The sequence below is a fragment of the Halorubrum sp. GN12_10-3_MGM genome (genome assembly GCF_005435235.1).
In the GTDB taxonomy this organism is placed as follows: domain Archaea; phylum Halobacteriota; class Halobacteria; order Halobacteriales; family Haloferacaceae; genus Halorubrum; species Halorubrum ezzemoulense.
On sequence record NZ_SGUB01000016.1, the window covers coordinates 1 to 53,237 of the forward strand.

Annotated in this window: 56 protein-coding genes, 1 tRNA gene and 1 pseudogene; 28 read left to right on the plus strand and 30 right to left on the minus strand. The window is 66.9% G+C overall.

Annotated features, from left to right (window positions below; genetic code table 11):
* Nucleotides 1–146 precede the first annotated feature (146 nt).
* Complete coding sequence (gene thiL, locus EXE47_RS12095; RefSeq protein ID WP_089308120.1) at nucleotides 147–1,058, minus strand: thiamine-phosphate kinase; 912 nt, start codon at nucleotides 1,056–1,058, stop codon at nucleotides 147–149.
* Nucleotides 1,059–1,410: 352 nt separating this feature from the next.
* On the opposite strand from thiL, the gene EXE47_RS12100 reads away from it, so the two are divergent.
* Genes EXE47_RS12100 through aceA form a run of 3 tightly spaced genes read left to right on the plus strand, consistent with a single transcriptional unit; the run spans nucleotide 1,411 to nucleotide 2,994 of the window.
* On the plus strand, nucleotides 1,411–1,743 hold the full coding sequence (locus EXE47_RS12100) for a hypothetical protein (RefSeq protein WP_049931564.1): 333 nt from the start codon (nucleotides 1,411–1,413) through the stop codon (nucleotides 1,741–1,743).
* Nucleotides 1,740–1,952: a hypothetical protein gene (locus EXE47_RS12105; protein ID WP_086216768.1), complete on the plus strand. Its 213-nt coding sequence runs from the start codon at nucleotides 1,740–1,742 to the stop codon at nucleotides 1,950–1,952. The genes EXE47_RS12100 and EXE47_RS12105 overlap by 4 nt, the downstream gene beginning before the upstream one ends.
* A gap of 4 nt (nucleotides 1,953–1,956) precedes the next feature.
* Nucleotides 1,957–2,994 carry an isocitrate lyase gene (aceA, locus tag EXE47_RS12110; RefSeq protein WP_086216767.1) on the plus strand — a complete coding sequence of 346 codons (1,038 nt, stop codon included), beginning with the start codon at nucleotides 1,957–1,959 and terminating at the stop codon, nucleotides 2,992–2,994.
* Nucleotides 2,995–3,082: 88 nt separating this feature from the next.
* Here aceA and EXE47_RS12115 read toward each other — a convergent pair whose 3' ends face one another.
* The 3 genes from EXE47_RS12115 to EXE47_RS12120 form a co-directional block, all read right to left on the minus strand.
* Entirely contained in the window at nucleotides 3,083–4,324 is a 1,242-nt protein-coding gene (locus EXE47_RS12115) for a CaiB/BaiF CoA-transferase family protein (RefSeq protein ID WP_089308119.1), read from the minus strand.
* A 136-nt stretch (nucleotides 4,325–4,460) separates the two neighbouring features.
* Entirely contained in the window at nucleotides 4,461–4,625 is a 165-nt protein-coding gene (locus EXE47_RS18740; RefSeq protein ID WP_167373072.1) for a hypothetical protein, read from the minus strand.
* A 58-nt stretch (nucleotides 4,626–4,683) separates the two neighbouring features.
* A complete protein-coding gene (locus tag EXE47_RS12120; protein ID WP_049931560.1) occupies nucleotides 4,684–5,667 on the minus strand; it encodes a nucleoside recognition protein in 984 nt (327 codons plus the stop codon).
* A gap of 117 nt (nucleotides 5,668–5,784) precedes the next feature.
* Between EXE47_RS12120 and EXE47_RS12125 the strand changes: the two genes are divergently transcribed.
* On the plus strand, nucleotides 5,785–6,675 hold the full coding sequence (locus tag EXE47_RS12125; protein WP_089308118.1) for a hypothetical protein: 891 nt from the start codon (nucleotides 5,785–5,787) through the stop codon (nucleotides 6,673–6,675).
* A gap of 386 nt (nucleotides 6,676–7,061) precedes the next feature.
* Here EXE47_RS12125 and EXE47_RS12130 read toward each other — a convergent pair whose 3' ends face one another.
* Nucleotides 7,062–8,012 (minus strand): aminopeptidase, encoded by a 951-nt coding sequence (locus EXE47_RS12130; protein WP_089308117.1) that lies wholly within the window; start codon nucleotides 8,010–8,012, stop codon nucleotides 7,062–7,064.
* 184 nt (nucleotides 8,013–8,196) lie between these two features.
* Between EXE47_RS12130 and EXE47_RS12135 the strand changes: the two genes are divergently transcribed.
* On the plus strand, nucleotides 8,197–9,264 hold the full coding sequence (locus tag EXE47_RS12135; protein WP_049931557.1) for a type II glyceraldehyde-3-phosphate dehydrogenase: 1,068 nt from the start codon (nucleotides 8,197–8,199) through the stop codon (nucleotides 9,262–9,264).
* A gap of 46 nt (nucleotides 9,265–9,310) precedes the next feature.
* Here the strand turns inward: EXE47_RS12135 and EXE47_RS18745 are convergent, their stop codons facing one another.
* The 4 genes from EXE47_RS18745 to EXE47_RS12150 all read right to left on the minus strand — a co-directional run bounded on the left by EXE47_RS18745 (nucleotide 9,311) and on the right by EXE47_RS12150 (nucleotide 13,518).
* A complete protein-coding gene (locus EXE47_RS18745) occupies nucleotides 9,311–9,487 on the minus strand; it encodes a hypothetical protein (RefSeq protein ID WP_167373071.1) in 177 nt (58 codons plus the stop codon).
* 151 nt (nucleotides 9,488–9,638) lie between these two features.
* Nucleotides 9,639–9,938, minus strand: coding sequence for a hypothetical protein (locus EXE47_RS12140; protein ID WP_049931556.1), 300 nt, complete (start codon nucleotides 9,936–9,938; stop codon nucleotides 9,639–9,641).
* A gap of 91 nt (nucleotides 9,939–10,029) precedes the next feature.
* Entirely contained in the window at nucleotides 10,030–11,007 is a 978-nt protein-coding gene (locus EXE47_RS12145; protein ID WP_089308116.1) for a hypothetical protein, read from the minus strand.
* 63 nt (nucleotides 11,008–11,070) lie between these two features.
* A complete protein-coding gene (locus EXE47_RS12150; protein ID WP_089308115.1) occupies nucleotides 11,071–13,518 on the minus strand; it encodes a cation-translocating P-type ATPase in 2,448 nt (815 codons plus the stop codon).
* 139 nt (nucleotides 13,519–13,657) lie between these two features.
* On the opposite strand from EXE47_RS12150, the gene EXE47_RS12155 reads away from it, so the two are divergent.
* Complete coding sequence (locus EXE47_RS12155; protein ID WP_049931553.1) at nucleotides 13,658–14,017, plus strand: DUF5518 domain-containing protein; 360 nt, start codon at nucleotides 13,658–13,660, stop codon at nucleotides 14,015–14,017.
* Nucleotides 14,018–14,114: 97 nt separating this feature from the next.
* Here EXE47_RS12155 and EXE47_RS12160 read toward each other — a convergent pair whose 3' ends face one another.
* Nucleotides 14,115–14,588 carry a redoxin domain-containing protein gene (locus tag EXE47_RS12160; protein WP_086216983.1) on the minus strand — a complete coding sequence of 158 codons (474 nt, stop codon included), beginning with the start codon at nucleotides 14,586–14,588 and terminating at the stop codon, nucleotides 14,115–14,117.
* 97 nt (nucleotides 14,589–14,685) lie between these two features.
* On the minus strand, nucleotides 14,686–15,189 hold the full coding sequence (locus EXE47_RS12165; RefSeq protein ID WP_086216982.1) for a DUF367 family protein: 504 nt from the start codon (nucleotides 15,187–15,189) through the stop codon (nucleotides 14,686–14,688).
* Nucleotides 15,190–15,636: 447 nt separating this feature from the next.
* On the opposite strand from EXE47_RS12165, the gene EXE47_RS12170 reads away from it, so the two are divergent.
* From EXE47_RS12170 to EXE47_RS12180, 3 genes are all read left to right on the plus strand, one after another.
* Nucleotides 15,637–16,392, plus strand: a complete 756-nt coding sequence (locus EXE47_RS12170; RefSeq protein WP_049931550.1) for a coenzyme F420-0:L-glutamate ligase — start codon at nucleotides 15,637–15,639, stop codon at nucleotides 16,390–16,392.
* 2 nt (nucleotides 16,393–16,394) lie between these two features.
* Nucleotides 16,395–17,378 (plus strand): 5,10-methylenetetrahydromethanopterin reductase, encoded by a 984-nt coding sequence (locus EXE47_RS12175; RefSeq protein WP_049931549.1) that lies wholly within the window; start codon nucleotides 16,395–16,397, stop codon nucleotides 17,376–17,378.
* A gap of 265 nt (nucleotides 17,379–17,643) precedes the next feature.
* Nucleotides 17,644–19,326, plus strand: coding sequence for a methyl-accepting chemotaxis protein (locus tag EXE47_RS12180; protein WP_089308398.1), 1,683 nt, complete (start codon nucleotides 17,644–17,646; stop codon nucleotides 19,324–19,326).
* Nucleotides 19,327–19,368: 42 nt separating this feature from the next.
* Here EXE47_RS12180 and EXE47_RS12185 read toward each other — a convergent pair whose 3' ends face one another.
* On the minus strand, nucleotides 19,369–19,608 hold the full coding sequence (locus EXE47_RS12185; RefSeq protein ID WP_049931548.1) for a hypothetical protein: 240 nt from the start codon (nucleotides 19,606–19,608) through the stop codon (nucleotides 19,369–19,371).
* Between the two features lie 66 nt (nucleotides 19,609–19,674).
* On the minus strand, nucleotides 19,675–20,160 hold the full coding sequence (locus EXE47_RS12190) for a DoxX family membrane protein (RefSeq protein ID WP_089308114.1): 486 nt from the start codon (nucleotides 20,158–20,160) through the stop codon (nucleotides 19,675–19,677).
* Between the two features lie 132 nt (nucleotides 20,161–20,292).
* Here EXE47_RS12190 and EXE47_RS12195 point away from each other — a divergent pair, with 132 nt between their 5' ends.
* Together EXE47_RS12195 and EXE47_RS12200 are read left to right on the plus strand one after the other, a co-directional pair.
* Entirely contained in the window at nucleotides 20,293–22,194 is a 1,902-nt protein-coding gene (locus tag EXE47_RS12195; protein WP_089308113.1) for a site-2 protease family protein, read from the plus strand.
* 97 nt (nucleotides 22,195–22,291) lie between these two features.
* Nucleotides 22,292–22,807 (plus strand): hypothetical protein, encoded by a 516-nt coding sequence (locus EXE47_RS12200; RefSeq protein ID WP_049931545.1) that lies wholly within the window; start codon nucleotides 22,292–22,294, stop codon nucleotides 22,805–22,807.
* Nucleotides 22,808–22,878: 71 nt separating this feature from the next.
* Here the strand turns inward: EXE47_RS12200 and EXE47_RS12205 are convergent, their stop codons facing one another.
* A complete protein-coding gene (locus EXE47_RS12205; RefSeq protein WP_086215751.1) occupies nucleotides 22,879–23,922 on the minus strand; it encodes a succinylglutamate desuccinylase/aspartoacylase family protein in 1,044 nt (347 codons plus the stop codon).
* A 110-nt stretch (nucleotides 23,923–24,032) separates the two neighbouring features.
* Here EXE47_RS12205 and EXE47_RS12210 point away from each other — a divergent pair, with 110 nt between their 5' ends.
* Nucleotides 24,033–25,388 (plus strand): RimK/LysX family protein, encoded by a 1,356-nt coding sequence (locus tag EXE47_RS12210; RefSeq protein ID WP_176450716.1) that lies wholly within the window; start codon nucleotides 24,033–24,035, stop codon nucleotides 25,386–25,388.
* A gap of 78 nt (nucleotides 25,389–25,466) precedes the next feature.
* Entirely contained in the window at nucleotides 25,467–25,919 is a 453-nt protein-coding gene (locus EXE47_RS12215; RefSeq protein ID WP_089308112.1) for a hypothetical protein, read from the plus strand.
* 31 nt (nucleotides 25,920–25,950) lie between these two features.
* Here the strand turns inward: EXE47_RS12215 and EXE47_RS12220 are convergent, their stop codons facing one another.
* Nucleotides 25,951–26,505, minus strand: coding sequence for a DNA-3-methyladenine glycosylase (locus EXE47_RS12220; protein ID WP_049931703.1), 555 nt, complete (start codon nucleotides 26,503–26,505; stop codon nucleotides 25,951–25,953).
* Nucleotides 26,506–26,874: 369 nt separating this feature from the next.
* Between EXE47_RS12220 and EXE47_RS12225 the strand changes: the two genes are divergently transcribed.
* On the plus strand, nucleotides 26,875–28,860 hold the full coding sequence (locus EXE47_RS12225) for a 3-hydroxyacyl-CoA dehydrogenase/enoyl-CoA hydratase family protein (protein WP_089308111.1): 1,986 nt from the start codon (nucleotides 26,875–26,877) through the stop codon (nucleotides 28,858–28,860).
* A 15-nt stretch (nucleotides 28,861–28,875) separates the two neighbouring features.
* On the opposite strand, the gene EXE47_RS12230 is transcribed toward EXE47_RS12225, so the two are convergent.
* The 3 genes from EXE47_RS12230 to asd form a co-directional block, all read right to left on the minus strand.
* On the minus strand, nucleotides 28,876–29,502 hold the full coding sequence (locus EXE47_RS12230) for a class I SAM-dependent methyltransferase (protein WP_086219692.1): 627 nt from the start codon (nucleotides 29,500–29,502) through the stop codon (nucleotides 28,876–28,878).
* A gap of 99 nt (nucleotides 29,503–29,601) precedes the next feature.
* Entirely contained in the window at nucleotides 29,602–29,814 is a 213-nt protein-coding gene (locus EXE47_RS12235; RefSeq protein ID WP_049931540.1) for a hypothetical protein, read from the minus strand.
* 57 nt (nucleotides 29,815–29,871) lie between these two features.
* Nucleotides 29,872–30,918: an aspartate-semialdehyde dehydrogenase gene (asd, locus tag EXE47_RS12240; protein ID WP_086215746.1), complete on the minus strand. Its 1,047-nt coding sequence runs from the start codon at nucleotides 30,916–30,918 to the stop codon at nucleotides 29,872–29,874.
* A gap of 621 nt (nucleotides 30,919–31,539) precedes the next feature.
* Here asd and EXE47_RS12245 point away from each other — a divergent pair.
* From EXE47_RS12245 to EXE47_RS12260, 4 genes are all read left to right on the plus strand, one after another.
* Nucleotides 31,540–32,280: an MBL fold metallo-hydrolase gene (locus EXE47_RS12245; RefSeq protein WP_089308110.1), complete on the plus strand. Its 741-nt coding sequence runs from the start codon at nucleotides 31,540–31,542 to the stop codon at nucleotides 32,278–32,280.
* Nucleotides 32,281–32,689: 409 nt separating this feature from the next.
* Entirely contained in the window at nucleotides 32,690–33,772 is a 1,083-nt protein-coding gene (locus EXE47_RS12250) for a type I restriction endonuclease (RefSeq protein ID WP_089308109.1), read from the plus strand.
* Nucleotides 33,773–33,982: 210 nt separating this feature from the next.
* Nucleotides 33,983–34,312: a hypothetical protein gene (locus EXE47_RS12255; RefSeq protein WP_137703717.1), complete on the plus strand. Its 330-nt coding sequence runs from the start codon at nucleotides 33,983–33,985 to the stop codon at nucleotides 34,310–34,312.
* The gene (locus EXE47_RS12260) at nucleotides 34,302–34,535 is read left to right on the plus strand and encodes a hypothetical protein (RefSeq protein WP_137708359.1); all 234 of its coding nucleotides are present in this window, start codon (nucleotides 34,302–34,304) and stop codon (nucleotides 34,533–34,535) included. Before EXE47_RS12255 ends, EXE47_RS12260 begins: the two co-directional genes overlap by 11 nt.
* Here the strand turns inward: EXE47_RS12260 and EXE47_RS12265 are convergent.
* Complete coding sequence (locus tag EXE47_RS12265; protein WP_137703718.1) at nucleotides 34,526–34,939, minus strand: hypothetical protein; 414 nt, start codon at nucleotides 34,937–34,939, stop codon at nucleotides 34,526–34,528. The genes EXE47_RS12260 and EXE47_RS12265 overlap by 10 nt on opposite strands.
* Nucleotides 34,940–35,116: 177 nt before the next feature.
* Here EXE47_RS12265 and EXE47_RS12270 point away from each other — a divergent pair.
* From EXE47_RS12270 to EXE47_RS12285, 4 genes and pseudogenes are all read left to right on the plus strand, one after another.
* Nucleotides 35,117–35,317: pseudogene (locus tag EXE47_RS12270) on the plus strand (type I restriction-modification system subunit M N-terminal domain-containing protein); the annotation flags it as partial.
* A gap of 79 nt (nucleotides 35,318–35,396) precedes the next feature.
* Entirely contained in the window at nucleotides 35,397–36,263 is an 867-nt protein-coding gene (locus tag EXE47_RS12275) for a hypothetical protein (RefSeq protein ID WP_089308108.1), read from the plus strand.
* Nucleotides 36,256–36,978, plus strand: coding sequence for a M48 family metallopeptidase (locus EXE47_RS12280; protein WP_089308107.1), 723 nt, complete (start codon nucleotides 36,256–36,258; stop codon nucleotides 36,976–36,978). The genes EXE47_RS12275 and EXE47_RS12280 overlap by 8 nt, the downstream gene beginning before the upstream one ends.
* 1,435 nt (nucleotides 36,979–38,413) lie before the next feature.
* Nucleotides 38,414–39,037 carry a hypothetical protein gene (locus EXE47_RS12285; protein ID WP_137703719.1) on the plus strand — a complete coding sequence of 208 codons (624 nt, stop codon included), beginning with the start codon at nucleotides 38,414–38,416 and terminating at the stop codon, nucleotides 39,035–39,037.
* A 74-nt stretch (nucleotides 39,038–39,111) separates the two neighbouring features.
* Here EXE47_RS12285 and EXE47_RS12290 read toward each other — a convergent pair whose 3' ends face one another.
* The 4 genes from EXE47_RS12290 to EXE47_RS12305 form a co-directional block, all read right to left on the minus strand.
* Nucleotides 39,112–39,522, minus strand: coding sequence for a hypothetical protein (locus EXE47_RS12290; protein ID WP_137703720.1), 411 nt, complete (start codon nucleotides 39,520–39,522; stop codon nucleotides 39,112–39,114).
* Between the two features lie 274 nt (nucleotides 39,523–39,796).
* Nucleotides 39,797–40,054 (minus strand): hypothetical protein, encoded by a 258-nt coding sequence (locus EXE47_RS12295; protein ID WP_089308645.1) that lies wholly within the window; start codon nucleotides 40,052–40,054, stop codon nucleotides 39,797–39,799.
* A 2-nt stretch (nucleotides 40,055–40,056) separates the two neighbouring features.
* The gene (locus EXE47_RS12300) at nucleotides 40,057–41,163 is read right to left on the minus strand and encodes a site-specific integrase (protein ID WP_089308644.1); all 1,107 of its coding nucleotides are present in this window, start codon (nucleotides 41,161–41,163) and stop codon (nucleotides 40,057–40,059) included.
* 55 nt (nucleotides 41,164–41,218) lie between these two features.
* A tRNA-His gene (locus EXE47_RS12305) sits at nucleotides 41,219–41,291 on the minus strand.
* 141 nt (nucleotides 41,292–41,432) lie between these two features.
* Here EXE47_RS12305 and EXE47_RS12310 point away from each other — a divergent pair.
* From EXE47_RS12310 to EXE47_RS12330, 5 genes are all read left to right on the plus strand, one after another.
* Nucleotides 41,433–41,888, plus strand: coding sequence for a DUF5814 domain-containing protein (locus EXE47_RS12310; protein ID WP_089308643.1), 456 nt, complete (start codon nucleotides 41,433–41,435; stop codon nucleotides 41,886–41,888).
* A 124-nt stretch (nucleotides 41,889–42,012) separates the two neighbouring features.
* Entirely contained in the window at nucleotides 42,013–42,909 is an 897-nt protein-coding gene (locus tag EXE47_RS12315; RefSeq protein WP_255510318.1) for a COX15/CtaA family protein, read from the plus strand.
* A 139-nt stretch (nucleotides 42,910–43,048) separates the two neighbouring features.
* A complete protein-coding gene (locus tag EXE47_RS12320) occupies nucleotides 43,049–43,870 on the plus strand; it encodes a basic amino acid ABC transporter substrate-binding protein (protein WP_049930712.1) in 822 nt (273 codons plus the stop codon).
* A gap of 79 nt (nucleotides 43,871–43,949) precedes the next feature.
* Nucleotides 43,950–44,786: an amino acid ABC transporter permease gene (locus EXE47_RS12325; RefSeq protein ID WP_049930713.1), complete on the plus strand. Its 837-nt coding sequence runs from the start codon at nucleotides 43,950–43,952 to the stop codon at nucleotides 44,784–44,786.
* Complete coding sequence (locus EXE47_RS12330) at nucleotides 44,783–45,511, plus strand: amino acid ABC transporter ATP-binding protein (protein ID WP_086215741.1); 729 nt, start codon at nucleotides 44,783–44,785, stop codon at nucleotides 45,509–45,511. The genes EXE47_RS12325 and EXE47_RS12330 overlap by 4 nt, the downstream gene beginning before the upstream one ends.
* 7 nt (nucleotides 45,512–45,518) lie before the next feature.
* On the opposite strand, the gene EXE47_RS12335 is transcribed toward EXE47_RS12330, so the two are convergent.
* Nucleotides 45,519–46,589 carry a zinc-dependent alcohol dehydrogenase family protein gene (locus tag EXE47_RS12335; protein WP_089308641.1) on the minus strand — a complete coding sequence of 357 codons (1,071 nt, stop codon included), beginning with the start codon at nucleotides 46,587–46,589 and terminating at the stop codon, nucleotides 45,519–45,521.
* Between the two features lie 146 nt (nucleotides 46,590–46,735).
* On the opposite strand from EXE47_RS12335, the gene EXE47_RS12340 reads away from it, so the two are divergent.
* A complete protein-coding gene (locus EXE47_RS12340; protein ID WP_089308640.1) occupies nucleotides 46,736–47,890 on the plus strand; it encodes a HAMP domain-containing sensor histidine kinase in 1,155 nt (384 codons plus the stop codon).
* Nucleotides 47,891–47,909: 19 nt separating this feature from the next.
* Here the strand turns inward: EXE47_RS12340 and EXE47_RS12345 are convergent, their stop codons facing one another.
* The 6 genes from EXE47_RS12345 to EXE47_RS12370 form a co-directional block, all read right to left on the minus strand.
* A complete protein-coding gene (locus tag EXE47_RS12345; protein ID WP_089308639.1) occupies nucleotides 47,910–49,412 on the minus strand; it encodes a replication factor C large subunit in 1,503 nt (500 codons plus the stop codon).
* Nucleotides 49,413–49,467: 55 nt separating this feature from the next.
* Nucleotides 49,468–49,764 carry a DUF3006 domain-containing protein gene (locus EXE47_RS12350; RefSeq protein WP_049930723.1) on the minus strand — a complete coding sequence of 99 codons (297 nt, stop codon included), beginning with the start codon at nucleotides 49,762–49,764 and terminating at the stop codon, nucleotides 49,468–49,470.
* Nucleotides 49,761–51,218, minus strand: a complete 1,458-nt coding sequence (locus EXE47_RS12355) for a lamin tail domain-containing protein (RefSeq protein WP_089308638.1) — start codon at nucleotides 51,216–51,218, stop codon at nucleotides 49,761–49,763. Before EXE47_RS12355 ends, EXE47_RS12350 begins: the two co-directional genes overlap by 4 nt.
* Before the next feature lie 214 nt (nucleotides 51,219–51,432).
* Nucleotides 51,433–52,581 (minus strand): site-specific integrase, encoded by a 1,149-nt coding sequence (locus EXE47_RS12360; protein ID WP_094593221.1) that lies wholly within the window; start codon nucleotides 52,579–52,581, stop codon nucleotides 51,433–51,435.
* Nucleotides 52,578–52,886, minus strand: a complete 309-nt coding sequence (locus EXE47_RS12365; RefSeq protein WP_137708360.1) for a hypothetical protein — start codon at nucleotides 52,884–52,886, stop codon at nucleotides 52,578–52,580. Before EXE47_RS12365 ends, EXE47_RS12360 begins: the two co-directional genes overlap by 4 nt.
* The gene (locus EXE47_RS12370; RefSeq protein ID WP_137708361.1) at nucleotides 52,883–53,197 is read right to left on the minus strand and encodes a hypothetical protein; all 315 of its coding nucleotides are present in this window, start codon (nucleotides 53,195–53,197) and stop codon (nucleotides 52,883–52,885) included. The genes EXE47_RS12365 and EXE47_RS12370 overlap by 4 nt, the downstream gene beginning before the upstream one ends.
* Between the last annotated feature and the right edge of the window lie 40 nt (nucleotides 53,198–53,237).

The window sequence follows — 53,237 nt, forward strand, 5'->3', positions numbered from 1 at the left end:
CGAAGGGGCGGTCGCGAGGCGGTGTTCGCGTGGATCAGTCGTTTATAAGTTCGACTCTTGGACGGTCGGGCGGCCGGGGCTTCGGTGGTGTTCGCCGCCGCTCTGCGGGCGCTCATTTATAAGCGAACCACTGGGACCTCGGTGACCTATCCGTCTCCGTGCGTGAAGCCGCGGTCGGGCAGGGGCTCGCCGTCGGCGAGGACGCGCGACCCTCCTTCTTCGGGCTCCTCGACCACCGTCCCGATCCGCGTGAGCCCGGCGGGACACGACTCTTCGACCGTATCAACCTCCGCTTCCGGTACCGCACAGACCAACTCGAAGTCCTCGCCGAAGTGCGCCGCGAGTTCGAACCGCTCCGTCGACCCCTCCGCAACCCCCTCGACCGCGGGGTGAACCGGAACCGCGTCCCGCTCGATCTCGATCCCGACCTCGCTCGCCTCGGCCAGCTGGTGACACGACCGCGCCAGCCCGTCCGAGGAGTCCATCATCGCGGTCGCGTGCGATGCCAGCGCCAGCCCGTCGGCCACGCGCGGCGTGAACCGGAACAGCTCGTTGGCGCGCTCGGTCTCGCCCTCGCCGTCGTTTTTGAAAATCCGCAGCGCCGCTGCGGACCGGCCCCACTCGCCGGTGACGCAGAGCGCGTCGCCCGGTCGCGCCCCGTCACGCGTGACGGCCCCGGCGTCGGTGATCCCGCCGACCGCGGTGGTCGCGGTCGTGAACTCGACGTGTTCGTCGAGGTCGCCGCCGACGTACTCGGCGTCGACCGCCTCGCAGACGTCGACCGCGCCCGCGACGAACCGGGTCAGCTCGTCGCGGTCGAACGCCTCGTCGGCGTAGACGGCGACCGCGGCCCGGGCGGTCGCGCCCATCGCCGCCACGTCCGACAGCGACGCGCCGACTGCGCGCCAGCCGGCTGTGTACCGCGTTGTGCCGGCCGGGAAGTCGGTCCGCTCGTGGAGCATGTCCGTCGTGATGACCGTTCCGTCGACGACGGCGGCGTCGTCGCCCGCGTGCGGGAGGTCGGCCGCGAGAGCCCGGAGAGCGTCGCGCTCGTTCACTACCCTACGCTCCGCGCGGCGGGGTCAATAAGCGATCGGTCCGGCCCGGCTCGGTCTGGCCCGGTCCGACGCCGTCGATGTCGCTCGGCGGCGTCACCGACAGTGTTGTGGACGCTGTCACCGGCGGCGAGGGGCGCGCAGCCCCGGATGTCTTCGTTTGTATGGGCCGTGTTGTCATGGAACATTTAACCGAATAAAACAACATAACGAATATTATCATTATCAATCATTATGTTTATTATCTTCCTCCGATTTGCTCCGGTCGCAATGGCAGTATCCGTACGCGGACACGCAGCGACCCGAGGCACCGACCCGATCACCAGACGACCGCCGCAACCCCCCACACGACCCGATGACGACACCTGACGACACGCCCGACGACACGACTCGACGCACCGATCGCACGACCGACCGCACGACCGGCTCGGAGCCCGCGGAGCGCTCCGACCGGACTGCTTCTCCGCAGCCGATCCCCGGCCGCATCCCGCCCACCGAGGAGGCCGGCGCGCCGCTGGTCCCGACGATCACGACGCGCCGGACCACGGGGACGCGCTCGCCCGGCTCGCCGCCCCGGGCCGACACCCGTCGCCCGACCCGTCCGCCGGCCGACGACGAGCGCGACGCACCCATGGTCCCCGACCTGCGTCCCGCCTCGCGGACGCGGACCGACGGGGGTTCGCGATGACGGCGAACGCGACGCGCCGCTCCCGCGAGCGCTCGGCCCGGTCGACCGGCGAGGACGCGTCCCGCAGCACCGTCCCAATGGCGGGGACCGGCGACGGACCGCGCCCGGACCCGACGACGTTCGCGCCGACCGCTCGCCCCGCCGACAAACGCCGATCAGGCCGGCGCACCGCGCCGAACCGCACCGCAGACGACGACACCACGCAGTAACCCGATGAATCCCAACGAACTCGACGACGACGTCTTCACCAGAGATATCGACAACCCGGCCGGCCGCCGGCTCCGCGAGCTGTTCGAGGAGCAGGAGTACACGTTCGCGCCGGGGATCTACCACGCCCTCGACGCCCGCCTCGCGGAGATGGCGGGCCTCGACGCGGCCTACATGAGCGGCTACTCGACCGTCCTCGGCCAGTTCGGCTTCCCCGACCTGGAGATGGTCACCATGTCCGAGATGGTCGAGAACGCGAAGCGCATGGTCGAGGCGACGAACCTCCCCGTCATCGCCGACTGCGACACCGGCTACGGCGGCGTCCACAACGTCCGGCGCGCGGTCCGCGAGTACGAGAAGGCCGGCGTCGCCGCCGTCCACATCGAGGACCAGACCTCGCCGAAGCGCTGCGGCCACATCGCCGGCAAGCAGATCGTCTCCCGCGAGCAGGCCCGCTCGCGCTTCGAGGCCGCCGTCGACGCCAAGCAGAGCGAGGACACCGTCATCATCGCCCGCACCGACGCGTACGGCTCCGCCAACGGCGACTGGGAGGAGCACCTCGAACGCGGCCGGATCTACGCCGACGCCGGCGTCGACCTCGTCTGGCCCGAGATGCCCGACCCGTCCCGCGAGGACGCGGTCGAGTACGCCGAGACGATCCACGAGACCCACCCCGACCTCGATCTGGCCTTCAACTACTCCTCCTCGTTCGAGTGGGGCGCCGAGGAGGACCCGCTCACCTTCGAGGAGCTCGGCGACCTGGGCTACCAGTACATCTTCATCACGCTGTACGGTCTCCACTCGGGCGCCCACGCGGCCTACGAGGACTTCGAGAACATCGCGCAGAACGACGAGGAGGCGCAGTTCGACCTCGAAGAGCGGTACATCGGCCACGAGACGGAGAGTCACCACGAGCTCTCCTTCGTCCCGCGGTATCAGGACATCGAGGCCGAGTTCGACCCCGAGGCCCGCGAGCGGCAGGAGGAGTCGGCGGGGTTCACCGAAGACGAGAGCGACCCGATCACGGCCGAAAACGACGACTGAGCGACCGCGAAAACCGGTGACCGAGCGCTCGGCGGCGACCGACGGCGGAGCGCTCGACGGAACCCGACCACCGAGCGTCCCGTCGCCGTCAGTTGTCCGGAATCGCTCCCCGTTCTTTCAGCTCCGCGATGTCGCCGTCGCCGTAGCCGTACTCGTCGAGAACTGACTCCGTGTGTTCGCCGAGCGCCGGCGGGTGGCGCCGGACGGTCGTCGGCGTCCGGGAGAAGTGCATGGGCGAGCCGGGGAACGTGACGGTGCCCGCGGTCGGGTGTTCCGTCTCGGCGACCATCCCGCGCGCCTCGATTTGGGGGTCGGCGAACACCTCGCTCACGTCGCGGACGCGGCTCGCGGGCACGTCGTGTTCCTCCAGGACCGCGGTCGCCTCGGCGGTCGTCATGGACGCGAACGTCTCGCTCAGCTCGCGGTCGAGCTCCTCCCGGTGGCGGACGCGGCCCTCGTTGGTCTCGAACCGCTCGTCCGCGAGCAGGTCCGGGCGGTCGATCGCGCGGCACAGCGGCGGCCAGAACGGGTCCGACGAGCAGGCGACGACGACGTACCCGTCGCTCGTCTCGAACGCCTGATACGGGACGATGTTCGGGTGTTTGCTCCCCATCCGTCCCGGCGGCTCGCCGCTGGCGAAGTAGTTCGTCGCCATGTAGCTGGTCCAGGCGGCCTGCCCGTCCAGCAGGCTCACGTCGATCTTCTGGCCGCGGCCGTCGCCGAGTTCGCGCTCGAGGAGGGCCGCGAGGATCGCCTGCGTCGCGTACATCCCCGCGCCGACGTCGGCGAGCGCGACGCCGATCCGGACCGGCGGGCCGTCCTCGACGCCCGTGAACGACATGAACCCGCCCCGCGCCTGTATCATGATGTCGTAGGCGGGCTTGTCGCGGTCGGGGCCCCACTCGCCGTAGCCGGAAATGCCGCAGTAGATCAGCCCGGGGTTCTCGTCGACGAGGTCGCCGTAGTCGAGGCCCCACTCGGCGGTCTTACCGACCCGGAAGTTCTCGACGAGCACGTCGGCCTCGCGGGCGAGGTCCCGCGCGACCGCGCGCCCCGACTCGGTCGTCAGGTCCAACTGGATCGACCGCTTGTTCCGGTTAACGCTGACGTAGTAGGCGCTCTCTTCGCCCTCGCCCTCGCCGAACGCCGGCGGGACCCATGTCCGCGTCTGGTCGCCCTGTCCGGGCCGCTCGATCTTGAGCACTTCGGCGCCGAGGTCGCCGAGCTGCATGGTACAGAACGGGCCGACGAGCACGCGAGAGAGGTCCAGCACGGTGACGCCATCCAGCGGTCCGGTGTCGCCGTCGGGATCGCGCGCCTCACCGACCACGCGCGTTCACCCCCGCGGACCGTCGCCGAATTCGGTTCATGTGTCCCGGGTCAGTCCCGGGGGTACTGAGTGTTGCGGCGGCGTCGCGGACGGAAACCCGGGGCCGGCGAGGAGGCGGCGCCGGCGAACGGTTTCGTCAGGCCGGAAGCGTGTCGATGCCGTCGATCTCGACGTAGCCGTAGCCGCAGTCGGGACAGCGCCACTTCGTCTTCTCGCCGAGGTGAAGCGTCATCGCCGCGGTCCGGTAGAACGAACGAGACCCGCCGCAGTCGGGACAGTCCACGTCCTTTTCGAGCGCCATGTGCGCCGATCGATCCGGGCCGGTGTTGAACCTACTGATTCGGGCTCCGCCGGCCCTGTCACCACACCGGCGCGAGCAGTAGCGCGACCGTCGCCGAAATGAAGACGAGCTTGAGCGCGGTGTTGACGGCGATCACCTTCGTCCCGAACGAAGGCCCCCAGATCCCGTACTGGAACGGGATCGAGCGCCGGAACGTGGAAACGGCGAACGAGAGGATGCTCCCGATGAGCAGCGACGCGACCGCGGTCCGCGTCGTGAAGATCCCGGCCTCCGTCCCGGCGAGGGTCGCCGCGCCCGCGGTCGTGTCGAGCGTGAACACCGCGATGACCGGCACCGCGGCACCCGGCAGGCCCAGCACGCTCGTGATCGGCTCCGCCACGCTCGTCAGGGCCGCCACGTCGTAGGTCGTGACGAGCCAGATGACCAGCGTGTACACGACCGCGAGCCGCGGGACGATCCGCCGGAGGGTCCGCCACGACTTCCCGGCCGCGTCGCGCACGCGCTCCCGGTCGGTACGGTCGTCGTCCTCGGGCCCGGTCGCCTCGACGTCGGCGAGCGCGGCGCGGTCGACGTTCGACTCGGAGAGGAGGAACCCGCCCGCGACGACGCCGGTGACGGTGATCAAAAGCGCGATGCCGGCGCGCGCGCCGACGTAGACGGCGCCGGTGGTGACGCCGAGGATCGGGATCAACACCGGGACGTAGTAGGTGAACACGTGCTGGACGAAGCCGAAGAACGTGTTCATCGTCACCGCGACGAGCGTCGCGCGGTCGTCGAGCAGCCCCGACTCGCGGAACTCCGCGAGCGTCGCGTAGCCCGCGGTCGTCGACGCCGCGGTCGTGAGGATCGCCGTGCCGACCTCGTCCGGGAGGTTCGCCGGTCGGGTGAGCCACCCCGCGAGCCCGGCGACGTACCGGACCAGCCCGAACGCGACGGCGACGTTGGCGGCGAAGACGCCCCCCGCGATGAACGCCGTGATCCGGGCAAGTCGGGGGGCCACCTCCGCGAGCAGCGTCGAGAACTCGGCGGCGACCGATTGCACGAATCAGCGTACGCGAGGGGCGCTCAAATGGCCGTCGGAACGGGCGGGCGTTCCCGGAGGGTCGGAACGCGCGCCGCCGCGCGGGGCTTATGTCCCGCCGCGGAGAACGGCCCTCCGATGGCTCCCGCCGAGGATGACATCTCGATCGATGAAAAGCGCGTGTACGCGGGCAGCGCCGGCCGCACCGACGCCTACGTCGCGACGGGGACGGGGATCGTCCGCGTCTCGCTGTCGGCCGACAAGGTCGGCGCGTTCGACATGGTCGCCCGCGACCCCGCCCGCGATGTCACCGTCCTCGCTCGCGGCGGCGGCCCCGACCTCGCCGTCGCGGCCACGCCCGACGGGCTCTCGGTCGCCGCGGTCGGCGACGACCCGGCGTTCGAGTCGGTCGACGACGAGCCGGCGGTCGCGGTCGGCGCGGCGAGGGACCGTGACGACGCGCTCCTTGTCGCCCGCGAGGACGGGGCGATCGAGCGCATCAACGTCGGGGAGGGCGACGAGGCGACGGTCTCGTCGACGACGCGGATCGGAACCGTCACGGACCCGCGCGCGGTCGACGGCGGTCTCGTCGCTGGCGCGAAGGCGGTGTACCGGGTCGGTGAGCGCGGCATCACCGACGTCGGCCTCGACGACGCGCGCGACGTGGCCGGCGCCGGGATGCCGCTCGCGGCGACCGGTGCGGGGCTCTACTGGCTTGGCAACGGTTGGATGACGGCCCGGGAGGCGGTCGCGGAGGCGGTCGCGTCCGACGGCGACGGGCACGCGATGGCGGTCGTCGGCGGTGACCTGCTCGTTCACTCGGACGGGGCCGGCGAGTGGGGCGAGGAGACGTGGACGCCCGCGGACCTGCCCGTGGACGAGACGCCCGTCGCGCTCGGCTACGGCCCCGGCGTCTCGGTCGGGGTGACGGACGCGGGAACGCTCTGCGTCGACGCCGGCGACGGGTGGCGACACCAGGTGGTCGGCGTTCGCGACGTGGCGGGCGTGGCGCTCGCGGTCGTAGAATAGGCAGAGTACGTCGATGTTGACGGCTCGGTGGGAGCTCCCTCCAAATTCCCCGTCGGATTATAAACGGGATTCAGCAGGTCGGCGGTGAATACTCCCAAAGCCCCAGCCGCGAATCGGGCGCACGCTCGCTGTGGTCCTCAGTCGCTCGCTTCGCTCGCTCTCTGCGGTCCTTACTTCGCCTGCGCCCGATTCGCGGCTGCCCGTTTGAATCCCGCCCCGCACCGCACCTCACGCCTCCCCAGCCTCGTCGGTGGCTCTCCGCTTCGCTCCGACCCACCGACTCCCTCGCGCGGTGCTGTCTCGCGGTCGCCGATGGCGGCCGCTCGTCGGCACGCGCCAGCGCCTCGATAGTTTGTAAGTGGGGAATATTTTCGCTCACGGACGTTTCACGCGCTCGGCAGGTCGATCTCGTCCCCGTCGGCGTAGACCGTCGAGTCCCGGATGATCCCGTCGAGGTGGAGCGGCGCGTCCGTCTCGCCGCCGATCCCGACGTTGTCTCCGATCGCGATGTGGACGGTCCCGCCCGCCTTCTCGTCTAAGAGGACTGACCCGACGAGTTCCGCAACGCCGCCGTTGGTGCCGATGCCGAGCTCCGCGAGGTTGTACGCCGCGTCGCCGACCTCGTCGGCGGCGGCCTCGACGTCGGCGCGGATCGCGTCGTCGGCGATCTCGGTCACGAACCCGTCCTCCACCTCGAACGCCAGCTCCCGCCCGTCGTCGAGCAGGCCGTGGGGCATCATCGTCCCGTCGACGACGAAGGTCCCGGTCGCGCTCGCGGGCGCGACGAACACCTCGCCGGCGGGGAGGTTCGAGAAATCGCCCGGGTCGCGGACCATGCCGGTGTCGGCGAGCCACTCGCGGTCGCCGACCTCGAAGGTGATGTCCGTGCCGGCGGGCGCGGTGACGCGGACCTCGCTGGCGTCGCCGATCTGCCCCAGCACGTCGTCGCAGGCGGCCTCGATGGCGGCGTAGTCGGCGTCGAGCCCCGTCGTGAACACGTCCTCGGTGATCCCGGGCAGCGTCGCGCCGCGCGCGCCGGCGTCGCAGGCCGAGCCGCGGGCGCGGGTGTGGCTCAGGCTCTTCGTCGTCGGGGCCAGGAAGGCGTCGGCCTCCGCCATCGCGGCCGCGACCGGTGCCGGCGGCTCCGTCCCGTGCTGTTCGGTCGGGGGGTACCGGAGGAGCGTCGCGTCGTCGGTGACGGCGCTCGCGGCCGCGTACAGCGCCTCGCCGATCGGCTCGCGCTCGTCGTCGGTGACGACCGCGACCGATTCGTCGGGAGCGACGTTCAGACACTGTTCGACCGCGGTCGTCGCGGCGTCGGAGAGATCGGCTGCCATGCCAGCGTCTCCGTTCGGCCGGGCGTTAGGCCTTGTCATCGCTGAGTTTACTCTATTCCGTAATTGAATTATTTACGTCCGGTGCCGATCGGCGTCGAATTAACCGATCGATTACTCGTGGGGTAGTTAATTTCATTTCACCCACCTCGAAAAGATTATACCGATTCCCGAGCGAGGGGCAGATATGATACGCGTGGGCGTCAACGGCTACGGCACGATCGGGAAACGGGTCGCGGACGCCGTCGCGGCCCAGCCGGACATGACACTCGTCGGCGTGACGAAGGCGTCGCCCGACTACGGCGTCGAGGCCGCGGCGCGGCGCGGCTACGACCTGTACGCGGCGGTCGAGGACCGCGTCGAAGACTTCGCGGCCGCCGGCGTCGACCTGTCCGGGATCCTCGGCGACCTGCTCGACGCCGTCGACGTCGTCGTCGACTGCGCGCCCTCCGGCGTCGGCGAGCGCAACGCGCCCGTCTACGAGGCCCACGACACGCCGGCGATCTTCCAAGGCGGCGAGGACGCCGCCGTCGCCGAGGCCTCCTTCAACGCCCGCGGTCGGTTCGAGGCGGCCCGCGGCGCGGACGCGGTCCGCGTCGTCTCCTGTAACACGACCGCGCTCTCGCGGCTGCTCGCGCCGCTCGACGAGACCTACGGCGTCGAGAAGGCGCGCGTCACGCTCGTGCGCCGCGGCGGCGATCCGAGCGAGACGGACCGCGGCCCGATAAACGACATCGTTCCCGACCCCGCGGCGGTCCCCTCTCATCACGGTCCGGACGTGAACGAGATTCTTCCCGACCTGCCGGTCGACACCGCGGCGCTGAAGGCGCCGGTCACGGGGATGCACACCCACAGCGTCAACGTCACGCTGGAGAGCGACCCCGACTCGGGGGCCGTCCGCGACCTCCTCGCCGACGAGGACCGGATCTTCCTCGTGCCGGAGGCCGCGGGCATCGACGGCGCGGGCGCGCTGAAGGAGTACGCCGCCGACGCGGGGCGGCCCCGCGGCGACCTCTGGGAGAACTGCGTCTGGGAGGAGTCGATCAGCGTCACCGGGCGAGACCTGTACCTCTTCCAGAACGTCCACCAAGAGGCCGACGTGGTCCCGGAGAACGTCGACGCGATCCGCGCGATGACGACCGACGTCGACGCGGCCGAGTCGGTGGCGCGGACGAACGAGACGCTCGGCGTGGGTCTCGAAAGTCGGCTCGGGAACGACGGGCCGGCGCGCGCGGAACTGACGGCCGACGACTGACGCCGTAGTCGCGGTCTTTTCGGTCGCTACCGTCCGGAAGCCGCCGTCACTCGGTCGGTCGCGTGACGAGGAACGTCCGGCCGCCGCGGCGTTCGAGGTGGACCTCGCTCCCGTCGACGCGGTTCACGCGGACTCGGTCCGGGAGGCGGTCGGTTCGACAGTCGGTGATGTCCACGCGCGTGGGCGTCGCGTACCGGGGTCGGTCGGCGGTGACTGCGCTCATACACCTAGTTCGGCCCGGAACGCTCCTATAACCGAGCCATCCGCGGAGTGAAAGTGAAAGTGGACGATCCGCTGCCGCTCGCCGGTGATTCGGACAGTCGGGCTCGCCGCCGGCGGTCCGCTGTCGCCCCTCTCGGCGGTCCGCTGTCGCCCTACCGCCGGAGGCCGGTCGCCTCGTCGTCCTCGACGAACCGCACCGTGAAGTAGTCGTAGCCGCCGTAGGCAGCATCGAGCGCGCCCATCCACCAGTTCCACCGCTCCACCAGCGAGGAGTCGTCCGGCGCGTCCTCCATGTGTCCGATCACCCCCGTCACGGTCAGGCCGTGGCCGCGGTCCTCGGAGGGCCGTCCGGAGTCGACGAGGTCGCGGGCCGCCCGCGAGACGGCCCGCCGCTCGGCCTCGGTCCCGCCGAACTCGTCTTCGAGCGCGCGTTCCAGACGCTGTCTGTCCATGAACGAGTTTGGGTGCGCAGGTATATGAGTCGCGTGGTAGGGGGTGTCAGGTCCGGTGTCGCGACGGGGTTGCGTCGACTCCGCGGGCGACTCACAACCGCGCCGCGAGCGCGAGGAACAGCAGCGAGAACGGGGCCGTGAGCAGCGCCAGCGCCAGTCCGCCCGCTCCCTCGCCGGCCGCAACGGCCATGAGGAGGCCGACTACGAGCGAGGACGATCCCAGCGTCGCGAGGGTGAGCCGCTCCGGGACGCTCGCCCGGTCCGGCCCGTCGCTCTCCGCCAGCACCGCGCCGAGCGCGGACTCGACCGCGTCCGCCCGGTCGCGGGGGACGAACAGCCACGGCGTCGACCGGAACCACGCGTTCCCCCGGTACGCGAGCAGGAACACCGTCGTCCACGGGAGGTCGATCCGGCGCGTCCTGACGACCGCCCCGAGGTCGTCGCTCCGAGTCCGGTCGCGCGCCGGATACGTCCGCGCGATCGCCCGCTCGGCCGGGTCGAGCCGAACGGCGACCCCCGACGACTCGGCGACCGCCGGCACGAACCAGACGGCCCAGAACACCGGCCAGAGGGCCGGCAGGAAGTCAGTCGGCAGCGCCAGCGCCGCCGCGACGACCGCGCCGAGCCCGGCCAGCGTCCAGCCGGGCCGAAGCGTCTCTGCGGCCTCGCGCAGTCGGGCGACGGACGGCTCCCCGACCGAACTCTCGCGGTACACGGCGTACAGCACCGGCACGGTACCGAGCAGAAGCGCGAGCAAGAGCGCGACCCCGACGGCGATCGCCTCGGCCCCGACGCTCGGGACCGCGAGGTCGCCGGACGCGATACCCGCGATCCCCCCGGCGGCGACGGTGCCGAAGACGACGAGGACCGCGCCGGCGATTCCGACTGACACCCCGATCGCGAGCGAGCGCAGTCGCTCGTGGCGGACCGGCCCCCACTCGATCGGGTCGGGTTCGGCGACCGTCTCGGAGACGCTCCGGTCGCCGTGGGGGTCGGCCCGGACCTCCGCGGACTCCGTGCGGTCCATCGCCTCCTCGGAGGTGGAGGGCGTCCCGCGCTCGGAGGGCATACGAGCGCAGTTACCGCCGCGGTAATAAAAAGCGTGAGGCCGGCTTCCGGGTCGACTGACCGGCTACTGCTCCGACGCGGCGGCGTCCGCGTTCGGCTCGGCCGCGTCCGTCGCCGCCCCGGAGGGCTCCGCGGGCTCGACGTTGCCGAGCCGGAGCGCGTTCCCGGTGACGCCGAGGCTCATACCCATGTCGCCGACGACGACGGCCATCGCGACGCTCACGTAGCCGAGGGGAGCGCCCGCGGCGAGTAGCGCCTTCACGGCGAGGGAGGCCCCGATATTGGTTCGGATCGTCGAGCTCGCGCGCGAGGCGAGGTCGACGACGTACGGGAGCCTGGTCAGGTCGTCGGCCATCAGCGCCACGTCCGCGGTCTCGATGGCGGTGTCGGTGCCGGCGGCGCCCATCGCGACCCCCACGTCCGCCGCCGCGAGCGCCGGGGCGTCGTTGATCCCGTCCCCGACCATCGCGACGCCGCTGTCGGTCTCGGCGGCGAGCTCACGCACCGCCGCGACCTTCTCGTCGGGGAGCAGATCCGCGCGCACCTCGTCGATGCCGACGCGGTCGCCGGTCGCCCGCGCGGTCCGCTCGTTGTCGCCGGTGAGCATCGCGACCCGGTCCACGCCGAGTTCGTGGAGGCGGTCGACGACCCACGCCGCCTCCGGACGGACTGTGTCCGCGACCGCCACGACGCCCTCCAGTTCCGCCTCGGTCCCGACGAGGACGACCGTCTTCCCCTCGGCCTGAAGCCGCGGAATCGTCTCGCTCGCTAGGTCGAGGTACTGCCCGTGGTCGCAGGGCTCGGGCTCCGCGGCGGCGCTCGCCTCGCTCCCGCGCGCTCCGTCTCCGCCAGCGTCGTCGGCGTCGTCGCGCTCCCGAACCACCCCTCCGTCAGGGCGGACGTGGGCGTGGCTCAGGTCGAAACCGAGGTCCTCGAACAGCGAGGGCTTGCCGGCGTAGTGGGTCTCGCCGTCGATATCAGCGCGGACGCCTTCGCCCGTGAGCGTCTCGAAGTCGGTGACCTCGGTCTCGTCGCTGGACCCGGTACCGGCGGCCTCGGAACCGGCGGTGTCAGTGCCCCGCACCACTATCGCCTCCGCCACCGGGTGTTCGCTCCGTCGCTCGATGGCGGTCGCGCACGCGAGCACGTCGTCGGCCTCGCGGTCGCCGAGGGGGACCACGTCGGTCACCGACAGCTCGCCGCGCGTGAGCGTCCCGGTCTTGTCGAGCGCGACGACGTCGACGTCGCCGGCCGCCTCCAGGTGTTCGCCGCCCTTGATCAGGACGCCGTTCCGGGCGGCCGCGGTCACGCCGGAAACGACGCTGACGGGCGTCGAGATGACGAACGCGCAGGGGCACGCGACGACGAGCAGGGTGAGTCCGCGGACGAACCACGTCTCCGCGCCGCCGCCGACGAGGACGGGGCCGAGCGCGGCGGTCGCGACCGCGCCGACCACGACGATCGGGGTGTAGACGCCTGCGAAGCGGTCGACGAACCGCTCGGCGCGCGTCTCCTCGCCGTTGGCGGCCTCGACGAGGTCGACGACCCTCGCGATGGTCGACTCCTCGGCGGGCGCGGTGGCCTCAACCTCGAGGTAGCCGGCCTCGTTGATCGAGCCGGCGTACACCTCGTCGCCGGGCTCCTTCTCCGCCGGGACCGACTCGCCGGTGATCGGCGACTCGTCGACCGCGCCGGAGCCCTCGCGGACCACCCCGTCGAGCGGGACGCGCTCGCCGGGTCGCACCGCGAGCCGCTCGCCCGTCGCGACGGCCTCGGCGGGGACCGTCTCCTCCTCGCCGTCCCGGATCACGACCGCCTCGTCGGGGGACAGCTCCATCAGCTCGCGGAGGGAGGTGCGCGCCCGGTCGATCGAGTAGCGTTCGAGCAGCTCGGCGACCGAGAACAGCACCGCGAGCGTCGCCGCCTCGAACGGGAGGTCGACGAGCAGCGCGGCGACGACCCCGACGCTCATCAGCAGGTCGATGTCGAGGCTCACCCCCCGCAGCGAGTAGAACCCGTTCCGGAGGATCGGCGGCCCGGCGACCCCGACCGCCAGCAGGTACGCGACCGAGGCGCCCGTGACGGCCCACGGCCCGAGGAAGCCGACGCCGCCGATCGTCGCGAACGTCGGGTCGAGCCCGGGGAGCAGCCACTCGAGGGCGAGCCCGACCGCGAGGAAGGCCCCGCCGACCGCGGTGGCGATCGCGCGGGGGCTCGTGAACAGGCCGTCGGCGACGCCGTCGGACTCCGCATCCGCGACCGCGTACCCCGCGCCCTCGACGGCGGCCGTCAGCGCCTCCACGTCCGTCGCTTCCGGATCGTACGTGAGGACGACGACGCCCGTCGTGGGCCGAGTGTCGACCGAGCGGACGCCCTCCCGATCGAGCGCGCCCTCGACTTTCCCCGCGCACGACGAGCAGTCCATGTCCGGCACCGCGAGCCGGAGCTGCGCTCCCGTCGGCGCGCTCCCGTCCGACTCGTCGGGATCGGCTGTCGGGTTCGATTCGCTCATTAGCTGAACGTCGCTCCCGGAGCGTTATTAATCTAGCTACCACATAGAGGCATTATTTTATAAGAGATTAATAAAAATAGATTCGAAGTAAACAAATTCGACGAGGAAGTATTTACCTCCGAGCCGGCTACCCGCGGGTATGACAGACTGGCGCGCCGTCGGCTACGGCTTCGTCGTGATGCTGATCGCCGGGCTGCTGGCCACGCTCGTCCCCGTCGTGGGCCACGTCGGCGCGGGACTCATCGGCGGGTTCGTCGCCGGCTACGTCGCCGCCGGCGGGCTGCTCTCCGGCTTCTGGCACGGCCTGCTCGCGGGCTCGGTGAGTGGCGTGGCCGTCACGCTCCTGCTCGCCGCGTTCGGCGGCCTCGTCGGACTGGCCGGTGGCCCACTCGGAAGCCTGCTCGGTGGCGCGGGGGTCCTCGTCGTCGGACTGTTCCTGACGCTGCTGTTCGCGGTCGACTCGGCGCTTGCGGGTGCTATCGGCGGCGTCCTCGGATAGCGGGATCGGCTCGAAGCGGTCCGTCGCTGCGGGGCTCCGGTATCTTATTACAATAGAACCGCGGACGCGACGGGACCGGCCGCCCCGCGACCGGAATTCACGCGCTCTCGACGGCGTCGAGGACCGCCTCGTAGTCCGGCTCGTTGGTCGGGTCGTCGGCGACCCAGTCGAAGACGACCTCGCCGTCGTCGTCGATCACGAACACGGCGCGGTTCGCGATGCCGTGGAGGCCGAGTTCGGCGATGTCGATCTCGAGGTCGTACGCGCGGATCGCGTCGCCGGCCATGTCGCTCACGAGGTCGAACTCGATCCCGTGCTCCTCGCGGAACGCGCCCTGCGAGAACGGCGAGTCGGCGCTGATCCCGAAGAGAGTCGCGCCGGCCTCCGCGAAGGCGTCGGCGCGCTCTTGGAAGGCGATCATCTCGTTCGTACACGGCGGCGTGAACGCGCCGGGGAAGAACGCGAGCACGACCGGCCCGTCGCCGATCTCCTCGTCGAGGTCGAACGGCTCGTGATCGCTCGTGCCGACCGTCGCGGTGAACGCGGGTGCGTCGTCGCCTGTGGATACCATCGGCTCTCGATACGGCTGATTCACGCAAAAGCCTTGTCGCGACCTCGTTCGGTGCCGGTATTGGCCCGCTACCGTCTCGGGCCGAACCCGCACCGAGTCACTCGCGGTCGAGGTACTCCTGTTGGATGTCGACGATCTCGCCGGAGTCCTCGCAGTCGGCGTACCGGCGGAGCGGCTCCGCGTTGAGTTCGAGGAACGTCTCGCCCCACGTGAACTTCGACAGGGCGCGCTCGGCGCGGTCGCGCTCGCCGAGAATCACCAGCGCCGCGGCGAACGCCTCGACGGTGGTGAGCCGCATCGGACGGCCGAAGTTCACGGGGTTGGCGGCGACGAGGTAGGGCAGCGCGCGGTGCTCGCCGGGGAGCGAGAACATCTTCTCGCCCGCCGACTCCCATGAGCAGTCGAGCGCGACGAGCGCGGTCTCGGCGGCCCGCTCGGCGTCGACGGGCGAGAGCGCGCGCTCGGCGTGGGGGTTGAGGACGACCCCATACGGCGTGGCTCGGTCCGAGCGGTGGAGCTCGGCGAGGTCGAAGCGCGCGAGCTTCCGGGCCGTACACTTGTCGGGGTCGTCGTCGCCCTCGTACCGGACGTGGAGGTCCACACTTGGCGTTCGACGGAGTCGCGTATAAGCCGTACGGACGCCGTCGGCAGAAAAAATGCGGGTGGTCGACGCCCGCGCGCCGTCACGGGGCGCGGGTCTGCGTCACGATCGGTTCGCCGTCGTCGGCCTCTTCGGGGACGCGCGTCCGCGTCCCGATCGGAGCCGATTCGCCTTCGGTTGTCAGTTCCTTCATCGCGTTTTACAGTATTTACTCGGTGTGTAAAAAATTTTGGCTGAAATACCTATTATCCGCCCTTTGTCCTTATATAAACATGGTTTTTCGATATTATACCAACGAATGTTTTAGCAAATGCTATTTTTGTGCCTGATTTAACGCGCCAGTTATTCGCCAGTCCGCCGCGAATCGGACTCCGCCGCTTCGTCCCGATACCGTCAAACCGGCCCGGTACCGGCGGGGTTTTTCCTCGTCGCCGCGCAGGTGATCGTATGGAGCTGTTCGCGGTTCCGGACCTCCCGGAGATCCGGGAGGGAGACGACCTCGCGGCCATGATCGGCGAGCGCGTCGACCTCCGCGAGGACGACGTGGTCGTCGTCGCCAGCACGGTCGTCTCGAAGGCCGAGGGACGCGTCTTCGACCTCGACGACTTCCCGGCCGGCCCCCGGGCCCGCGAGGTCGCCGACCGGCTCGCCGAGATAGCGGACGAGGAGAAGGATCCGCGCTTCGCGCAGGCGGTCATCGAGGAGTCGACGGAGCTGGTCATGGAGGCGCCGTTCCTCCTCACCGCGACGCGCTTCGGGCACGTCGGCGTCAACGCCGGCATCGACCGCTCGAACGTCCCGGACGGCGACCTGCTGCTGCTCCCGGAGCGCCCCACCGAGAGCGCGGAGCGCATCCGCGACGGACTCGCGGCCGACCGCGTCGTCGTCAGCGACACCTCCGGTCGTCCCTTCCGGCACGGCCAGCGCGGGGTCGCGATCGGCTGGGCCGGGCTACCCGCCAGCCGCGACTGGCGCGGCGAACGCGACCGCGACGGCCGCGAGATGGGCGTCACCGTCCAGAACGTGATCGACGAGCTCGCCGCCGCCGCCAACCTCGTCGCCGGCGAGGGCGCGGGCGGCACCCCGGTCGTCGTCGTCCGGGACTGGGAGTTCGGCGACCACGACGGCTCGGACAATCACTTCCGCGAGGTCGAGGGCGACTTCGTCCGGCAGGCCCTGCGGGAGTGGACCTTTCAGGAGTAACCATGCTCGGAATCGAACTCACCCCAGAACACGAGCTGTCTCGCCTCGTCGACCTCGGCGTCCGCGCCGAGGAGGCCGGCTACGACGCCGTCTACTCGACGTGTCACTACAACAACCGCGACCCGTGGGCGTTTCTCTCGCGGCTCGCGGCCGCCACCGACTCGGTCCGGCTCGGTCCGGGGGTCGCCAACCCCTACGAGACCCACCCGGTGACGCTCGCGTCGAAGGTCGCGACCCTCGACGAGGCCTCCGAGGGGCGCGCCGTCTTCGGGCTCGGCCCGGGCGACCCCTCGACGCTCGCCAACCTCGGCCTCGAAGACGAGCGCGGGCTCCGCTCGGTGCTGGAGGCGTTCAAGACCGCACAGCGGCTCTGGGCCGGAGAGCGCGTCGACCACGAGGGCACCTTCGACGCCGCGGACGCCGGGCTCAACTACGAGCCGCCGCAGGGCGCGGACATCCCGGTCCACGTCGGCGGCGAGGGGCCGCACATGTGTCGGATGGCCGCGAAGCACGCCGACGGCCTCCTGTACAACGGCTCGCATCCGAAAGACCTCGCGTGGGCCCGCGAGCAGGTCGACGACGGCCTCGACGACAGGCCCGATAGCCGGGGCGAGTTCGACCTGATCGCCTACGCCGCGGTGTCGGTCGCCGAGGACGAGGCCGCCGCCCGCGAGGCTGCCCGGCCGCCGGTCGCGTTCATTGCCGCGGGCGCGGCCCCGCCCGTCCTGAAGCGCCACGGGATCGACCCCGACGCCGCGAGCGAGATCGGTGACCGCGTCTCGGCCGGCGAGTTCTCCGCCGCCTTCGAGCGCGTGACCCCCGAGATGGTCGACGCCTTCTGTATGGCGGGCACCCCCGAGACCGTCCGCGAGCGCGCCGCCGCCGTCGCCGAGCACGCCGACGGCCTCGTCGTCGGCTCGCCGCTCGGCCCGGACCTCGAGGCCGCCGTCGACCTCGCGGCCGAGGCGGTCGACGGGCTGTTCTGAGGTCCGTCGACTGGGTTCCCGAGGCGCGTCGACGGGGGCTGTTCCGGGCCGCGTCGACGAGGGCTGTTCCGGGCCGCGTCGGCGGCGCCCGCACTGCTTTCACGCACGCTGGCGGCGGATTCTCGCCCGCTGACAATCGAGAATCGCTGCTGATAACGCCGGCGGGAGGTTCATAACCCGTTCTCGTCGAGGGCGAAGTATGTCCACGACACGACAGCGCCGCCCGGGTGTCCGCGGGCGGTACGAGGCCCTCCTGTGGCGGACGATGGACGCGCTCGGCGTCACCGAATCGATAGAGCGCAAGGTCGTCACGGCGGTCGGCATCCAGTTTCTCGTCACGGTCGGCATCTTTCTCACTCAGTTTTTGATCTCGGGGACCGCCGCGTACGTCGTCTCGGGGGCGCTGTTCCTCGGCGCGGTCGTCGCCATCTACAACACGCTGCTCATCGTTCGACAGGACTTCGTCGGCCCGATACGCGCGCTGGAGCGTCAGGCGGAGGCGATCGCCGCGGGGAATATCGACGACGCGCGTGAGCCCGACGCGACCGGGTCGTCGGGCGGCGACGCCGCGGGCGCCCTCGACCCGACCCAACCCGACGAGATCGGGAGCCTCGTCGGCGCCTTCGGCGAGGTCCACGGGTACCTCACGACCGTCTCCGCGCAGGCGGAGGCCCTCGCCGATCAAGAGTTCGACGACCCCGCGCTCGACGAGGAGGTCCCGGGCGCCTTCGGGGCGTCGCTCGACGAGATGGCCGAGAATCTCGCGGCCTACACCACCGAGCTGGAGGCGCTCGTCGACGCCTTCGGCGATGCCGCCGAGCGCGCGCAGGACGGCGACCTGACGGCGACCATCGACGGGGACGCGCTGGCGACCGACGAGGGCCGGTACGTCGAGATCGTCGACAACTACAACCGGCTCGTCGCGACGCTCGGCGAGACGGTCGGCGAGGTCGGCGGGTTCACCGCCGACGTGGCCGGGGCCGCGGACGAGGTGCGCGCGAGCATGGACGAGGTCGACGACGCGAGCGGCGAGGTCGCGCGCTCGGTCCAGGAGATCTCCGACGGCGCGGCCGAGCAGACGGACGAGCTGGAGGCGATCGCGAGCGAGATGAACACGCTGTCGGCGACCGTCGAGGAGATTGCGGCGAGCGCCGACGACGCGGCCGAGACCGCGCGCGACGCCGCCGAACGCGGTCGCTCCGGCCGCGAGGAGGCGGCCGAGGCGATCGCGGAGCTTGAGACGCTGGAGACGCGGATCGGCGAGACGGCGGCCGCGGTCACGGACCTCGCGGACCGGGTCGGCGAGATCGACGAGATCGCGGCCGTGATAGACGAAATCGCGGAGGAGACCAACCTGCTCGCGCTGAACGCCTCCATCGAGGCGGCGCGCGCCGACGGCTCCGGCGACGGGTTCGCGGTCGTCGCCGACGAGGTGAAGTCGCTCGCCGAGGAGACGCGCGAGTCGGCGGGGGAGATCTCCGGGCGGATCGAGGAGGTCCAGACCGCGTCGGCGGAGACCGCCGCCGACGCCGAGGCGATGGAGGCCCAGGTAGCCGAGGGGGTCGAGACGATCGAGTCGACGCTGCGGGAGTTCGAGGGCGTCGTCGAGGATGTGACGAGCGTCGACGAGACGGTCCAAGAGATCAGCGACGCGACCGACGACCAGGCGCGCACCACGCAGGAGGTCGTCGACATGGTCGACGGCGTCGCCTCCGTGAGCCGACAGACCGCGACCGAGGCGGAGACCGTCGCGGCCGCGGCCGAGGAGCAGACCGCGACCGTCTCCGAGGTGACCGGCCGGGTCCACACGCTCTCGGACCGGTCCGACGACCTGTTGGCGCGGCTGAACGAGTTCGAGGTTCCCGACGGGGGCGACGGTGCCGAAACCGTCGACGGTCCGGGGGCCGGCGCCGAAGTGCGGTCGGCGATCGGTGCTGACGACGACTGAGGACGGTCTGGGCGCGACGAGGTCGGCGACCGGCGCCGCCGACTACTCCGAGCGCCCGCGTCCGCCGAGCGAGGGCAGGTTCACGCCAATCTCACCGAGCAGCGCGCCGACGGCGGCGTAGCCCAGCGCGCCGACGGAAGCGATAATCAGGACCTGTCCGACGAGGACGAGCAGCGCCGACAGCGGGTCGCCGGCGCCGAGGATGAGGTCGTTCAGGAAGATGTCGACGAACCGCCCGACGTCGCCGACCAGCCGGGAGACGAAGTCGATGAGCGCCATCATGGGTCACGCTTGTACCGGGGGGTACTTGGGTGTTGAGTTCGCGGCGGGACCTCGATCGCTCCGGAACTACGCCTCCGAACACGGCTCCGACGGGTCGTCGTCGCGCGCGTACCGCAGCGCCCAGGCGATCAGGACGCCCTGAAACGGCAGGCGGACCAGCGCCGCGAGCCGCGCCGGAGCGACGAGTCGGTCCGGGAGGAGGTCGTCGAGGGTGTCGCGCCGGGCGAGGTGGACGTTCGCCGGAAACACGGCGAGGAGGAGGGCGACGATCCCCCACGCGGACGGGCGCCGCGTCCGCGGTATCGCGACGCCGACCCCGAGGAGTATCTCGGCGATCCCGGAGAGGTACACCAGCCCGACGGGCCGGGGGAACGACGGCGGGATCGCCTCCGCGAACCGATCCGGGATCAGGAAGTGGGCGACCCCGGCGGTAACGTACGCCGCGCCCATGAGGGGCGCGAGCGAGCGTTCGGCGGCGTCCGACTCGACGGGATCGGGCCGTCGGCGCGCGGGCTGTGCGTCTGCGGCGTGGGACCGGTCGGCGTCGGCCATCGGTCCGACGCACGCACCGGACGCGTATCAGTCCTCCCCGACGGCCGCGGCGGGCCGTATCGGTGCGCGCGGTGCGGCCGAGGGTTCCGGGAACCGAACCCCTTACGAGCGGGCGAGCCCAACGGCGTGGTAATGAACACGTTGTTCTGGGTGCTGACGGGGGTCCTCGCGTACTCCGCGGTCGCGATGTGGCTGCGGAACGAGGGGATCCTCCCGGACGCGGTCAGGATCTCCGGACCGGTGTTGACGCTCCGGACCCTCCGCGGGCGCGCCTTCCTCGGCCGACTGGCGGCGCCGAAGCGGTTCTGGCGCGCGGTCGCCAACCTCGGCCTCGGCGGGGCCTTAGTGGCGATGGTGGCGTCGTTCGCGCTCATCCTCTCGTCGGCGATGTCGGCGTTCACGAACGCACAGCCCGCCGCGATCCAGCAGCCGCAGAACTTCCTCATCATCCCCGGCGTCAACGACTTCCTTCCCCTGTCGGTCGCGCCGGAGATCGTCGCCGGGCTCGGGGCCGCGATGGTGATCCACGAGGGGGCACACGGGCTCCTCTGCCGGGTCGAGGGCATCGACATCGACTCGATGGGACTCGTCTTCTTCGCGCTGCTCCCGGTGGGCGCGTTCGTCGAACCGGACGAGGAGGCGACGCAGGAGGCGTCTCGCGGCGCGCGCGCACGGATGTTCGCTGCCGGCGTCACCGCGAACACCGTCCTCACGATCGTCGTCTTCGCGCTCCTCTTCGGCCCCGTGGTCGGCGCCATCTCGCCCGCGGCGGGCTACGCGGTCGGCGAGGTCAACCCCGGCTCCCCGGCGGCCGCGGCCGACATCTCGCAGGGCGACCGGGTCGTCGAGGTCGCCGGAACGCCGATCGAGACGAGCGCCGAGTTCGAGTCGGCGATCGCCGACGCCGGCGACTCGGTTGCGCTCACGGTCGACGACGGCGACGCGCGGGAGACGGTGCGGGTCGACCGCGAGCTACAGGTGGTCGGGTCCGCCGGCGGCAACCCCCTCGGCGTGAGGATCGAGGGCGCACCGGTGACGATCGCGGCGGTGAACGGCGAGCCGGTCGCGACCGAGTCGGACCTCTTCGCCGCGGTCGGCGACGACGAGCGCGCCGCGCTGACGGTGACCGGCAACGCGACCGTCGTCGACCAGGTCCGCGACGCGCCCGGCGCCGAGGACGCCTCGGGCGTCGAAACGGCCGACGACGAGGCCGCCGTCACCGTCCCGGACGTGCCGATCGGCGCGTACGTCGTCGGGGTTCAGGAGGACGGGCCGATCCACGACGCGGGCGCCGCCCTCGGCGAGCCGCTGACGATCGTCTCGGTCGACGGCGAGCGCGTCGTCGACAACGGGGCGCTCTCCGCGGTCCTCGGCGAGCGCGAGCCGGGGGAGACCGTCCCCGTCACCGTCTACGACGCTGACGGCGAACGCGACACGTACGAGGTCGAACTCGACGCCCACCCGAACCGCGACGGCGGCTTCGTCGGCGTCAGCGTCTTCCCCGGGACGAGCGGGCTCGCGCTCGACGACGTGGGCGTCACCGAGTACCCCGCCGGCGCGTACCTCGAACTGCTCGGCGGCGACGGGGGCGAGGGGACCGCCGGCGGCGTCCCGCTCGGCGGGGTCACCGACTCGCCGCTCGGCTTGGTGTTCGTCGCGCTCATCCTGCCGCTCGGCAGCCTGTTCGGGCTCCCGTTCAACTTCGCGGGGTTCACCGGCGACCTGACCAACTTTTTCGTTGTCGAGGGGCCGCTCGCGGTGCTCGGCGGCGGGACGTTCCTGCTCGCGAACCTCCTGTTCTGGTCGGGGTGGATCAACATCCAGCTGGCGCTGTTCAACTGCCTGCCGGCGTTCCCGCTCGACGGCGGCCGCATCCTCCGGATGGTCGCCGAGGCGGTGATCAGCCGGGTCCCGATCAGCGACCGGCACGCCGCGGTGCGGACGATCACGGTCTCGTCCGGCCTCGTCATGCTGACCGGACTGATCGCGATGATCTTCGGCAACCAGATCCTCACGGCGCTCGGGCTGATCTGAGGCCCGGCGCCACGTCTCGGCCGATGGCGGAGCTGTTCGGCTGCGGCCGGCCGCGCGGCTCGGAAAGGCTCAACTCCCGGCCCGCCGAAGGCGGCGTATGCGCGCCCCGCTCGCGGCCGCCGCGCTCGTCGCGCTCGGCGTCCTCCTGATGGCGAACCCGCTGTTCCTCCCGGTCTCGGTCGGCGAGGCCGACCCGGCCTACACCCACACCGTTCGGTCGGTGACCGCCGGGTCGTCGGTGGGTCTCGACGCTCCGACCGACGAAGGTCTCGACGACTCGAACGCCGTCGTCGCGTACGCCGACCTTGACCCCGCCGCCCGCGCGGCGTTCGACCGCGCCCGCGACGCCCCCGAGGGCGCGTTCGGCGTCGAGAGCCCCGACGAGCGCGTCGACTCGCTGTCGTACCCGACCGACCCGACGCTCGGCGACGGACTGCTGATCGTCGAGCTCGACGGCGAGCGGTACGAGTTCTGGACCCGGACCGTCGAGCGCGAGCCGGGCGCCGTCGTCGCCCAGCGGGTCGTCCTCCAGCCGGTGGCGTTCCTCGGCGGCTTCCTCGCGGTTGTCGCCGGGGCCGCGGTCGGGCTACGGGAGCGGCTCGGCGAGGGGTGACGGGTCGGTGTCACGGCCACGACGGCGACGTACGAACCCAGAGCGCGACCCGTCGACCACAGAGGGCGACCTCACTTCCCGGCCGTCGGCGTCGGTTGGCCGACGGGCTTCGGCGCGCTGCCGGCCTCGATCGCCCGACGGGTCGACTCACCGATCTCGACGAGGTGACACAGGGGGTTCCCGGGGTAGACGACCGGGTTCTCCAGCAGGCCGATCAGGAGCCCGGTGAACGGGGCCTCCACCGCGACCGCGTCCTCCTTGAACGGGTTGGTGATCGTCGCGATGCGCTCGCCCTCGCGGACGAGCGAGCCGCTCTCGAAGTGGGTGTCGACGATGCCGCCGGAGTCGGCGCGCAGCCACGTCTTCTCGCCCGCCCCGGCGACGACGGTGCGCCAGCCGGGCCAGCGAACCGTGTCGGTCTCCAGGAGTCCGTACTCCGCGAAGACGGATTTGACGCCGTCGAGCGCGTCGTCGATGAGCGGGCGCTGGAACCGGTGGGCCTCCCCCATCTCGATCGTGATCGTGGGGATGTCGGCGTCGGTCGCCTCGCCGCGGAGCGTGCCGCTCGGCCCGTCGCTGTCGATGATCACCTTCGAGCCGAACGCCATCGCGAGCCGGTACACCGACTCGTCGGTCATGTCTGCGCGGACGTGGAGCATGTTCGTCCGGCCGCGGGTGGAGGTGTGGAAGTCGAGCCCGAAGTCGCACGGCGCGATGAAGTTCTCGTAGATCCGGTGGGCCATCCGCTTCGAGCTGGTCGACCCGGGCTTCCCGGGGAACGACCGGTTCAGGTCGCGGTCGTAGACGGGGAGGTACCGCTGCTGGGCGAGGAAGCCGGGCACGTTGAGGACGGGGAGACAGACGAGCGTGCCCGAAAGCGCCGAGAGGTCCCACTCGTGGGCGACCTCGCGGACGACCTCGATTCCGTTGAGTTCGTCGCCGTGGGCGGCCGCGGTCAGGAAGGCGGTCGGCCCATCGCGCTCCCCGTTGACGATCGTGACCGGGATACGGACGGGGTCGCCGAGGTACGTCTCGCTGATGCCGTAGCGGATGTTCTGCGTTTCGCCGGGCGGCACCGCCCCGCCGTTGTACGTGAACGCCCGGTCCTCGCTCATGGCAGACCGGAGCGCGGCGTCGGGTATATATATGGCGACCCGGAGACTCCGGATCTCGTCCGGCCGAAACGATCGGGGCGTCTTTTACGTCGGCCCGCGCAGTGAGAGGTATGAGTTCGGACTCGGTTCGGGTGGGAGTGTTGTCGCTGCACAACAGCAAGGAGACGAAGGCGATCTGTAACGCCGTCGAGGATCTCGGCCACGAGCCGGTGTGGCTCCGCGAGGAGAACGCCGCGGTGAGCGTCGAGGACGGCGAGGTGGCGGTCGAGCCCGCGGTCGACGTGATCGCGAACCGCCTGCTCTTATCGAACACCGACCAGCCCGCGGAGCTGCTCGGGCTGGCGGCGACGTTCGAGCGCATCCGGCCGATGCTGAACGAGCCGAACGCGGTGCTGGCGTCGATCCACAAGTTCGCGACGGCGGCGACGCTCGCCGACTGGAACATCCGCGTGCCCGACGCGCTGCTCGCGCTGTCGAACGACCGCCTCAACGAGGGCCGCGAGCGGTTCGGCGACGTGGGCGTGTATAAGACCGCGATCGGCACCCACGGCGGCGGGACGTGGAAGGTCGACCTGACCGAGCGCGTGAACCCGAAGGTCGGCAACCGGCAGGCGTTCCTCCAGCGGCTCATCGACCGCGACGACGAGAAGCACCGCGACCTGCGGGTGTACGTCGTCGGCGACGAGATCGTCGGGTCGATGTACCGCTACGCGCCCGAGGGCGACTGGCGCACCAACGTCGCGTTGGGCGGCGCGGTGGAGGACGCCACCGACGACATGCCGCAGGAGGCCGCCGACACCGCCCTCTACGCGGCCGAGGTGATGGGGCTCGACTACGCCGGCGTCGACCTCGTCGAGGGGTACGACGGCTGGTACGTCCTCGAAGTGAACCCCACGGCCGGGTTCAAGGGGCTGTTCGAGGCGACCGGCACCAGCCCGGCCCCGCACATCGCGAAGCTGGCGATCGAGACGGTCGGCGGCGAGGTCGAGGACGAGGCGGTCGAGCGCGTCGCCGCGACCCTCGACGACTCGCGGCCGTCCTGCGCGCCCGCGCCGAAGCCGACCCCCTCCGAGCAGCCCGACATCGGCTACATCGAGGAGGTCGTCGTCACGGGCACCTCCGGCTCGACGCAGGCGCTCGCGAAGTCGGACACGGGCGCGACCCGGACGAGCATCGACACCCAGTTGGCCGCCGAGATCGGTGCGGGTCCGATCAAGAGCATGACGCGGGTCAAGTCGGGCAGCGTGAAGGGCGGGAAGGCCCGGCCGGTCGTCGACCTCGTCATCGGTATCGGCGGCAACCAGCACACCGTCACCGCGAGCGTCGAGGACCGCGAGCACATGGAGTACCCGCTGCTGCTCGGCCGCGACATCCTCACTGACTACCGAGTCGACGTGCGGCGGCGCGCCGACAGAGACGAGGCCGAGCGCGACGAGGCGGGCGAAATCCTCGAAGAGGAGGAGTAGACCCGTCCGGCGCCGCCGAAATCTGGCTCACGCGCGTCTGACAAAAGTATAAGACCGAGGCTGTCGAGGACACGACACATGGTGAAGAGCACGGTCCGGTTTCCCGAGTCGGTGGTCGAGGAGATCGAATCGCTCGTCGACGAGGGGCAGTTCGAGAGCAAGTCGGAGTTCTACCGCTTCTCGGCCGACTACGTGCTCTCCCGGACCCTCGACGAGTACGACCCGGAGACGATCGACTACGAGGCGATCGAGTCCGAGGTGATCCCGGACGCGGACCGGACGCTGGGCGCGGACGAGGAGACCGACGGCCCCCCGTTCTTCGAGTCCGTCGCGTTCGTGCGGAAGCTCGCGCTCCGGGAGAAGTTCAGCGACGCCGAGGACTTCATCGACCACCAGTACGTCCCCGGTGATCGGCACGCGGTCCTCTTAGAGGAGATCCTCCGGCTGTACCGCGAGGACGCGGCGAGCGGTGACCGAGCCACGGCCGGCGACCCCGAGCCCGAACCGGAGCAGTCGACCCGGACCCGATAGCTCGGCCCGTCGTTCCTCCACGAGAGCGCGGTCAGGACTCGTACTCGGCCCAGATGTATCGCGTCCCGTAGCTCCGGTACGGGCGCCACGCCTCGGCGATCTCGCGCATCTCCGCGCGCGACAGCGATTCCCCACCGTTGTACACCAGCTCGATCCCTTTCCGAACCGCCAGGTCGCCGAGCGGGAGCACGTCCTCGCGCCCGAGCGCGAAGACGAGGTACATCCTCGCGGTCCACTCGCCGACGCCCGTGATCTCGGTGAGCCGGTCGACGACCGCCTCGTCGCTTACGCCCGCCAACTCCTCGCGCGTGAGGTCGCGCTCGTCGTCGCGAAACGCGGCGGCGGCGTTGCGCAGGTAGTCGACCTTCGTGCCGCTGAGCCCGGCCTCGCGCAGGGCCGCCTCGTCGGCCGCGAGGACGCGCTCCGGGGTCGGGTCGCCGCCCACGACTTCCACGAACCGCTCGTGGATGGCCGCCGCAGAGGCGGTCGAGAGCTGCTGGTTCACGATCGAGGTACAGAGCCGCGCGAACTCGTCGTCCGCGGGCGCGACGTCGAGGGGCCCGTGTCGATCGACGAGCGTCGCCATCGTCGGGTCCTCGCGGAGGACCTCGATCACCGGGTCGTCTACGTCCGCGGCCGGACCGCCACTCTTCGCCGCTGGCCCGTCAGCGTCCGCGGCCGGGTCGATCGTTCCGTCGACGCCGTCGTCCATACCGAAGCGAGGGACCGCACGGAGGAGTACGTTCGGTTCCGGACCGGTCCGCGCGGCCTCTCACACCCCGCGTCGAGCGCTCGTGCTCGTCTCAGTCCCTCGCACCCCGCGTCGACCGTTCGTGCTCGTCTCAGTCTCTCGAACCTCGCGTCGAGCCGCCGCCAACCCACCCGAATAAACTTACAGTTTGTTTTACGTTTGGAAGATGAAAACGTTCAACCATGACGGTTCCGACTCTCAGGTATGCAGCTCGAAGACGTCCAGCGCGTGACGGTGCTCGGCGCCGGGAACATGGGCCACGGTATCGCTGAAGTGGCCGCCCTCGCCGGCTACGACGTGTCGCTCCGCGACATCAACGATGAGCTCGTCCAGAACGGGTACGACCAGATCGAGTGGTCGCTCGGCAAGCTTGCGGAGAAGGACCGAATCGGCGACGACGAGGCGGACGCCGCGCTCGACCGCGTCGACGCGTTCGTCGACCTCGAGGACGCGCTCGACGGCGCCGACGTCGTCGTCGAGGTCGTCCCCGAGAAGATGGCCATCAAGAAGGACGTGTACGACGACGTGGTCGAGTACGCGCCCGACGAGGCCGTCTTCGTCACCAACACCTCCAGCCTCTCTATCACCGAGCTGTCGGAGGTGACGGACCGCCCCGAGCGCTTCTGCGGGATGCACTTCTTCAACCCGCCGGTGCGGATGGACTTGGTCGAGGTCATCTCCGGGGAGCACTCGAGCGAGGAGACGCTCGACCTGATCGAGGGGCTCGCCGAGTCGATGGGGAAGACGCCCGTCCGGGTCCGGAAGGACAGCCCCGGGTTCATCGTCAACCGCATCCTCGTCCCCCTGATGAACGAGGCGGCGTGGATCGTCGAGTCCGGCGACGCGACGATGGAGGCGGTCGACTCCACGACGAAGTTCGACATGGGCCTCCCGATGGGGTCGTTCGAGCTCGCCGACCAGGTCGGCATCGACGTGGGCTACCACGTGCTGGAGTACATGCACGAGGTCCTCGGCGACGCCTACCGCCCCTGCCCGCTGCTCGGCGAGAAGGTCGAGGCGGAGGACCTCGGCAAGAAGACCGGCAAGGGATTCTACGACTACGAGGACGGCGACGGCGCGCAGATCCCGAGCGACGCGCTCGACGACGACGTGCGCCGCCGCCTGCTCGCGGTGATGGCCAACGAGACGGCCGGCCTGATCGGCAACGACGTGGCCGACGCCGACGACATCGACGAGGCGGTCAAGCTCGGCGCGGGCTTCCCCGACGGCCCGGCAAAGCTCGCTGACGAAGAGGGGCTCGACGCGCTGGTCGAGACGCTCGACGCCCTCGCGGAGGAGACCGGCGAGGAGCGCTATGAGGCGACCGACTACCTGCGCGAGGCGGCCGAGTCGGGCGGCTTCCGCGGCGACGGAGCCGACGGCGACGCGGAGAGCGGCCCGGCGTTCGACGTGCTGAACGTCGACGTCGACGCCGACGCGCGGGTCGGGCACGTCGAGATCGACCGCCCGCACCGGATGAACACGATCAGCGGCGACGTGCTCGACGAGCTCGCCGACGCGATCGACCTGCTCGACGGCGACGACGACGTGCGGGCGATCCTCCTCTCCGGCGCGGGCGACCGCGCCTTCTCCGCTGGCGCGGACGTCCAGAGTATGGCCGCGGGCGGCGCGGACCCGATCCACGCCGTCGAGCTCTCTCGGCAGGGTCAACAGACGTTCGGCAAGCTCGAGGAGTCGGACAAGCCCGTCATCGCCGCCATCGACGGCTACTGCCTCGGCGGCGGGATGGAGCTCGCGACCGCGGCAGACATGCGGATCGCCTCCGAGCGCTCCGAGCTCGGCCAGCCCGAACTCGACCTCGGCCTGCTCCCGGGTTGGGGCGGCACGCAGCGGCTCGCGCGCGTCGTCGGCGAGGGGCGCGCGAAGGAGATCATCCTCACCGCCGACCGCTACGACGCCGAGACGATGGCCGACTACGGCTTCGTCAACGAGGTCGTGCCGGGCGACGAGCTCGACGACCGGGCGCGGGAGCTGGCAGCGCAGCTCGCGGGCGGCCCGCCGATCGCGCAGAAGTACACGAAGCGCGCGATCCACGCCGGGCGCACCGACAACGAGGCCGGCCTCGAAGTCGAGGCGATGGGCTTCGGCCACGTCATGAACACCGACGACCTCATCGAGGGCGTCACGGCGTTCATGGGCGACGGCGAACCCGAGTTCGAAGGGAAGTAACGAGGGCTCGGCTGCTCACTCGGTGAGCCGCGCGGCGAAGAACGTCCAGCGCGCGTCGGCGCCGTCGGCGAGCGAGTCGTCGACGGTCGATTCCCGCTCGATTACGAAGCCGGCGTTCCGGAGCTGCCGCCGAGTCGCCTCCGCGCCCGCGATGTGCCACTGCATCTCGACGCCGGTGTCGAGCCAGTCCGGGTTCTCGCCGTTCCACGGCTCCGGTCCCTCAGAACAGAGGAGCCGTCCGCCGTCGCCGAGGACGCGGGCGAACTCGTCGACGACGGCCTGGTGACGCCCCTCCGGAACGTGGATTAGCGAGTGGTACGCCGTCACCGCGTCGAAGGCGCCGTCGCGGAACGGGAGCGCGACGAGGTCACCCTGCGCGAGCGGCGCTCCGGGGACGTTCTCGGCGGCCAGCGCCAGTTGGGTGCGCGAGATGTCCGCTCCGACGGCGGTCCCGGAGTCGTTCAGCGCTCGGAGCACGGGCGTGCCCTGCCCGCAGCCGGCGTCGAGGACCCGCGCGTCCGGCGGCAGCGACTCACGGAAGCGGTCGAGGACCGCTCGTCCGCGGCCGTCCTCGACGCGGTCGGCCGCGTACGCCGTCGCGAGTTCGTCGTACCCCCGGCGGACGACGTTCCTGTCGACCATGTGCGGGGACATTCGCGACGGACTGTTGAACGCTTCGGTCGGCGCGGTCTCGTGGCCCCCCGGAGTATTCGGTGCCGTCCGGTGCCCGTCCGGGACCGATCACAGCGGCGTGTCGGCCGCCGCGGCCACCTGTCTACTGACGCTGCCGACGAGGTACGCGACCGCGGCGACGAAGAGGACGACACCGACCACACTCGACACGCCGGGGAGCGCGGCCTCGACGAACGCGGGGAGCGTCGTCGCCCCGGACACCGGGAGGAGGAGGACCGCGACGCCCCGGCGGACGGACCGTTTCGCGGATGGCTCTGCCATGGCGTCGGCCGACGGAACGCGGAGAATAAAGTGGTTATCGGTCGGCGGCCGGCGCGCTTAGACGTACCCTTCCTCGACGAGCAGCTCGCCGTTGAGCAGCGAGGCGCCCGCCGCGCCGCGGATCGTGTTGTGTGCGAGGCAGTTGTACTTCGCGCCGGCGTCGGTGGTCTGGACGCCGCCGGCGACGATGCCCATCCCGTCGGCGTACGTGCGGTCGAGGCGGGGCTGCGGACGCTCGGGCTCGTCGTCGCCGAACACCTTGATGAGCTGTTCGGGCGAGCTTGGGAGGTCGCCGACGCCCTCGAACGAGCGCATCGCCTCGCGGAGGTCCGCCGGCGCGGGGTCCTCGGCGAACTCGGCGAAGACGTTCTCCAGGTGGCCGTCGAGCGTGGGGATCCGGTTACACGAGGCGGCCACGTCGGCGTCGTGGAGGGAGACCTCGGCGCCGTCGAATTCGCCGAGCAGCTTGCGCGACTCCGTCTCCATCTTGTCCTCCTCGCCGCCGATGTGGGGGATGGCGTTGTCGAGGATCTCCATCGAAGTGACGCCGGAGTAGCCGGCGCCGGAGACCGCCTGAAGCGTCGAGACCCGGACGCTTTCGAGGCCGAACTCGTCGATCGCCGCGAGCGTCGGCACCATCGTGATCGTCGAGCAGTTCGGGTTCTTCACGAGGGCGCCGTCCCAGCCCCGCTCGTCGCGCTGGACCTCGATGAGCCCGAGGTGGTCGGGGTTGATCTCGGGGATCGTGAGCGGGACGTCCGCCGCCATGCGGTCGTTCGAGGAGTTCGAGGAGACGACGTATCCGGCATCGAGGAACTCGGGCTCGACCTCGGCCGCGACGCCCGACGGGAGCGAGGAAAAGAGGAGGTCGACGTCGTCGTCCGCGACCCCTGCGGGGCTCGTCTCGGCGACCTCCATCTCGGCGACGCCCTCCGGAATCGGGGTGTCGACGCGCCACTTGGCCGCCTCGCGATAGGTCTTGCCCGCGCTCTCCGCGCTCGCGGTGACCGCGGCGAGCTCGAAGGTCGGGTGGTCGTCGAGCAACTGGATGAACCGCTGGCCGACCGCGCCGGTGGCACCGAGGATGCCGACTCGTACTGACATTGCGCGTGGGTCCGTGACAGGGACGTAAGTGCGTTCGGATAGCCGTCGATACCGCCGAACGCGGCCGGCGATTCGGTCTGACGGTCGGTCCGACTACGATGCGTCGGCGACCGCGGCGCGTTCCCAACGAACCGTCGCCGACCGGCGCGGTCCGGGAGATATTCGCCGATCCGGCAGGAACGTTCCGTTCTGGGCGTCAGGCGCGTTCGAAGCACGCCCAAGTTCGACGGGTTCTCGCTCGTCCCGACCCTGTCCGCCGCCACGCTGGCGAGCGTCACCCACGAGACGGCCCGCTCGCTCTCCTTCGGCATCCGGCCGGAAGTCGTGAGCCTCTCACCCGACCGTTTAACCGCGCGCGACGGCTATCCGAACGTGCGCGCCCCTAGTCCCCGCCCGAGTACTCCCCGATGGGAGCGATGACAGCGCGGAGAACCCAGGCGCGTGACACCGGTCGCGAACGCGACCCGCCCGTCGCCGCGCAGGCGACCGCCCGCCACGAGGGTTTCCCGGTCGACGCGGCACGCCGCCGGAGATGAGACCGGTCGTTAGTGTCGCGGGCGACATTCCGACGCTCGACAGCGGCGCCGCAACGCACAACCCCTCGCGCGCCGAAGGCCCGACATGTCGAACACCCGCGGCGCCGGCCCCGCCGTCACTCTCGTCCGCAACGCCACGGCGCTCGCGACCGTGGACGGGACGACGTTCCTCGTCGATCCGCTGTTCGCGTCCGAAGGCACGCTTCCGCCGATCGACAACACCCCGAACGACCGGCGCAACCCGCTCGTCCCGCTTCCCGACGTCGACCTGTCGCACGACGCGGTGATCGTCACCCACCGCCACCCGGATCACTTCGACGACGCGGCCGCGGAGCGACTCGACGCCGACGTGCCGCTGTTCTGTCAGCCCGCGGAGGCGGACGCGTTCGTCGAGGACGGCTTCACCGACGTGCGACCGGTCGAGGAGACGGCGTCGTTCGACGGCGTCGCGCTCCGCCGAACCCCGGGCCGTCACGGACACGGGGAACTTGCCGAGCAGATGGGTCCGGTCTCCGGGTTCCTGCTTGACGGCGACAAGACGCTGTACCTCGCCGGCGACACGGTCTGGTACGACCCGGTCGCGGAGACGCTGGCGGAGTTCGACCCCGACGCCGTCGTGCTCAACGGCGGCGCGGCGCGGTTCAACCACGGCGAACCGATCACGATGGGCGTCGAGGACGTCGCGGCCGTGCGCGAGGCCACCGACGCCCCGGTCGCCGTGGTCCACATGGAGGCGATCAACCACTGCCTGCTCTCGCGCGAGGAACTCCGGGCGGAGACGGCGGACGTGCTGATCCCGGAAGACGGCGAGCGGATCGAGTTCTGACCGGCGCCTCGATCACCGCTTCAATTCGCTACGGAGCCTCGCAGCTCGCGATACTGCTCGCCGCGAGAAGGTCCAGGTGCGAGAATCGAACCCGGGCGAGACGCGCTCCGCTCGTCTCGCATGATTCAATCTCGCCTTCCGGACTTTTCGCTCCTCACTCCGTTCGTCGGAAAAGGTCCGGGTGCGAGAATCGAACCCGCGTCTCAGCCTCCACAAGCGCCCTCTGACGCAAATGCGATCTTCGGGCGCGAACTGAAGGATGGGACCTATACCGGTTCTCACCTAACACACAGGATACCATACGGTATAAAATACCGTCTTTGTGCCGCAAGGGTCAACAAAGGTTCAGAGAGTTCTCCGCCTCCCATCGAATACTTTGATATGATAACCGTCTGAACATCAACCATCTATGGATGAGGACGCGGTGAAAGACTACGTCGATCACGCTCAAGCGACTATTGAGGCGGCCCCACAGATGGATGAGGCCAACACGAAAGCCGCCGTTCTACGTGACTTTCTCGACCTTCTCGACTGGACGATCCCCGACAACACTCAACTGGAATACTCTGTCAAAGCCTTCGGAAAGACCTACAAGGTTGATTACGCCCTGATTCTGGATGGTACTCCCGTAGCCTTCCTCGAAGCCAAAGGCGTAGACACGTCGCTTACAGACAAGCACAGAGAGCAGTTAGAAGCCTATCTCAAGAACGAAGACGTGAATTTGGGGATACTCACGAACGGAGAGGAATACGAGTTCTATCGGCGGGAAGTGATTGACACCAAAGTCAACGTGAATACACTCGGGAGAACGGGCCTCCAAAGTCTTCCTGAGAGGGTTACAACACTAAGAGCCTTCACCACAGACGCGATCCAGAATAATGAGTGGCAGAAGATTCTCAACCGAATCAAGGAACTCCGAGAAGCACGGACGACACTTGAAAGAGAGAAGGATGATTTAGCGACGGAGGTTGCGGAACTGTTCTCTGAACGGATTTCGGGTAAGATCACTCCTCAGACGGAGTCCCAAGCAAAGGAGATGATTGACCGTCTGATCGGTGATATTGAGAACGAAATCAATAGTGACGGCGATTCACCTGACAGAGACAGCTTAGAGGAACCACCTCAAGCTGTAGTTGAGAAAGACCAAGAGAACTCTAACGGAGCCTATCAGATTACGTTCTTTGATGGGGAGAACGAGCTTGCCGAGTTCAGCGCGTCACAACAGGCCGACGTGTTCATCGAGGCTGTGGATTACCTCGTTAGAAGCCATAATCTAATCTCGGAACTTGAGCCACTTCCATATATACCAGGACGGACACGCCCTATCATCCATGATGAGACGGGATTTGATGGGAAGCAAATGAAGCAACCAAGACCCTTGGGAGACAGCTATTATGTTGAAACGAACCTGAGTGCGGATCAGAAGCAACGTGAAATACAGCGATTATCAGAGCACTTTGGATTCAACACTTCGTTTGAATCGGACTGGTAAGGAATTCACTCAAGCAAACTTCTATCGAGATCCCGATTTGGTCTTGCGCCTTTCAGGCACTCTACTGTCTCTGAATGGGCTGTCATTGTATAAGGGCCGCACCATGAGCGCTTAGACGAACATCCTAATTTGAGAGATAGGTACTAATCATGACTACACTTTGGGTTATATCAAAAGATTAATTTATTTTCAGTTCAATGTGATTGCCAAATGTCAGCGCTTCCAGTTATAAAAAGTGAGCCAGCGGATAGTACTTGCTGGAAAACCCTGACCGAAGTAGAAGGCTATGGACGTTTGAAGAGCGTTGGCGTTGCGCATTCATATAACGACATATCGATGATTAGAATACACTATGATGGAAACACGACAACATCGAAGCTGGCAAATGGTTATAATGTTGGCGGAGATAATGGAATCAGTTTAGATATTCCATTCACAGACCATCTACATATTGAAGTGCGTGATAGAAACCGGAAGCGCCCGCACACTCGATTTTGGGCGTCTTATATTGTTGGGGACACAGAGTCAGATGAACTGTGACATTCTTCTCTATGGAAGTACGCTCTCTTTTGGAGTTATTGTCCCGCTCAGATTAATAATCAAACGTGGCCTATCGGATCCTCACGATGTAGATCCAGAAGATCCATATAGAATTGAGCAAAGCCAACAGAAGGTCCTAACCATCGTTACTGTAATTTTATTTTTAATAGGGATAGCGCTTACACTATTGGCGATGACCGGAAATCCGATTCATCAACTCTGATGACTAAGATACAGTAATAACAATTCGAGGGTTTCCTCAACCGCAGTGTCGGATGGTTCTCCTGAAGGCATAATTGGCTCATCATACCCTCCGAGAGATATGATATTATCTGGACCGAACGTCACACCAATACTGTGTCGATGAAGTAGCCCATCACCTATTTCTTCGACTTCTTGTACGGCTATTGAGCCATCGTCAAGTTCTTCCGCCTCAAGATACACAACTTCGTTAACTATCTCTGTGAATAGTTCACTATCGAAGTCGTGATCCAGTTCGATTTCGAATCCAGCTTCGTTTGTCTGGTACTCATGGATCCCACTTGGATAGCTCTCATAATTGTCTTTCAACCAAGAATCAACTCGACTGGCTATCTCCGAAGATGGGTTTGGGCCGGGTTTTATCATATTATATTTCAACGCGTAACTCGCTTGACTACAGTGGGGATAGTCAGCGGGTCAATTGTTTTTATGCTGGTTTTCAGCGGATAGCACCTAATCGTAACTCCAAGCACGTAAATGTTTACCAAAATCGCATGATTTCCCACCACAGGAGATATGACCCCCTGAACATACTACTCCTCTATGTCGCTGTCACTCCCCGACCTCGATTCTCACCTCTTCAAATGTGCCGACATAATCCGGGACGCCGTCGATCCGACCGACTACAAAGAGTTCATTCTCCCGCTCGTCTACTACAAGGCGATCTCCGACGAGTACGAGAAGCAGTATAAGAAGAACGTTGAGAAGTACGGAGACGAAGACCTCGCCCGACGCCCTCGACTACGACACCGAGACGAAGGCATACGCGGCCCGCAACGAGGAAGAGCTATTCGACGATCTCGTTGACCAGTTGGAGACGGTTATGGACATTTTCGACGGGATCCCGAAAGACGACTCTCAAGAGGCCACCAACGCCGCCGTCTCACGGATCAGTAAACACCCGGAACGCCGCGAATTCAAACAGGGCTTCCGCCGGCTCCAGAATCTCTATGAATCTGTCGCCCCCGACGGTCGGCTGATTGAGGAAGGGATTCAGGACCAGTACAAGTGGTTAAGTCGTATTCAGGTAGCATTTGAACGGACGACCTCGGGGAAGGAAGCCCCCGAAGACGATATGCGGGAGAAGACACGCAAGATTATCAACGAGAACGTGGACGTGGGTGAGATCCGCGACGACTTCCCTACGTACAAAATCGGTGAGGAATTCCTCAAAGACGTAGAAGGAATGGACAATCCCGGCGTAAAAGCCTCTCAAATTGCCCACGCAACACAAGATCACCTACATCCCAGAACGGGTCAGAACCCGCGCTATCAGCGTTTGAGTGAGCGCGTGACTGAGATCGTTGAACGCTGCCAAGGCGGTGAGGTGGCTGATCCGGAGGCTGTAGAGGCACTCAAATCAGTTGAAAAAGAAGTCATTGAAGTTGAGAAAGAAGCTGGTGATGACGCCGACGAACGTGCCAAATACGCTATTGAGAATCACCTAACAGAGGAGCTTGACGAGGAATTTGAACGGGAGAAGGCGACCTACATAGCAAATTCCATCGTCGATCAGTTTGAAGACCGTGTTGACCGTGCGTATTCGGGTTGGCAAACGAACAAGGCGACCGAACAGGATATTGAAGAGCTGATCCTCGACGTGGTCGCGCTTGAGTACAACCGGCCCGACCTTATTGACGACCCATTCGTGGACTCGATCCGAGATTATCTCGTAAACAACTATGTCTGAGACGGCGACTCGGGAAATCACACTTCAACGGGAGAACGTCGCCTACGAAGTACGCCATAGCGCTGAGGCAACGCAACCACGGATAGACGTGGATTTACATGGGGTTCGGGTGGTTCTTCCAGAAGACTCCACCACGGCCCCCCAGGAGCTTCTCAAGGAGAACGCCGTGTGGATTCTGGAAAAGAAGCAAAAGTACGACGCCTATCGTGAGCAAATCCCTGATCGGGAATTTGAAGAAGGAGAACGATTTCCATATCTCGGGGAACAGTACAAGATTGTCGTAGAACAACGGTCCTCTTCACAGGTAATCGAGAACGAATTTTGGCTGGCACGCCACCACGTGGAACAGACCTCTCTCAAGCGGGCTTTGGAGACACTTTACCGTCGAAAAGCTCGGGAACGCTTTGAGAACCGGGCCGATCACTTCGCGGAGGAGATGGGAGTCGAGTACGACAAGATCGAAGTCAGGAATCAACGAACCAAGTGGGGGAGTTGTTCAACGACAGGAACCCTTGGATTGAATTGGAGGTTAATGATGGCCCCTCCCGAGGTCGTTGATTACATCGTGATCCACGAATTGGCCCACCTCCAAGAGCAAAATCACACAGACGAGTTTTGGTCTTTAGTTGCTGAATACGACTCTGAATACGAGAAACACGCTTACTGGCTGGACGCCAATAGCACACAGTTGGTGTTCTCTGAAAGCGATCTATAGGCGTAGAATTTGAATATCACAACTTATTTGTCATTCCTATAATTCCTATATCAGATATATTAACTAAATTAAAATGGTTGGATTTACCAGTTCACGTTCTTCGAAAACACAGACAAATAATCTACAATAAAACCCGGTCAAAGCACCGATCCTCTCAGACGGTTGAGGATTGTCTCTAAGAGCTTTTAACCCCAAGACATATCAACCTACTTATGAAGTCATAAAAGCTATTAGAAGACACGACAGGGGCCTTAGAATCGACCCTCGCCAAGGGGCAGAGCCTCCATCATACACTCGGTACGCTTCTACCGTAACAACAGTCGGTGCTTATCAAGCATAAAACCGCTGTATTAGGCCTTGATAGCCGGTTCAAGATCTTTGTGAAGACAGCAAGGATACTACCACAGCTACAGCTACAGTACAGCTACAGCTACAGTACAGCTACAGCTACAGCAAAGCCGCCTTCTCGCAAATAGATTTGCTGTACGTTACAGGCTTTTACAGGCTTTTCCCAACTGAGACAAAGTATGTTGACGATACTATCAACAACAATACTATTCTATAACATTACCATTAACTGTTAACAGCTGTATGTATTGTCAAGAGAGTACCACGGCACACAATCACACACAGTATCGTTACGAATTTGATGATCTCAATAGCCAGAGTCTCCGTAGATGGAGATATAGTATCAAAGATTGGTAAGGACATGCGAAATAATTATATCGTATTTTAGTTCACAAACAGGTGGTTATGACTTGAATATCTTCTAATCCATCATCTGACGGAGGTAACCCGCTCAGAAATTTTCCCGATTTTGACGAGCTACAAGGGACTCTAATCGACGAATCTATTCGCGAGAACGACTGTCTCCCAAGCGCGCACGAGAATAACTTTGAGAGCCGATTTCTACAAAATAGCCGGATCTATACAAGAACGTGTGTGGGATTGCGGAGCTAATGTAGATATTCAGAGATTCCACTTATAAAGGCCCACCCCCCTATATATACCGTTGTGTATTACTTAGGGTGGAAGGTTCAGTCAAAAACGCGAACCAGCATAATTTCTCTTTAAAAGGCAAACCGCTATGGTTAAACCTACAGACCGCGTCTGTAAAAGAGGGAACGAGTCGAGCGACGCGTTCATTCTAATTGGTTGTCTCTGATCAGCTGTTTCCGATTAGGCGTAGCTACTTACCAGAATGCGTTGCGGGACACCTAATCGCGAGAACGGGCTTCCGATCAAATTTGCGGTAGCTGGATTCTCGTTATTAGGATCCCCGCGATCAGTCAGAATAGTTGGAACGGGGGCCTTCTCGCGAACACATGTTTTTAAAGACCAACCCTACGGTCAGATCGGAGCTTAATGGAGTACTGCTCCAAATTACAGCCATGAGAGCGAACAGTCTCGACTCAGTCTATCTCCCCGTCTCAATATGCCATTCGACGAAAACAAACCCGAGCCGATCACCTCGCTTGATACATCGAACGAAACTATGTTTCACCCAAACGAGTGTACAGAACCGAGTACATCTTGGGCTAAAGAGGGCCTTCTCACCAATAGAAACTACCACAAGAGACAAGATGAGTATGCTGATCTCAAATGGCTTGACGCGGGCCGTGGAGATCGTCGAAAGCGAGGTGATGATGAATCACTAAAACAGATGATGGATCGAAAAAACCGGTTCGACGCTATTGCGTCTCAATTAGGCTTCACACACTATCAGAAATCTACTGGTAGAAATCTAAGAAACACTCAGCCTCTGAGAGATATGGGTTGTGAAGATGAGTACACCTCGTTCTGTCTCTGTGTTTTTATCGGTCGATACGGCACATACGCGCGTAGAACGCCTGAAGGTTCAACATGGTCCCCCATGGGTCCTAATTCTATTTCTGAAGGTTCTCGAAAATTCTACCACCCCACTCAGTCGGCGGAAAATAATGACGAGCGCTTTGTCGAATTAGTCGAAAAAATCGGTCTTGATGAAGAGAAGATTGCTGAGGTCATGGGTAGAATGGCTGACAAGCTCCCTCCCGATCTGACTTGGCACAAGAACTAATCTTGCTTTGTCAAATTGATTGAGACATAATTGTAGATATTCGCCAAATCGAAGTATTTCAAATAAAGACTGTTTTAATATTCACCTTGGAATATTTCACGTGGGGTTACCTCTTTCCAATACTCTGTATTCCAAACAATCTCTGCGAAACGATCTGCGAGGTATTCGGCGTCACCTTTTGAAAGTCCGTGTAATTCTCCACGAGTTTTAGAACAAGTAGATACCCAAGAATCGTGTTGGAGATGTGTCTCAGCAGTACTCCGCCGCTCTTCGGCAATTTCCACACCCTCTTCGGTAAGATAGTACCAGTTTCGTCGATCTTCACCAGTAGTATCCATTACGTAGATTGCTTGCCAACCGGGAAGATCATCGTCATCAACCACGGCGAGGAAGGGTCTCTGTTCATTTTTCGCTCTCTGGTATTGCTCATTCTTTTCATCCATGTCATTACAAACTGGCACCGAAGCGGGGAAATCCGGATCCATACAATATCAATTTGTTGTCGGTTCCCTCATAATATTTTTGTCGCTTGTGTCCTTGAGCTGTTCAGCCACGACTGACTCCGTGTCGATGGACAGCTCCTTACACGTCTCGTAGAACTCCGCCACGGGGCCGTCAGAAGAGCCGGAGGTGCTGGACGACCCATCACTCTCGGTACTCTCGGAAGACCCGCTTGACGTATCCTCGGTGTTGAGGTAGCCTCACCAACTCTTGTTCTCCCAATAAAATTGGGCCGATTGGGATATTACTTATGGTTATTTATAGGTTGTCTAAGAACGGCCTTCGAACCAGTCTACTCACGTCGGGATCATCTCCCTCTATAGCGTCAGAGATGAGTTCCATTTCTTCCTTGGAGAACTCCGCAAATGCGCGGCCGTTCTCCCGTTCAAGTGCCTTCCAAAGGGTCACTTCCAGTAGCTCTATCTCTATCTCCCGACGCCGCTTGGGAGTCCCACAGGAAACGTATTCTTCGGTGAGTGCCTCGATCTCTTCGGTGTCAATATTGATCTCTGTCATCGTTATCCCATCCGGTTCAGCGCGTCCCGTCGATCTTCTACCGGTGCCTGATCGTATCGCATAGTTGTCTGTGCGCTCTTGTGCCTTAGTTGAGCCTGTGCCGCTCCCAAGTCTTCCTCTCGGGCCATGTAGGTCGCCGTCGAGTGGCGGATCGAATAGAACGTGCGTCCCTCAGAGGGAATACACGCAGTCTCGCAGATCTGTCGAAACAGACGGTTCAGAGAGTAGTACTGGTACGGATTCCCCGACCGATTGAGCCACAGAGAATCCGAATCCAGATACTTGTCGTACTGCTGTCTCTCGGTGAGCCATCTATCGAGTGCGTTCGCGGTACGATCCGTGAGGGAGACGGTCCAATTGTCGGTGTTCTTGGAAGAGTCCTCTTTGGGAATCCGTAAGAGAGAGTTCCTAACGTCTACCCAATCGACTTTCGCCCGCTTGACTTCTACCGGGCGTAAGCCGGTATCAAGTGCGGTCCAGAACAAGCTCGGTATCTTCCACGAGTTGGCCTGTTTGAATTCGTCGGGGCCTACATCTCTCTTAGGCTTCTCAAAGCGCTGTGCGAGGTGTATCTTCCATCGGTCGCGCTGTTCGGGTGTGAGGTTGTTGTAGCTCGGAACGCTCCCGTGTTCCAGCACGGCCTCTCTGACGGCACTACGCTCTTCGCGGGTGAGGAAGTCCTTGGGGTTGGTATTCCCGGTGTTCGTGGTGAACGTGATTTCTGGTTCCCACTCCTCCCCGTCAAGCGTGTGTGCGCGCCAGCGGAACAGCATTTTGACTGCCTTCAGGTGGCTTGCCTTGTTCTCCTGTGAGGTCTCTCCGTAGGCAAGCTTCCTCATGTAGGCGTCTGCGTGATCGTGTGTGATCTCGGTAGTATAGCGGTCTTCTTCGTCCCATACGAACCGGTAGAAGGCGTCGAGACGATATGCTCGTCCGTTCGCAGTATCGTAGGCATATCCGTCTCCGTGGTCGGGATCCTTCCCGATGTTTACCATCCAGCCGATGAGGCGTTCTCGGTGTTCTCGGTAGTCGGTCAACTGACGCTGTGACAGGTACTCTTCGGACGGTTTTGGGACCACCCGGATACCCGCCTTTTTGACTTGAGACATATGGTCCTCGTTGTGTTGAGAACCGGTGAAAACGCCACACGGCTCCGCCGTGTAGGTCCGGGTGCGAGAATCGAACCCGCGTCTCAGCCTCCACAAGGCTGAAGGATAGTCCACTACCCTAACCCGGACACGCGTCGTCTAGTACCCCGCTTCGATAAATAACGGTTACGACTCCCGGACGGGCGTGTGACGCGATGTCGTTCGAACCGCCGACGGTCTCTCGATCACCGCGTCGCTTTTGAGGGCTGCGGGCGTACAAATCGCTAACTGTGGCCTTTACCGACAAGATCTACGTGAAGAACCACCGGCAGCTCGCCTCCCAGCTGGAGGCGAACATCCCGAAGGGGGCGTTCGCCGGCGCCACCCTCGACCTGCTGTTCACCGGCGACGGCCTCTCGAAGCTCGACGAAACGACCCGCGACCGCGTCCTCGACTTCGCCGAGGACTTCCTCGACTGCGACTGCGATTCGAACCCGTACTGCGGCTGCCCCGAGGAGAAGTTCATGCGCTATGTCCTCGAACTGCGCGCCGAGGGGCTCGGCCCGCAGGCCATCGTCGACGTGATGGCCGACGATTACATGGTGTACGCGTACACCGGCGACGTGCTCTCGTTCCTCGACGACTCCGTCCGGAAGCTGGAGGCGATCGAGACGCTCGCGGACGTCGACGGCGACGAAGAGATGTCCGAGCGGGCGCGGCGGGCGAAGCGAGAGCTGTCCGGGTAGCGGTCGCGTACCGGGGGACGCTCGACCGCCTCGACCGTCCGTCGCCGCCTGTCGACCCGTGCGCCCTTCTCGATCGCGAGGAGCGGCCGAACGGTCTAAGTGCGCGCGCGCCCGAAATCGGCTAATGAGTCTTCGGCCCGCGTGGCTAACGTTCAGGCGATACGCGGCGGCGACGACGGGGATGACGCTCGTCCTCTTCTCGCTCGGCGTCTACACCGCGGCGACCGGCTCCGGGCTGGCGTGTCAGGCCCAGTGGCCGCTGTGTTCCGACCAGCTCATCCCGGCGCTCACGATCAACCCCGACTTCATCGAGTGGTTCCACCGGGCGTGGGCGATGGTCACCGGCTTCCTCATCGTCGGCGTCGCCGGGTGGACGTGGCTCGGGTCCGGGTTCGAGCGCCGGACCAAGCTGGCGGCGACGCTGGCGGTCGCTATCTTACCGCTCCAGATCACCGTCGGCGCGATCACCGTCACCCTCAGCGGGCTCATCCCGGGCGGGTACACGGTGTCCACGCACGCGGCGCACCTGTCCGTGGCGCTGATCATCTTCACGCTGCTCGGGCTGGCGACGATCTGGGGCGGCGGGCGCGGGAACGCGCGACTGCTCCGGGCGGCCGCGGGAATCGCCGTCGCCGGTATCGTCGCCAGCGCGGTCTTCTCGCGGGCAGTCCCGTTCCTCACATACGCGCCGCCCGCGCAGGCCGCCTTCTACATCACCGGACTCGCCGGACACCTCGGGCTCGTCGCGGCCGTCGCGTACGCGACGGAGGCGGTCCGGGGCGGGTACGACGGGCTCGACGCCGGGACGGCCAACACCGTTCGCGCGTTGGCGGCCGGGTCGTTGGCCGCGCTCGTGGGCACGCTGCTGCTCGGCCGGGACCTCGTGTTGTACACCGCGACGTGGCAGCAGATCAACCTCGCCGTCTTGGCCGTCGCCGTCGCGCTCGCCGCGGGCGCGGCGTGGACCCTCCGCGGCGCCGACGAGATGCGCGACGGGAGCGTCCCGATCGGCGGCGACTGATCGGGCCGCTCGCCGTCGGGTCGCGGCCCCGAACGGAGCGGCGTCTCTCCTGAACGACCCTGTCGAACCCCCGCAGTTCGGCAAATATTGCTATCTCGCGGCCGAAACGTTGAAATCGTGATCAACCGAGAAACGGTGTATGGACGAAAACCGTTCTGTGAACCGGCGACAGTACCTGACCGCGGTCGGCGCGAGCGGACTGGCGGCCACCGCCGGCTGTATCGGCGGCGGCGGCGGGGGCGGTGAGACGATCACCATCGGCTCCGACATCCCATACGCGCCCTTCGAGTACCGCAACGAGGCGGGCGACCTCATCGGATTCGACGTCGAGATCGCCGAGGCCGTGTTCGGCGAGCAGCTCGACATGGACTACGAGTTCCAGGAGACCTCCTTCGACGGGATCATCGCGTCGCTGAACAACGCGAACTTCCGCGTCATCATGAGCGCGATGACGATCAACGAGTCGCGCGCCGAGCGGGTCGACTTCTCGGACCCGTACTTCACCGCGTACCAGACCGTCCTCCTCTTGGAGGGCAGCGACATCGGCTCCCGCGAGGACCTCCAGGGCACGTCCGTCGGCGTCCAGCGCGGGACGACCGGCGAGGCCGCCGCCGAGGACCTCCAAGAGGAGTTCGGCGGCGACCTCCAGATCGAGAGCTACGACCAGATCAACGGCGCGTTCGACGCGCTGCTCAACAATCAGGTGGACGCGGTCATCAACGACAACACCGTGAGCGCCTCGTTCGCCGCGGAGAACGAGGAGGTCGTCTTCCTCGAGGGAGACGGGGTCGCGGCCGACCGCGACGACGCGCCGCCGTACCTCACGCTGACGATCGAGGAGTACGGGATCGCGTTCCGGCAGGACGACGACGACTTCCGAGAGGAGGTCAACGGGGCCCTCGCGACGATCCGCGAGAACGGGACGTACGAGGAGATCTACAACGAGTACTTCGACGGCTGAGTCTCCGGACCTCGCCGTCTCTACCTGATATCACATGGCAACACAGACAGAATCGGAGTCGAGCGGCGGCGGCGTACTGATGCGCGACCGGCTGGTGAAGCGGGTCGGCGAGGTGGCCGCCGGGGGGTTCGTGCTGGCCATCGGGGGACTGTTGGCCTGGATCCTTTCGACGCAGGTCGACTACAGCCTGCTCGCCTCGCCGCTCATCGCGCGGCGGTTCGCGGAGGCGTTCTTCCTCGTCATCCAGATCGTCGTGATCTCGAGTCTCCTCTCCGTGTCGCTCGGCGTCCTCGTGGGGCTCGGCCGGATCTCGACGTCGAACGTCACCGGACGGATCGCGAAGGGGTACGTCGAGTTCTTCCGCGGCACGCCCCTGCTGTTCCAGCTGTTCGTCATCTACTTCGGCGTGCCGCGGCTCTGGGCGACCGGCGAGTTCCCCTTCACGGACTGGGCGATCCCGGCCGCGATCATCGGGCTCACGCTGAACCACGGGGCGTACGTCGGCGAGGCGATCCGCGGCGGGATCGACGCCGTCCCCAACGGCCAGATGGAGGCGGCCCGGTCGCTCGGGATGTCCCGCGTGATGGCGCTGCGGCAGGTCGTCCTCCCGCAGGCGTGGCGCAACGCGCTCGCGGCCATCGGCAACGACCAGATCATCCTCGTGAAGGACACCTCGCTGCTGACCGTCATCGCCGTCCCGGAGATCATGAGCGTGTTCCGAAACATCAACAGCAACCAACTGGACCCGTGGACCCCGCTCGTGTGGGTGTGCGTGCTCTACCTCGCGATCACGATGTCGATGAGCCAGCTCGTCAACGGACTGGAGCGCCGGTCGGACTGGGGGTCCGACAGCCGGATGTTCGGTCGGCTGTCGGGGCTCGGCTCCGGCGACGACGACGGGGGTGAGGAGGCGTGACCGGTCCGCTCGTCGAGTTTGACGGCGTCGACAAGTCGTTCGGCGACACGCAGGTGCTGTACGACGTCGACGTCGACGTCGACGAGGGAGAGGTCGTCGTCGTCATCGGACCGTCCGGGTCCGGGAAGTCGACGCTGCTCCGGTGTGCGAACCGGCTAGAGGAGATTCAGGGCGGCGACATCCGGCTCGACGGCCGGTCCGTGATCGAGACGGACGTCAACGAGATCCGACAGCAGATCGGGATGGTGTTCCAGTCGTTCAACCTCTTCCCGCACAAAACCGCGCTGGAGAACGTCGCGCTCGCCCCGGAGAAGGTGAAAGGCGAGCCGGAGGGCGAGGCGAAGCGGGCCGCGTCCGACCTCCTCGACCGGGTCGGGCTCGCCGATCAGGCCGAGTCGCACCCGGGCGCGCTCTCGGGCGGCCAGCAGCAGCGCGTCGCCATCGCCCGCGCGCTCGCGATGGAGCCGCGGGTGATGCTGTTCGACGAGGTGACGAGCGCGTTGGACCCCGAGCTCGTCGGCGAGGTGCTCGACGTGATCGAGGGGCTCGCGGCCGACGGGATGACGATGGTCCTCGTCACCCACGAGATGGGCTTCGCCCGCGAGGTCGGCGACCGGATCGTCTTGATGGCCGACGGCCGAGTCGTTGAGCGGACCGAGACGCGGTCCTTCTTCGACGAGCCGTCGACGGACCGCGGGCAACAGTTCCTCTCGCGACTGCTGTAGGCCGCGCTCAGAACTCGGTAACGACCTCCACGCCCGCCACCTCGTACTCGTCCATCGCCGCGAGCCGGCCCGACACCTCCGGCAGTGACAGTTCGCGAGCGACCAGGGCGCCGGGGTCGATCCCCGTCGACTCGATCAGCGCGAACAGGTCCGGGTAGCTCGTCGGCGGCATCCCGCGCGAGCCGAGGAACGAGATCTCCCACCGGGTCATCCAGTCGGTCGGGAGCGACACCTCGCCGCGTTCGGCGTCCGTCGTGAGCCCGACTTGGACGTGGGTGCCTCGGGGACGCAGCGACCGGACGGAGTTCCGACAGGTCTCGGCGATCCCCAGAGCGTCGAGCGAGATGTCGGCGCCGCCGTCGGTGAGGTCGCGGATTTGCTCGGGGACCGAACTTTCCTCCGGCAACGACCCCAGACTCACGCTCTCGTCGGCGCCGAGCTCGCGAGCGAGCGAGAGGGCCGCGTCGTCGATGTCGACCGCGATCACGCGCGCGCCGAGCGCCGCGGCGATCTGGACCGCGGAGAGGCCGACGCCCCCGCAGCCGTGGACGGCGACCGCGTCGCCGCCGCTGACGTTCGCGCGCTCGGCGAGCGCGTGGTACGCCGTCATGTACCGACAGCCGAGCGCCGCGGCCGCGGTCGCGCCGAGCCAGGCGGGGCGCCCGACGAGGTTGTAGTCGGCGGCCGGCACCGCCACTCGCTCCGCGAACGCGCCCGGGGCGGCGGCCTCGAACCCCAGCGCGCGGCCGTCCTCGCAGACGTTGCCGGCCCCGCGGCGGCAGTGGGGGCACGTCCCGTCGCCGAGCGAGAAGGGGACGACCACGCGGTCGCCCGGGCGGAACCGGTCGACCTCGTCGCCGACCGCGACGACCTCGCCGGCCGGCTCGTGGCCGAGCACTTGGCCGCGCGGGACGCGGTCGTCCGCCCACTCCCCGTGACCGGCCCACGCGTGCCAGTCGCTGCGGCAGACGCCGCAGGCCTCCACGCGGACGACGGCGCCGTCGGGCTCCGGTTCGGGGTCGGGAAGCTCGCGAACCGCGAGCGGCTCCCCGTGGTCTCGAAGGATCGCAGCGCGCATACGGCGATCAATCGGCGGACGCGACAAAGGTCTCTCGGCGGTTCCGCTTCCGCGATCGATTTTTTCGTGTTATTTTGACTTGATCTCAGTGTATGACAAGTGATAGTTGAGTAATGTTTATGTGGACCGAGTAATCTGGTTGACACGTGTCACGACCGATGAAGCGACGGCCCGGGATCGCCTACCGCCGACCCGAGGGGGACCCCTCTCGGTTCGTGATCGAGGCGGGAGACGATCCGCGGGTCCACGCCCCGGAGCGGCCGGACGGCGGTTGGCTCGACTGCGTGGCCGACGAGGACCGCGACCGTCTCCGGGAGGCGCTCGAGACCGACCCCGTCGACGTGGTGTACCGCGTCGCGTCCGACAGTGAGCCGCAGTGGGTCCACGAGCGTGGCCGGGCGACCGAACGCGGCGACGTGGCGGGGTACCTCTTCCCCGCCGACGAGCGCGTCGAGCGCCGCAAACGGCTGGAACGACAGCGCGAGCGGCTGGAGGAGTTCGCGAGCGTCGTGAGCCACGACCTCCGGAACCCCCTCTCCGTCGCGGTCGGAAACATCGAACTGGCCGACGACCTCGACGGCGACGCGTCGACGGAGCAGCTGGACCGCGCCCTCGACGCCCTCGACCGCATGGACCACCTCATCGGCGACGTCCTGACGCTGGCGCGCGAGGGGAAAACGGTTCAGGCGACCGAGCCGACCGACCTGCGGTCGGTCGTCGAGAGCGCGTGGCGGACGACGGGCCGACCGGCCGACGCCGCGCTCGTCGTCGACGCACCGCTCCCGACGATCCGGTCGGACGCGGACCGACTCCGACAGGCGCTCGAGAACCTCTTCCGCAACGCGATCGAACACGGGACCCCGGACGGACCCGGCTCGGCCGGCACCGGCGGCGACGAGTCGGACCCAGACGAGCGCGGCGCGCCGAGGACGTTCGCCTCGGGAGCGGGGTCGCAGGCTGACGGCACTCCCTCGGACCCCGACGAGGCCGCGGTCCGCGTCCGGGTCGGGCGGACGCGCGAGGGGTTCTACGTCGCTGACGACGGGCCCGGGATCGACCCCGACCAGCGAGACGCCGTCTTCGATGCTGGACACACCACCGCGAAGGACGGGACGGGCTTCGGGCTCGCCATCGTCGAGCGAATCGCCGAGGCGCACGGGTGGACCGTCTCGGTGACGGAGGGCCGGGAGGGCGGCGCGCGGTTCGAGTTCTGCCGCGTGGATGCGATCGAGCCTGCGGGCGTGAGCGACGGCGGTTCGGGGCCGAGTTCGTCCCCCCTCAGCGGCAGCGGGAACCGGTGAACTACCCACCGAGACCGGCTCACATGAAGTCGGTCAGCCCGGCCTGATCGTCGTCTTCCTCCTCGTCGGCCGCTTCGTCAGCGGCCGCGCCGTCCGCCGAGTCGCGCTGGTCGCTCCCGTCGGCGGTCGCCTCGGAGCCGTCGCGGTCCGGGTCGTCGGCCGCGCCCGAGTCGCTCTCGTCGTCTCGACGGTCGGCCGCGGCGTGCGCGAAGGCGCCGTCCGCGTGCTCCTCGATCAGTTCCTCGCGGCGGGCCTGCGCGTCCTCGACGATCGACGCGACCTTGTTCGTCGACTCGCCGGAGCCGGTAACGAAGGCGACGCCCGCCTCGTCGAGGTCGTATGCGGCCGCCATCGCGACGGTCAGGTCGCGGGGCTTACAGTGGTGCGTGACGGTCTCGAGGAACGGGAGCACCTCGCGTCTGGCGGTCGCGACGCTACAGCCGCTCGCGGCCGCAATCTTGCCGACGACCTCGTCGGCGGTCGCGTCCGACGACGACCAGAACTGCGGGCGGCCGTACCGGGTCCAGCCCCCCTTCTCGCCGTCGCGGGCGGACGCGACGCCCGCCGCCGCGTTGTCGGTCGCGTACCGCCAGTAGGAGTAGTTCTGCGTGGCGCGGACGCGGCCGAGCCACACGTCGGCGTTCGCGAGGAAGTCGTACGCGCGAACCGCCGCCGCCGGCTCGTACACGTCGAGGACGTTGTTCTCGATCCACGCCGTCAGGTCGTCCGGGGTCTCGTCGACGGCGTACGCCGACCGGAGCGCCTCCTCGGCGGACTCCTCTTTCAACACGGCGTCGAGGAACGGGAACAGCCCCAGCGCCTTGTCGCGGTCGCCGGTGACCACGTCCTCGACCGCGATCGAGTCGCGCCCCTGCGTCGCGGCTTGGAGGTCGTTGACCGCGCCTCGGAGGTCGCCGCGGTTCCCCTCCGCGATCCGCTGGAGGGCGTCGGAGTCGAACTCGATTCCCTCCTTGCGGCAGACGTCGCGGAGGACGGGGACGATGGAGCGCGCGGAGACGTCGCGGAACTCGATCTCCTGGGTCGCGTTCCGGAGCCCCCGCGACATGTCGTAGTAGTCGTTGGCGATGAGCACGATGGGCTGGCCGGACTCCTTGACCAGCGTCGTGATCGCCGAGGCGCCGCCGCGGTCGTAGTTGCCGTGGATGTTGTCCGCCTCGTCGACGATGACGAGCTGTCGCGAGGCGGTGTCGCCGCCGGCCGCGCCGCCGCCGGCCGCGCTCCCGCTGAGGGTGGCGTTCCGCGCGGCCCGGCCCGCGAACCGCTCGATGACGTCGGCGGTGCGCTGGTCGGAGGCGTTCAGCTCCACCGTCTCCCACCCCATGTCATTCGCGAGCGCGTGCGCCGCGCTCGTCTTCCCGACGCCGGGGCTGCCGTGGAGGACGACCGCCTCGTGATGGTCGTCCCACGAGCGGGCCCACTCCGCGAACGCGTCGCGGGCCTTGTCGTTGCCGCGCACCTCCGAGAGCGTGCTCGGGCGGTACTTCTCCGTCCAGTCGGCCATTACCGAAGCAAGGAGCGAGCCGCGTTTAGTGGTTGCGGAGCGACCGGCGCCGCCCTTACGCCCCCTCGTCGGACGGCGGTCGCTCCGAGAGCCGATCGAACCGGTCCTGCGCCGCCTCGGCGCGGCGCTCCGTCTCCTCGGGCTCGTACGAGGCGGCCTCGATACGCCCGCCGTCGAGCGTCACCGACAGGACCGCGTCGGCGTGCCCTCCGTCCGGCGGAAGCCGCGAGGCGTCCAGCACCGCGTCCCCCACCTCGTCGCCGTCGCGCTCGAAGAACACGGTCGCGAGCCCGTCCTCGACGCCGTCCACGACCGCGGTGTACTCGCCGTCGGGGAGATCGATACCGGTCATTCGTAGCTCACCGCAAGCACGCGTTCCCCGGCGGCGTTCGAGAGTATCACCGTGTCGCCGGCGTTGTTCCAGACCGGCGACCCCGCCCCCCAGTACAGCTCGGCGTCGGTGTCTGCGCCGCTCCCCGTCCGGAGCGTCACCGTCGCGCCCGCGTCGAGCGTGTATCCCTCCGGGAACGCGTAGCTGTGCGCCGCCTCGTCCGCGACCGTCCACCCGGACAGGTCGATCGGCTCGTCGCCCGCGTTCTCGAAGACCACGTACTCGTCGTTCAGGTTCTCGCCGTCGTCGCCCTCGGCGTCCGCGTTGATCGCCGCGACTTCCAAGGCTGCGGCCGGATCGGTCGACGCCGTCTCGTCCCCTCCGTCAGTGTCGCCGCCGTCGTCGTCGGCGTCGCTGTCGTCGTCGCCTCCGCCTCCGGAACCGCCGTCGACCGGGTCGCCGCCGAGCCGAGCGCGTTCGACGACCTCGCCGCCTGCCCCGGGTTCGATCGGCTCGCCGTCGCGCACCGCGAGCGGGTCGGTGGGCGCGTCGCGCTGCGTCCGCACGGAGACGCCGTTCCCGTCGCTCACGAGGACGACGGTCCCGTGCGTCGCGGTCCAGTAGGTCGGGAGCGACCGGTCCGCGAACCGCCGGAGGACCTCCTCTGTCGGGTGACCGTACTGGGAGTCGTACGCGCTCGACACGACGACCGCCCGCGGTCCCACCGCGTCGAGGAACGGGCCGCTCGACGAGCTCGACGAGCCGTGGTGGCCGGCCTTCAGCACGGTCGACTCCAGTTCCGACCCGTACGCGTCGATCAGGTACGCTTCTTGATCGTCTTCGGCGTCGCCGGACAGCAGGAAGCTCGTCTCGCCGTGGGTGAGCCTGAGCACGACGCTGTTCTCGTTGCGCGCTTCGCCTTCGAGGTACGGCTCGGGCGGCCCGAGCACGTCGACGCCGACCGCGCCGAACGAGATCGCGTCGCCTTCGCGCGTCTCGTACAGCGTCACGTCGTGCTCCTCGACCGCGTCGAGGTACTCGGCGTAGGTCTGCGTGCTCGCGGCGATGCCGGGGTCGTAGACGGCACCGATCCCGTCGGCCTCCGTCTCGTAGTGCTCGATGATCGCCGCGTTGCCGCCGATGTGGTCCGCGTCGTTGTGCGAGGTGACGAGGTGGTCGATCCGCGTGATGTCGTGCCGCCGGAGGTACTCCAGCACGTACTCGCCGTCGTCGTTGTAGTGACCCGTGTCGACGAGCATGGTCGCTCCCTCCGGCCCGACGACGAGCGTGCTGACCGACTGCCCGACGTTGATGAAGTGGACCTCGACGGTGCCGTTCGCCGCCTCGGCCGCCGTCTCGTCGCCCGCGTCCGGTCCCGTCGGCGCCTGATCGCCGGGTACCGCGCCGGCACAGCCCGCGAGGAAGATGATCCCCGCGAGCAGGAGGATCCGGAACGCACCGCCCGTTCGTTTCATGTTTCGTTGATATTCTACACGGGCAAAGAGGTACGCATCCGTTACCGACCCGCACGTGTACTGTCCCGGATCGCGTCGCACCGTCCGCGAAGAGCGACAGCGGTCGCGCTAGCCGCATCCGGACGGTCCGCGTAGAATTCCGTATGGGACCGCTGAGGACACAAACTCGGTTTTTGCTGCTGTTCATCCGAATCGCGCGCTTCGTTTGAGTGTATCATTTTTCGTACAGTTTATCGAGGTTCTCTCGACGGATCGCCATCCGCTTCAGCTGCTCGGGTTGATCGTAGACGCTGTTCACCAGCTCAACCGAGGTCGCCATCTTCGTCGCAATCTCCTCCGGCGGCCACCCTCGGTCGCGATGCCACGTCACCGAGCCCGTCCGCCACTTGTGCGGGGACCGGACCGACGGGCAACGCGACTTCTGGCCGTGCTCTCGGGCCTCGCACTCCTCGGGATCCCGGTCGTGAGGACACTCCTTCCCGACCTGACACGGCTGCGTAACCTCGTACGACCGAACCCGGATTCCGGAGACGGTGATCCGGCCCGGCGCCTTCTTCGAGGAGAGCAACGGCTCTCGTCCGTGTTCGTCGGTTCCGGCCGCCCGGCGGACTCGGATGTACGCGCCGAGCACCTCGCCGAGTTCCTCCGAGATGTTCACCGGACGCTCCCCGCTGTCCCGCTTTTTCAGCGGCGTGTCGGTCTCCGGCCGGTGTCGGAAGTAGATGAACGGGAGCTCGACGCCGGCGAGGATGTCCTCTAGGACCGACTCTCCGACACCGAGGTCTTCCTGATACCGCAGCCGGTCGAGATCGTCCTCTTCGAGGTAGATGTCCTCCAGGTCGAGCGCCCGGAGCGACCCCGCACGGGCGCCGGTCTCCCACAGCAGGAACGCGATGACGTGGTCGCGGCTCGCGTACTCGTAGCGGTCGAGGAACGCGAGGATGTCCTTCGCGCGCTGCGTCGGCAGCTTCTCGCGGTTGATCCGCTCCTCCTTCGAAACGTGCGGGATGTCGACCTGACTGGCGACCGTGGGTTTGACCGCGTTCGCCTTGATCCCGAACTCGAGGAACTGGCGAATCGTCCCGAGTTGGTTGTTCAGCGTGTTCTTCTGGATGTCGCCGCCCGACCGGCGCATCGAGTCGAACCGGAGCAGGTGGCGGCCGTTCAGGTCGTTCAGGTTCTCGATACCCTCCTCGTCTTCGAGGTACTCGACGAACGGCCTGACCCGGTAGCGATAGCTCTGGACCGTGCTCTCCGCCTTGTCCATCTCTTGGCGTTCGAGCCAGATGTCGAGCGCCTCCCGCGGCGCCATCGGGATCAGCTCGTCACCGCCCGCCGGCGCCTCGTACTCGTCGTCTCTCACCGTTTCCCTCCGAGCGCGCTGATCGCGTCCTTGAGCAGCTCCTCGTCGGCGCCGTTCGCGAGCTCGACGAGGCGCTTCACCAGCAGGTCCCGCTCGGTCGACGTCGGCGGGTCCGGCCACGGCGTGCCCTTGACCTCGGTCCAGAGGAGGTACATCGACTCCTCGTCGAACTCGACTTCGAGCGGGCCGTCCGCCGTGATCAGCGTGAGGACGTAGCCGTCGTCGTCGACCGCCGGCCCGTACGTTACCCCCGTGAATGGGCGCTCAGGGTCGACGACGCGGCGCTCGACGTCGCTCCCGCTCATCGGTCGTCCCCGTCGATCACGATGTCCGAGAGGTCGCCGGCGTCGGCGCCGTCGCTCTCGGCTTCCATCTCCGCGGTGAACGTCTCGACCTCATCGCGGAACAGTCGGAAGAACTCGCGCGTCGAGTCCTCCGAGCGCACCTGCGAGTGCTGCTTCGTGATCGCGTTCACCATCGACTCGAAGACCTGTCCCTCGTCTTCGAGGACGTCGATGCCCTCCGAGAGACGCCGGTACGCGAGCGCCTTCTGGAACATCTTCGTGTTCACGACCGCCTCGATCTCCTCGTCGCTCAGTTCGTCGAGGTCGATCACGCCGCGACACCTCCCGAACGCTCTTGTCGCTGGTGAGCGA

Excerpts from the sequence above, each read along its gene's own strand:
- EXE47_RS12315 (WP_255510318.1), top strand. The coding sequence starts at position 42,013 with ATGAGTCTTCGGCCCGCGTGGCTAACGTTCAGGCGATACGCGGCGGCG.
- EXE47_RS12365 (WP_137708360.1), bottom strand. The coding sequence starts at position 52,886 with ATGAGCGGGAGCGACGTCGAGCGCCGCGTCGTCGACCCTGAGCGCCCA.
- EXE47_RS12355 (WP_089308638.1), bottom strand. The coding sequence starts at position 51,218 with ATGAAACGAACGGGCGGTGCGTTCCGGATCCTCCTGCTCGCGGGGATC.
- EXE47_RS12265 (WP_137703718.1), bottom strand. The coding sequence starts at position 34,939 with ATGATAAAACCCGGCCCAAACCCATCTTCGGAGATAGCCAGTCGAGTT.
- EXE47_RS12220 (WP_049931703.1), bottom strand. The coding sequence starts at position 26,505 with ATGGCGACGCTCGTCGATCGACACGGGCCCCTCGACGTCGCGCCCGCG.
- EXE47_RS12250 (WP_089308109.1), top strand. The coding sequence starts at position 32,690 with ATGGATGAGGACGCGGTGAAAGACTACGTCGATCACGCTCAAGCGACT.
- EXE47_RS12125 (WP_089308118.1), top strand. The coding sequence starts at position 5,785 with ATGGCTCCCGCCGAGGATGACATCTCGATCGATGAAAAGCGCGTGTAC.
- EXE47_RS12210 (WP_176450716.1), top strand. The coding sequence starts at position 24,033 with ATGAGTTCGGACTCGGTTCGGGTGGGAGTGTTGTCGCTGCACAACAGC.
- EXE47_RS12295 (WP_089308645.1), bottom strand. The coding sequence starts at position 40,054 with ATGACAGAGATCAATATTGACACCGAAGAGATCGAGGCACTCACCGAA.
- EXE47_RS18740 (WP_167373072.1), bottom strand. The coding sequence starts at position 4,625 with ATGGCGCTCGAAAAGGACGTGGACTGTCCCGACTGCGGCGGGTCTCGT.
- EXE47_RS12255 (WP_137703717.1), top strand. The coding sequence starts at position 33,983 with ATGTCAGCGCTTCCAGTTATAAAAAGTGAGCCAGCGGATAGTACTTGC.
- EXE47_RS18745 (WP_167373071.1), bottom strand. The coding sequence starts at position 9,487 with ATGAGCGCAGTCACCGCCGACCGACCCCGGTACGCGACGCCCACGCGC.
- EXE47_RS12275 (WP_089308108.1), top strand. The coding sequence starts at position 35,397 with ATGGACATTTTCGACGGGATCCCGAAAGACGACTCTCAAGAGGCCACC.
- EXE47_RS12325 (WP_049930713.1), top strand. The coding sequence starts at position 43,950 with ATGCGCGACCGGCTGGTGAAGCGGGTCGGCGAGGTGGCCGCCGGGGGG.
- EXE47_RS12245 (WP_089308110.1), top strand. The coding sequence starts at position 31,540 with ATGTCGAACACCCGCGGCGCCGGCCCCGCCGTCACTCTCGTCCGCAAC.
- EXE47_RS12350 (WP_049930723.1), bottom strand. The coding sequence starts at position 49,764 with ATGACCGGTATCGATCTCCCCGACGGCGAGTACACCGCGGTCGTGGAC.
- EXE47_RS12190 (WP_089308114.1), bottom strand. The coding sequence starts at position 20,160 with ATGGCCGACGCCGACCGGTCCCACGCCGCAGACGCACAGCCCGCGCGC.
- EXE47_RS12100 (WP_049931564.1), top strand. The coding sequence starts at position 1,411 with ATGACGACACCTGACGACACGCCCGACGACACGACTCGACGCACCGAT.
- EXE47_RS12195 (WP_089308113.1), top strand. The coding sequence starts at position 20,293 with ATGAACACGTTGTTCTGGGTGCTGACGGGGGTCCTCGCGTACTCCGCG.
- EXE47_RS12215 (WP_089308112.1), top strand. The coding sequence starts at position 25,467 with ATGGTGAAGAGCACGGTCCGGTTTCCCGAGTCGGTGGTCGAGGAGATC.
- EXE47_RS12230 (WP_086219692.1), bottom strand. The coding sequence starts at position 29,502 with ATGGTCGACAGGAACGTCGTCCGCCGGGGGTACGACGAACTCGCGACG.
- EXE47_RS12320 (WP_049930712.1), top strand. The coding sequence starts at position 43,049 with ATGGACGAAAACCGTTCTGTGAACCGGCGACAGTACCTGACCGCGGTC.
- EXE47_RS12290 (WP_137703720.1), bottom strand. The coding sequence starts at position 39,522 with ATGGATCCGGATTTCCCCGCTTCGGTGCCAGTTTGTAATGACATGGAT.
- EXE47_RS12160 (WP_086216983.1), bottom strand. The coding sequence starts at position 14,588 with ATGGTATCCACAGGCGACGACGCACCCGCGTTCACCGCGACGGTCGGC.
- EXE47_RS12170 (WP_049931550.1), top strand. The coding sequence starts at position 15,637 with ATGGAGCTGTTCGCGGTTCCGGACCTCCCGGAGATCCGGGAGGGAGAC.
- EXE47_RS12260 (WP_137708359.1), top strand. The coding sequence starts at position 34,302 with ATGAACTGTGACATTCTTCTCTATGGAAGTACGCTCTCTTTTGGAGTT.
- EXE47_RS12130 (WP_089308117.1), bottom strand. The coding sequence starts at position 8,012 with ATGGCAGCCGATCTCTCCGACGCCGCGACGACCGCGGTCGAACAGTGT.
- EXE47_RS12345 (WP_089308639.1), bottom strand. The coding sequence starts at position 49,412 with ATGGCCGACTGGACGGAGAAGTACCGCCCGAGCACGCTCTCGGAGGTG.
- EXE47_RS12185 (WP_049931548.1), bottom strand. The coding sequence starts at position 19,608 with ATGATGGCGCTCATCGACTTCGTCTCCCGGCTGGTCGGCGACGTCGGG.
- EXE47_RS12205 (WP_086215751.1), bottom strand. The coding sequence starts at position 23,922 with ATGAGCGAGGACCGGGCGTTCACGTACAACGGCGGGGCGGTGCCGCCC.
- EXE47_RS12180 (WP_089308398.1), top strand. The coding sequence starts at position 17,644 with ATGGACGCGCTCGGCGTCACCGAATCGATAGAGCGCAAGGTCGTCACG.
- EXE47_RS12155 (WP_049931553.1), top strand. The coding sequence starts at position 13,658 with ATGACAGACTGGCGCGCCGTCGGCTACGGCTTCGTCGTGATGCTGATC.
- EXE47_RS12280 (WP_089308107.1), top strand. The coding sequence starts at position 36,256 with ATGTCTGAGACGGCGACTCGGGAAATCACACTTCAACGGGAGAACGTC.
- asd (WP_086215746.1), bottom strand. The coding sequence starts at position 30,918 with ATGTCAGTACGAGTCGGCATCCTCGGTGCCACCGGCGCGGTCGGCCAG.
- EXE47_RS12135 (WP_049931557.1), top strand. The coding sequence starts at position 8,197 with ATGATACGCGTGGGCGTCAACGGCTACGGCACGATCGGGAAACGGGTC.
- EXE47_RS12175 (WP_049931549.1), top strand. The coding sequence starts at position 16,395 with ATGCTCGGAATCGAACTCACCCCAGAACACGAGCTGTCTCGCCTCGTC.
- EXE47_RS12335 (WP_089308641.1), bottom strand. The coding sequence starts at position 46,589 with ATGCGCGCTGCGATCCTTCGAGACCACGGGGAGCCGCTCGCGGTTCGC.
- EXE47_RS12140 (WP_049931556.1), bottom strand. The coding sequence starts at position 9,938 with ATGGACAGACAGCGTCTGGAACGCGCGCTCGAAGACGAGTTCGGCGGG.
- EXE47_RS12145 (WP_089308116.1), bottom strand. The coding sequence starts at position 11,007 with ATGCCCTCCGAGCGCGGGACGCCCTCCACCTCCGAGGAGGCGATGGAC.
- EXE47_RS12225 (WP_089308111.1), top strand. The coding sequence starts at position 26,875 with ATGCAGCTCGAAGACGTCCAGCGCGTGACGGTGCTCGGCGCCGGGAAC.
- EXE47_RS12200 (WP_049931545.1), top strand. The coding sequence starts at position 22,292 with ATGCGCGCCCCGCTCGCGGCCGCCGCGCTCGTCGCGCTCGGCGTCCTC.
- aceA (WP_086216767.1), top strand. The coding sequence starts at position 1,957 with ATGAATCCCAACGAACTCGACGACGACGTCTTCACCAGAGATATCGAC.
- EXE47_RS12150 (WP_089308115.1), bottom strand. The coding sequence starts at position 13,518 with ATGAGCGAATCGAACCCGACAGCCGATCCCGACGAGTCGGACGGGAGC.
- EXE47_RS12235 (WP_049931540.1), bottom strand. The coding sequence starts at position 29,814 with ATGGCAGAGCCATCCGCGAAACGGTCCGTCCGCCGGGGCGTCGCGGTC.
- EXE47_RS12285 (WP_137703719.1), top strand. The coding sequence starts at position 38,414 with ATGCCATTCGACGAAAACAAACCCGAGCCGATCACCTCGCTTGATACA.
- EXE47_RS12300 (WP_089308644.1), bottom strand. The coding sequence starts at position 41,163 with ATGTCTCAAGTCAAAAAGGCGGGTATCCGGGTGGTCCCAAAACCGTCC.
- EXE47_RS12105 (WP_086216768.1), top strand. The coding sequence starts at position 1,740 with ATGACGGCGAACGCGACGCGCCGCTCCCGCGAGCGCTCGGCCCGGTCG.